Consider the following 56,682-nt stretch of genomic DNA (forward strand, 5'->3'; position numbering starts at 1 on the left):
TGACGCCCTTGCCATTAGCTGCACCCTTCCCACTGCCGGGCGGGTCAGGGACTTTCACCCGTTAGAACGTGTGCCCGCCGGGCACACAAAACGGCAGGAGGTCTTTCAAAAGACCGCCTGCACAAGAAACATATAGAGCACTGTGCCGGCTCCGATGCTGAGAAGGTTATTCCTCTTCCACACATGGAGCCCGGCCGTGACCAGCACCGCCGCTGCTTCCGGTATCCCATGAGGAGCCGAGAGCACCGGCGTTGTTTTTAGGCAGTAGACAACCAGCATGCCGATGACAGCCGGCGTCAGCACCCTTCCCAGGTACTGGACCACATCCGGTATCTCCTTCCCTTTTGGAAAGATGAGGAAGGGGACCACCCTGGTGGCAAAGGTGGTCAGAGCCACCGCAAGGATAATAAGCAGCGACATTCCCACACTTAACGGCATACTCTCGCCCCCTCTCTCTCAAGGCGGGTCCGCCCCACAAAGAGGACAAGGACAATGAGCAGCATGGAGGGCAGGACAAAGCTGTCCGCCCCGAAGATCTGCAGACAGATAAACGCCGCCGCCACGCCGATCACCTCCGGCGCCCTGTTCTTCGCGTCCATCCACTGCTCCACAAAGATCACCACAAAGAGGGCTGTCATGGCAAAGTCAATGCCCTCCGAGTTGAAGGGGATCAGCGTCCCCGCAAGGGAACCGATGACTGAGCCGATAACCCAGTAGGACTGATCCATGATGGAGATGGCAAAGAGAAATTTCTCCTCGTCCACATCCGGCGGCACCTTTGTGGTACACAAAAGCGAGTAGGTCTCATCTGTCAGTCCGAAAATCATATACCATCTCTTTTTTCCCATGGAGTGAAATCTGTCCAGCAGGGATATCCCATAGAAAATATGTCTTATATTCACCATCAGCGTCATAAAAACGACCTGGACAAAAGAAATACCCGGCACGAAAAAATTCACCGCCAGATATTGTCCCGAGCCCGCGTACACCAGAAGGCTCATCAGCATAGCCCACAAAAAATTATACCCTTTTTCCGCGTACATCACGCCGAAGGCGATCCCGATAAACAGATACCCTGTCAGAACCGGTATCGTGTACGGGAACGCCTTCCGAAATGCATGTCTGTATCCTCTCATACTTCCTGCGTCCTTTTTATCCTTCTCGTATATTCAATCTACTGCTGCCCCGTCGAGGCCGCCTCCAGATCGGCCAGAGCCTCCGCCAGGATAGCGTCCGACGCCACAGCCTGGTCGTAGGCCGCCTGGACCTGGTCCATCAGCCGGGCCGCATCCTCCTGGGATGCCAAAAGCTGCGCCGCATCCTTCGTGTCCTCATCCGGCAGCTCCTCCTCCACACAGGGCTTCCCTGTCTCCTTGTCCTCCCCGATATAGAGAGTCTCAAGGCCGGGAACCATAGTGTAGATATCCTTTATCTTCATATCATAGCGGACGAACGCCAGATATGTGTCCCTGTATTTTCCCCGCTTCGTGTAGATCCTCAGATTTTCGTATCCTTCCGCGAAGGGGCTCTGCGCAGTCCTCTCCTCATAGTACCTTCGGACTGCCTCTGTAATTTGGGAGTCTGTCTCCTCCGTCAGCGGATTGCTCTCCGCCTCCTGCCATCCTTTGTTCTCTGTCTGCACGTCTTCACTCTGGACGGATACGGCCTGGGCCTTCCTGTCCCTGGCACTGTCCTGTGCAGCTTTGTCCCCTCCGTAAACAGCTCCGGCAGCTGCTGCGGCCACGGCCAGCAGCGCACAGACAGCGATCACTGTCATGCGACTTCTGCTTCCCGCGTCCTGGCTGCCCTTTTTTCTGTTTTCTTTCATGATAACCTCCATTACATCTGTGATCATCAGGCGCCGGCAGACAAGGGGCACTACAAATGATACTCGCAAACATTTAAAAAGTCAAGGCAGGTCCATCAGGCAGTTTTTTTCAAATTTCCCCTTGTTTTTTCCAGTTGGTTGTGCTATTATACTATTTGTCTCTGTAGCTCAGTGGATAGAGCACTGCCCTCCGGAGGCAGGTGCGCCAGTTCGACTCTGGTCAGAGACGTAAAGAGGAACAGCTTCAACGGCTGTTCCTCTTTTTTTGTGGGATACGCCCCGAGGACGTCTCCTTCAGCTCTCCGGCCTGTCCATCGCCCAGAGGGGCAGGCTCAGCCTGTCTTCCTTCCGCTTGTAGTGGTAGGGAATGTCTGACAAAACCTCCTCCTCCCTCACCTGGGTCTCATTGATCTCCTTTACGATCATGGCCGTCTCCCGCCAGGAGGGGGCGCTGCTGTCAGGCACGATGATCACCTCGTGGATACTGCTTGGAAGCACGTAGAAGTCCTCCTTCAGATAGCTTCCGATATGCTTCAGGACATCCTTATATAGGACTGCCGCTGCCCCGAAGTTCCGAATGCGGTTTGTGAGGATGTACATGCTGTATCCCCGCCGCTCATCCGGATCCTCCTCCGGGGCGGCCGGCCCCTCCTCCTCCGTCAGGAGGGCGTACAGCGTTGTAAACTCCTCCGGGAGGAGCCTTTCTGTGTTGGCGCGGGCCTCCTCGTAGATCTCCTCTTTGGTGACCTTCCACCACTCCAGATGCTCGTTCCTCACAAGCATGGTGGCGATCCTGTCATCCTCCTTCATGTCCACCAGCACGTGGAAGACGATGGCCAGATCCAGATAGGGGACGTAGGGCACCTGCCGGAGCAGCTCCCGGTTCTTCTCCCTGTTGATGAGCTGATAAATCAGCCTGGGCCGCACATTGACGTACTTTGTCACAAACTCCCCCTCCCAGGAATGCCGCGTCCGCACATGGGCGTAGAGGCTCAGGATCTGGTCCGCCACCTGTTCAAAGGGACAGCCCTGCCTGTACCGCTCATAGTACTCCTCCAGATAGATGGTGGGGGACACATTGACGCCTGGCTCGCAGAACACGATCCCCTTCCTCTTCATCCCGTTGTTTTTTGTCACCTGTCTGACGTAGAGAGATCTTCCCCCGTCAAGACTGCCTCTTAACTTCTCTTCCATCCGCTCTATAAACTGTTCATACGACATAGTTCTCCTTTCCCTGCATGTCAACTTGTGAAGTGCTGCCTGAAACAGGCTGATCTGAAAAAAGATATTCAGAGCTCCCATGACCCGGGCTCCCGGAACGAATATTATGGTGACTTATATTATAAAAAAGCCCTGCAAAAAATGCAAGGCTTTTCAGACATTCTTTTTAATTTTCAGAGCAGATTATACTCTGGACAGATACTCGCCTGTACGTGTGTCGATCTTCAGCACATCGTCCTGGTTCACAAAGAGGGGAACCATGATCTGCGCGCCTGTCTCCACGATAGCCGGCTTTGTAGCGCCTGTGGCTGTATCGCCCTTCACGCCCGGCTCTGTCTCTGTCACGCGGAGCTCAACTGTGATAGGCGGCTCGATAGCAAACACATTTCCCTCGTGGGAGATCACCTTTACTGTGTCGTTCTCTTTTACGAACTTGAGGGAGTCGCCCACAACGTCCGCGTTGACAGCCAGCTGGTCAAAGGTCTCCATGTCCATGAAGTTGTAGAGATCTCCGTCTGAGTACAGATACTGCATATCCTTTCTGTCGATATGAGCTGTCTCAAATTTCTCTGTGGGGCGGAATGTCTTCTCAACAACGCCGCCGTTGATAATGTTCTTTAACTTTGTACGAACAAAAGCCGCGCCTTTACCCGGCTTTACGTGCTGGAAATCAAGAATCTGATAAATGTTTCCCTCAATCTCCACAGTTAATCCGTTTTTAAAATCTCCTGCTGAAACCATTATAATCCTCCTTAAACTGTACCTTCAGATAGCACATGTCGTTCTTTTTCACTTGTTCCATTTTATAATACTCTGGTACTTTTTTCAACCTTTTTTTCCATTCAGGCTCTTTCTGTAAAAATGGAGCACGATTTTTTCCAGATAGCGCTTCAGGACGATCTGGATCTCCTCCCTGGGGTGGATGGGCTTTACGAGGATGCTCGGGATCCCCGCCCGCTTTGCTCCCCACACGTCGGTAAAGAGCTGATCCCCTATGAACACCGTGCTCTCCCTGTCCGTGCCCATAATCTCCATAGCCCTGAGATAATTTTTCACAGAGGGCTTATGGGCATTGTAGACATAGTCCACCTGGATGGGCTCATTGAAGGTCTTCACCCGCTTCTCCTGGTTGTTGGAGATCAGGCAGCACCGAAAGCCAATATCCTTGAGTCTTGCAAAGAGACGCACCGCCCGCTCGTCGGCAGGCGCCCCGTGGGGGACAAGGGTGTTATCGATGTCAAAGATCAGGCCCCGCACACCCTCCTCGTACAGCTTCTCAAAATCTATCACGTATGTGGAAGCCACATACCTGTCGGGAAAAAATCGATCAAACATTATTTATCTTCCATCTCCGTCAGCTTCTGGATCATTTCCTCGCACACCTGGAGCACAGTCTTTCCGTCTGTGTTCACCACAATGTCCGCGGCCGCCTCATATTTCTCCCGGCGCTGCTCCATCAGCTCTGAAATCCCCTGCACATTCTTCCGCCCGTTGAGCACTGGGCGGTTGTTGCTGTCCTTCACTCTCTCATAGATGGTCTCCGGACTTGCGGTCAGAAGAACGACCCGGCCGTTCTTCTTCATCTCAGCCACATTTCTCTCCCGCATGGCTACGCCGCCTCCGCAGGAGATAACCGTGTTCTTCCTGGACTGCATCTCGATCAGCAGGTTCGTCTCCAGCTCGCGGAAATACTCCTCACCGTATGTGGCGAAGATATCCTGGATACTCATCTCTTCCCGCTCCTCGATCACCTGGTCCATCTCCACGATATTCATGGCGAACATGGTGCTCAGATAATCGGAGATGGTTGTCTTTCCGGCCCCCATAAATCCGATGAGGATAATATTGTAGTCAAACAGCTTTCTCGCCTGGATACGCTTGCTGTTGCGGTTGATCCGGCGGAAGACATCGTAGATCTCTTCTCTGTATTTATTGTCACCAAGCTTCTCCTTCAGACGCGCCGCCTGCTTTGCCTCCTGCTGGGGCTGGAGAATGGGCATGCCGTACTCTTCCTTGTAGGCCATGATCTTCTCCACTATGGCGTTTCTCTCTACCAGCGCATCAATAATCTTGTCGTCGCACAGCGCAAGCTGTTCACGGTACATCTCCAAATCGTTCATCGCTTTTCTCTCCTGTTATATTATCCCAAAATACATTTTCATATTATAGCAAAACACATGCAGATTTTCAATGAGTATAGGCGAAAAAGCGGGCTTTCCTTCCTTACGTTTAATCTTTTGGCAGAAACCATAGATATATTCTATCATCCGCCACAAAAACATGAATTTGTTTTATCTTTAACAATATTTTATAATAGTATCATAGCAAGTTCAGATTATCTGAAAAACCAAAATAACGGAGGTATATTAAATGAAGAACAACTTCAAACACATCTTCAGCCCCCTCACGATCAACGGCATGACACTGCCGAACCGCGTTGTCATGATGCCCATGGGAAGCGACTTTGCCGGACACACTGGAGAGCTGAGCGATGAGCACATCAAATACTACGAGCTGCGCGCCAGAGGCGGCACAGGACTCATCATCGTGGAAAATGTATGTGTGAAATATCCGGAGGGCTCCAACGGGACAACCCAGCTGCGCATTGACAAGGACTGCTACATTCCCCGTCTTTTCAATCTGACAGAGGCCTGTCACAAATACGGCGCCTGCATGGGTGTACAGCTGAACCACGCCGGCGCTTCCGCCATGTCCTCAAGGATCGGCATGCAGCCCGTCTCCGCCTCCACTCTTCCCTCCAAGGAAGGCGGAGAGAGACCCCGCCCGCTGACAAGGGAGGAGCTCGAGAGTATCGCAAAGGATTACGGCGCTGCCGCACGCCGCGCGGTAAACGCAGGCTTTGACATGGTGGAGATCCACGCCGGACACTCCTACCTGATCAGCCAGTTTCTCTCACCGACTATGAACGACCGTACAGACGAGTTCGGAGGCTGCGCCGAGAACCGCGCCCGCTTCTGCCGCATGGTCATCGATGAAGTGCGCGCGGCCGTCGGACCGCGAGTGCCGATTTCCCTCCGTCTGAGCGTGGACGAGCTTGTAGAAGGCGGAAACACAGTGGAAGACTGCCTGGAATACCTGGAGTTCTTAAATGACGGTGTGGACATGTTCGACACCTCCTCCGCCCTGAACCCCTCCATCCAGTACCAGATCGACGCCAACTATCTGGAGGACGGATGGCGCTCCTACATGGCAAAGGCTGTCCGTGACAAATTCCACAAACCGACCATCGCTATCGGAAACATCCGCAATCCCCAGGTGGCTGAGGACATCCTGGATCGGGGCGACGCGGATCTGATCGGTATGGGCCGCGGACTGATCGCAGACCCCGACTGGTGCAACAAGGCAAGATACGGACATGTGGAAGACATCCGCAAGTGTATCTCCTGCAACATCGGCTGCGTGGGCAACCGTATCGGAGGCAACAAGCCTCTGCGCTGCACCGTGAACCCGGACCTCATAAACGGAGAAGCCTACAAGAAACAGAAGGTAAACAAGCCCTGCAATGTAGTTGTAGTGGGCGCCGGCACCGCCGGACTTGAGGCTGCCTGCACAGCCGCTGAGGTGGGCTGCAATGTTACACTTCTGGAAAAGCAGGACCACATCGGCGGACTTTCCGTGGAGATTTCCAGAATTCCGGCCAAGAAGCGTCTGGCGGACTTCCCCACCTACCTGAAGCACCGGGCAGAGGGACTTTCGAACCTGACCATCAAGACAGGCGTGGACGTAACTGTGGACATGATCAAATCCTATGAGCCGGATCTGGTTGTAAACTCCACCGGTTCCGTACCGCTCCTTCCGCCTATCGAGGGACTCCATGAGAACCTGGGCAAGGAGGGCACAGGAGTGTACGGCATCAAGGATCTGATGGGCGACATCCCGGCCTTTGACAAGGACATGACTGGCAAGAAGGTCATCGTCATCGGCGGCGGCGCTGTGGGACTTGACGTGGTAGAGTTCTTCGCTCCCCGCGGAGCCGAGACGACCATCATCGAGATGATGCCTGTGATCGGAAAGGGTCTGGACGCTTCCACTACCTCCAGCATGAACGAGTGCATGGGAAAGCACAATGTAACGCAGCTCGTAAACACAGCCCTGCAGAAGGTAAATCCCCACTCCTTCACCGTAAAACGCGACGGCAAGGAGGAGGAGCTCCCCTTCGACTACGGCTTTGTCTGCCTCGGCATGAAGGCCTACGCTCCTCTCTGGAATGAGATCGCAGAGGGCTTTGACGGCGAGGACACAGAGATCCTCAACATCGGCGACTCCGTTCGCGCCCGCCGTATCATAGACGGAACAGACGCAGGGCGCCACATGGTGCTTGCCACATTAGACAGACTGGGATACCTGTAGAGCGCACCCCGAAAAATGCTCCGGGTACAGTCAAAAACATCCTTATCCTATGAATAATGAATAAATGAACACATTCGTGTTCGCAGAGAAATGATCCCGCGGGATCCGGACCTCTTTCAGTCTCCGGAACTTCGCGGGATCATTTCTTTTTCCTCGGCTGAAGGCGATGCATAAATAAACGTTTTTAAATAATATTTATAAATAATATGAATTTTTAAAACAGTTTAACCTGTGGTACAATCGAATAGTTTTAGGTAGGACGGCCGATTTACCAGAACATTGTAACTCCTCGTATGTAATGATTTACAGAAAGGAATGTGAGAGAAAATGAAAAAACTCTTAAAGACACCTCTGTGGGCACAAATTCTCGCTGGTATCATAATCGGTATCATAATCGGTATTGTGTCCCCGAAAGCAGCAGATTTTATTTCTCCGCTGGGCGACATCTTTCTCAACCTGCTGAAAATGCTGATCGTACCGCTTGTGCTCTTCAGTATTACAAACGGCATTTGCTCCATGAAGGATGCCAAACAGCTCCGCTCTGTCGGCGGAAGGATTGTCATTTACTACACGCTTTCAACTGTGGCGGCATCCATCTTCGGCGTGATCGGCGGAATGATCACCCAGCCGGGCAAAAACGTATCTGATTTCGTTTTATCAGGAGAGGCCGCGGAGGCTTCTGACTTTGATATGGTGGAGAACATCATCTCCTGGTTCCCGGACAACATCGTCAAGGCCATGGTGGACGCCAACATGATCCAGATCATCGTGTTCTGTCTGTTCTTAGGTGTGGCCCTGCTGGCGTTGGGCGACCAGGCATCCACCTTTGTAAAGATCATCAAGGAAGGCAACGATATCATGCTGAAGATCACATCCTACGTGATTGGCTTTTCCCCCATCGGTATCCTGTCCTTGATGGCCTCCATGGTTTCAACCTTATCCGGAGCAATGGTAAAGGAAGTAATCGTATTTATCCTCACGATAGATATCACCATCCTTGTGTTCATGGTTGTATTCTATCCCACGGTGCTGAAGCTTCTGGCCAGGGTAAATGTGGGCAAATTCTTCAAAAAGATATCCACATCCATGCTGGTTGCCTTTACCACAACCTCATCAGCGGCCACACTTCCGGTATCCATCAAGATTGCGGAGGAAAGGCTGGGATGTTCAGAGAAGGTTTACGGCTTTACCCTTCCTCTGGGAAATACATGCAACATGGATGGAGCCGCCATCCAGTACAGTGTCATCGCAATCTTTGCCTGCAACCTGTTTGGGCTTGACATCACGCCGGAAAGGATCTTCCAGTTTATTTTCTTAAGCCTGATCCTCTCCATCGGCGCAGCCGGCGTAAAGGGCTCCGGCATTGTCATGTCCACTATCATCATCCAGACCATCATCGGAGATGCAGGCCTGACGCTCATCCCGATCCTGGCCGCAGTATGGCCGATCCTCGATCCATTCGCCACCATGGCCAACAACGTGGGAGACCTGACCGGCACCACGCTTGTGTCGAAGAGCCTGAAGATGCTGGACGAGGATGTATATAACAGCTAGGGCAGACAGCTACAATCTCCCTCTGGACATTTCCACCCTTTTCTTTTAAAATAGAAACTACATTTCAGGCAAAAGAGAGGATAAACCAATGGCAGAAAAGACACTGGAACAGGTCACAAGGGAGATAGAGCAGGTTCTGAAGTTTAACGACGCAGGCCAGACCATAAAGCAGATCAGCCAGGCGCTGGAGCTGGAGGAGGACTACATCAGCAGCATCCTCGTCTGCCGCCAGAGCCACTCTGACGATGCGGCCTCCATCGCCCACATGGTCATGATGGAGTAGCAAAAGACAGGAATAACAGAAAACAGCCCAAAAAAAGGCGGCAGCGCCGGGTCATGCACATGGCATGTTCACCCGGGCGCTGCCGCCTTTTTCTATCTTATATTTCAGTCCCATGCTTTACTGCGGTCCTGAAGCGTCCTACTGATCCTCCAGCACAAGCTTTGCGAACTCGTCCACACTCATGCTGCCGATATCTCCCTCGTCTCTTCTGCGGACGGAAACGCACTCTCCCTCCACTTCCTTCTCGCCGACGATGAGCATATAGGGAACCTTCTCCATCTGGGCGCTGCGGATCTTGTAGCCCAGCTTCTCGCTCCTTAAGTCTGTCTCCACGCGGACGCCTGCTGCCTTCAGCTCGTCAGATACCTTCTTCGCGTAGTCGGCAAACTTCTCGGACACAGGAAGGATCTTCACCTGCACAGGTGAGAGCCATACCGGGAATTTTCCGGCGTAATGCTCGATGAGGATACCGATGAAGCGCTCGATGGAGCCAAATGCCACCCTGTGGATCATGATGGGACGGTGCTTCTCTCCGTCTGCCCCCGTGTACTCCAGGTCAAATCTCTGGGGCATCTGGAAGTCAAGCTGGATGGTTCCGCACTGCCAGGTCCTTCCGATGGAGTCCTCCAGATGGAAGTCGATCTTCGGGCCGTAGAAGGCGCCGTCTCCCTCGTTCACTACATAGTCCAGTCCAAGAGACTCCAGAGCGCCTCTGAGGGCGTTTGTAGCCATCTCCCACTCCTCGTCCGTACCCATACTGTCCTCGGGCCTTGTGGAGAGCTCTACGTGGTATTTAAAGCCGAATTTGGAGTACACCTCGTCGATCAGCTTTGCCACGCCCTTGATCTCGTCCTGCACCTGATCCTCTGTCATGAAGATGTGGGCATCGTCCTGTGTGAAGCAGCGCACCCGCATCAGACCGTGGAGCTGTCCGGATTTCTCATGGCGGTGTACCAGTCCCAGCTCGCCCACCCGCATAGGCAGGTCCTTGTAGGAGCGGGGCTCCACCTTGTAGACCAGCATGCCGCCGGGGCAGTTCATGGGCTTCACCGCATAGTCCTCGCCGTCAATGACTGTGGTGTACATATTGTCCTTATAGTGATCCCAGTGTCCGGAATTCTCCCAGAGATGGCGGCTCAGGATGATAGGTGTGGAGATCTCCACATAGCCTTCTCTTGTGTGCAGCTTTCTCCAGTAGTCGATGAGCAGGTTCTTGAGCACCATTCCCTTGGGAAGGAAGAACGGAAATCCCGGGCCTTCCTCCATGATAGCAAAGAGTCCCAGCTCCTTTCCAAGCTTTCTGTGGTCCCTCTTCTTGGCCTCCTCGATCTTGGCCAGATACTCGTCCAGCTCCGCCGCCTTGGGGAAGGAGGTGCCGTAAATCCTTGTCAGCATCTGGTTGTGCTCATCGCCGTGCCAGTAGGCGCCTGCCACGCTCTGAAGCTTCAGGGCCTTGATCACGCTTGTGTTGGACACGTGTGGGCCTGCGCACAGATCCACGAACTCGCCCTGCCTGTAGAGGCTGATCTCCTCTCCCTCAGGGAGATCCTGGATGAGCTCCACCTTGTAGGGCTCTCCTCTGTCCTCCATGAGCTTTAAGGCCTCCTCCCTGCTGACCGCGCTCCTCTCCAGAGGAAGGGCCTCCTTCACGATCTTCTTCATCTCTTTTTCCACTTCAGCCAGGTGCTCCGTGGTAAACGGAAAGCTGAATTCAAAGTCATAGTAAAAGCCGTCCTTGATAGCCGGTCCGATGGCGCACTTTGTGTCCGGCCAGAGGCGCTTCACTGCCTGCGCAAGGATGTGGGATGTGGTGTGGCGGAACGCCTCCTGTCCCACTTCGTCCGCGAATGTCAGATCCTGAACAGACCCGTCTTTCATGCTTACTTTCATAGTCTTTTTCTCCTTTCTCTGCTTTCATCCAGACAGCCGCCGGAGGACTTTTCTCCAAATTAAAAAGCGCCCCTGCCGGGACTGCCTCTTCGTCCTCCGCAAGGGTGCATCTTTTCTCTGCACGGTTCCACCTTTATTTTTCACTCAAAAGGATTTCCTGAAAACAAAATCCTGTCCCTTAACGCGGGCTGCGTCACCACTTACTGAGCCATTGGGCTGTTCCGCAGTGCGGCTCGGGAATGGTTTTCATCGTCCATCTGCTATAAGGGACTTCCAGCATCACGCCCCTCTCTCTGGATAGCTCCGGAGGACTACTCGTTTCCGTCTGTGCCTTTCCTGTCTGAGATTGTGTTTTTGTTCCTCGCCGGCCTTTCTGTCCGTGCTTTGGACCTGCCAGCTATTTTTATTATATCCATCTGACGGAAAAAGTCAATCCTTTTATCCCGGAAACAGACAGCTCCTCTAGGTCCGGTCAATGGCCGCTCCCACATCCACCCGGAACTGATCCCAGGCGTCCTCATGCTCCACAAAGTATTTGGGACAGATCTTTCCCGTCACATCGTAGTGACGGATCACATCGTTTTCATCCAGCCCGAACTTCAGACAGAGCCAGGCGGTGAGCTGCACCATGGAGCGGTAGGTGGCGTCGTTAAACTTCCCCGTCTCGTCCGGATGGCAGCACTCGATAGACACAGTGTCGATGTTCCTGGAGTTGGAGGCGTAGGCCACCTCCCAGGTGGGCACACACTGGACGATCTCCCCGTCCAGGCCCACGATAAAGTTGCTGCTGGCCTGGGTCTCGTGGCTGTCCTTGAGCCCCTCAAAGTAGTTCCGGTTGTCCATGGCCGTAGAGCCGGGATTAGCCGTGTAGTGGATCACGATACCGGTGATGCGCTGTGTGGCGTCCCCCGGCCTGGAGTAGGGGTTGACGGTCAGAAGCTCCACGTCTATATCCGGCCTGGTGGCGTCCACCTGGGCGTTGTCGTACTCTATGTAGCCGCCGCCCAGCCACTGGGGACGGGCCACCCGGATGACCGCCAACACGGCAAGCAGGGCTGCCAGAATGATCAGCCCTGCCTTCCAATATGTTTTCATCTGTCTCTGATGCTGTACCTTTGTCTTTCTCTTCTTTATTCTTCCTGTTCGCCTGCTCATCATAGGATCTCCATCTTCCTTACCTGTTCATTCTATCATATTCAGAGTAAGAAAATATGAAGACTTACTTATGATTTTATAAATTTTATCTGCCGAATGTAAATTTATAGCTGGTGACTGTGTCGTAGGTCTCTCCCGCCCGCACCACAGGGCCGGCAAAATTCTCCTTGTGCACAGCATCCGGAAAATACTGGGTCTCAAAGCAGACGCCGCTCCTCTTTCCGTAGGCGTATCCGCCCTTCCCGATGTCTCCCTCCAGGAAATTGCCGCAGTAAAGCTGCATGCCCGGAAGATCTGTGTACACCTCCATGGAGATGCCGCTCTTCTCACAGCTCAGGCTGGCCACCTTCCGGAAGCCGGAGCCATTCAGGGCCCAGTTGTGGTCGTAGCCGCCGCCGAACTTCAGCGCCTGGTAGTCTTCTTCGATATCCCTGCCAATCTCTTTGCTCTCCCGGAAATCCATGGGAGTTCCCTCCACTGGTGTGATCTCTCCTGTGGGGATGGACTGGGCGTCCGCCTCTGTGTAGGCGTCCGCATCGATCCACACCTCCTGGTCCAGGATAGTGCCCGAGCTCTGCCCTGCAAGGTTGAAGTAGCTGTGGTTGGTCATGTTGAGAAGGGTATCCTCCTTTGGCACAGCGTGATAGTGGATCTTCACCTCATTGTCCCCTGTCAGAGTGTAGGTGACTGTGATATCCACTTCTCCCGGGTATCCCTGATCTCCGTCCGGGCTGTGAAGACTCAGCACGATGTGATCCTTCCCGTACTCTTCCACTCTCCACATCCGCTTGCTGTAGAAGTCCATGCCGCTGTGGAGATTGTTTCCATTGTCATTTTTGTCCAGCTGATACGTCCTTCCATTCAGCTCAAAGGAGGCGCCTCCGATGCGGTTGGCCACTCTTCCCACGATAGCTCCGAAAAATTTGTCTCCGGCCTCATATCCAGCCGCATCATCATAGCCAAGAACTACATCGACCAGCTTTCCTTCCCGGTCCGGCACAAGCACCTTCACCAGAGTGGCGCCGTAATCTGATACTGCGATCTGCATGCCGTTTTTATTATCCAGTGTGTACAGAGTGGTCTCCCACCCTGCGGATGTCTTTCCAAATGTCTCTGTCATATGCTTTACCCCCTGTCTGTCAGAAGCCCGCCCAAAAAGGGCAGGCTTCGTCCTGAAATCTCTTTCTATTCGTCCACGCTGTAGTTGGGAGCTTCCTTCGTGATATGGATATCATGGGGATGGCTCTCCTTTAAGGATGCTGCTGAAATCTTGATGAAGCGGGCATTTGTCTTCAGCTCCTCAATGGTAGATGTTCCGCAGTATCCCATACCGGACCGGAGTCCGCCCATGAGCTGGAATACCGTATCTTCCACGGTTCCCTTGTATGCCACACGGCCCTCTACGCCCTCGGGAACAAGCTTCTTGGCGTTCTCCTGGAAGTAGCGGTCCTTGCTTCCGTTCTCCATGGCTGCAATGGATCCCATGCCCCTGTATACCTTGTACTTTCTTCCCTGGAACAGCTCGAAAGTTCCCGGGCTCTCGTCACATCCCGCAAAGATGCTTCCCATCATACATACATTGGCGCCTGCGGCAATGGCTTTTGTCATGTCGCCGGAGTACTTGATCCCTCCATCGGCAATGATCGGGATACCGTACTTGTCCGCCACCTCATAGCAGTCCATGACCGCCGTGATCTGGGGCACGCCGATACCGGCCACGATACGTGTCGTGCAGATGGACCCCGGACCGATGCCGACTTTGACCGCGTCAGCGCCGGCCTTGATGAGGGCCTCAGCAGCCGCGCCTGTTGCCACATTACCTGCAATGACCTGCAGATCCGGGAATTTGCTCTTGACCATGTCAATGGTGTGCAGCACATTGGCAGAGTGTCCGTGGGCAGAGTCAAGCACCACAACGTCCACCTTGGCATTCACCAGCTCCTGGGCTCTCTCCAGGCAGTTGGCTGTGATCCCAAGGGCAGCGCCGCACAGGAGACGTCCCTGCTCATCCTTGGCAGACAGCGGATATTTGATCTGCTTCTCTATATCTTTGATGGTGATCAGGCCTTTCAGGTTAAAATCATCATCAACGATGGGTAATTTCTCTTTTCTCGCCTTGGCCAGGATTTTCTTGGCCTCCTCCAGGGTGATGCCCTCCTTTGCGGTGATCAGTCCCTCAGATGTCATGGACTCCTTGATCTTCTTTGTAAAGTCCTCCTCAAACTTCAGGTCACGGTTGGTAATGATACCCACCAGCTTTCTGCCCTCGGTGATGGGGACACCGGAAATCCGGAATTTGCCCATCAGCTCATTGGCGTCTGCCAGTGTGTTTTCCGGGGAAAGATAGAATGGATCCGTGATAACGCCGTTCTCTGAACGCTTTACCTTGTCTACCTCTTCCGCCTGCTGTTCAATAGACATATTTTTATGGATGATACCAATGCCGCCCTGGCGCGCCATGGCGATAGCCATGCGGTGCTCTGTGACCGTGTCCATTCCGGCACTCATCATGGGAATATTCAGTCTGATCTTCTTTGTAAGATATGTGGACAAGTCTACCTGATTTGGGATTACCTCTGAGTATCCTGGCACTAAAAGCACATCGTCAAATGTGATTCCCTCTCCGATAATTTTACCCATCGTTTATTCCTCTCTTTCTTTTGTCATGTTTAACTGCTATCATACCCAAAGACTGCTGTCTTTGTCAATAACTTTTCCTTTATTGCACCAATTTTGTCGTGCCTGCTATTTCCGGATAACTTTTCTTGGCGCCATGAGGAAAAAGCCCTCCACCAGGTCGCTGTTTGGCTCAATAAGTATCTTTGCCGTCTCCCCTGCCCTTGTAAATACGAGGACATAGCGGTTCGGGGCAGATGTGATGCCGCTGCTGTAATCATAGATCTTTCCTGTTTTGTAGGACTGCAGCTGGAAGGCTCCCTCCGGGGCAAGCAGCTCCATATCCTTCACATTTACAGAGAGCATGTGCTTCCTGCGCTCCTTGTGCATCACCTTGTCAATGTCCAGGTCTCCGTTAATGTAAATGTATTCGTACTCCACATCCATCCTCCTGAACAGAAATACGTCAGCCACAACAAACAGTATAGGCACAAGAATTAAAAGGGGCACTAAAAAAGCGATAAAAAAGCTGATTACTGTCAGCACGATCAGCAGGATTTTCATCGCTATATCCTTCCCGTCTGTCTTCTTCTTGACCAATTGCTCTGTATAGAAGTCACCCATCTTTCTTCCTCCAATGTCAGTTTCTCAGGCAGGATTTGCCTGTGGACATTATAGCACATCCAAATATAAAAAGAAAACTCCCCGGGGGGAGTTTTCTAAATTTTCATCTTTATAAAGAAGCGTGATTACATCATGCCCATTCCGCCGCCTGCCGGTGCTGCCGGAGTCTCTTCTTTGATGTTCGCAACAACGGACTCTGTTGTCAGCAGAGTGGAGGCAACGCTTGTGGCGTTCTGAAGAGCGCTTCTTGTAACCTTTGCAGGATCAAGGATACCGGACTTCACCATATCCACATACTCTTCCTTGTAAGCGTCAAAGCCCTGTCCCGGCTCGGACTCTCTTACCTTGTTGATGATGACAGCGCCCTCCAGTCCGGCGTTGGCAACGATGTGGAACAGAGGAGCCTCCAGAGCTTTCAGCACTACGTTTGCACCTGTCTTCTCGTCACCTTCCAGCGTGTCAGCAAGTTTTGCCACTTCCTTGGAAGCGTGGATGTATGCGGAACCGCCGCCTGCGATGATGCCTTCCTCAACAGCTGCTCTTGTAGCTGCCAGGGCATCCTCCATCCGGAGTTTGGCCTCTTTCATCTCAGTCTCTGTGGCAGCGCCTACACGGATAACAGCAACGCCGCCTGCCAGCTTGGCAAGTCTCTCCTGTAATTTCTCTCTGTCAAAGTCAGATGTCGTCTCCTCGATCTGTGCCTTGATCTGAGCGATACGCGCCTGGATAGCGTCCTTCTCTCCAAGTCCGTCTACAATGACTGTGTTCTCCTTCTGAACCTTTACAGATTTCGCGCGTCCGAGCTGATCCATTGTAGTCTCCTTCAGATCCAGGCCCAGCTCGTCGGAGATCACCTGTCCGCCTGTCAGGATAGCGATATCCTCCAGCATGGCTTTTCTTCTGTCGCCGTAGCCCGGAGCCTTGACAGCCACTACGTTGAAGGTTCCTCTCAGCTTGTTGACGATCAGAGTTGTCAGAGCCTCGCCCTCTACATCCTCAGCGATGATGAGAAGTCTTGCGCCGGCCTGCACAACCTGCTCCAGCAGAGGCAGGATCTCCTGAATGTTGGAAATCTTCTTGTCTGTGATGAGGATGTAAGGATCCTCCAGGTTGGCCTCCATCTTATCCATATCTGTGCACATGTAAGCGGATACATAACCGCGGTCGAACTGCATACCTTCTACAAGATCCAGCTCGGTCTTCATGGTCTTGGACTCCTCGATGGTGATGACACCGTCGTTGGAAACCTTCTCCATGGCCTCTGCTACCATCTCGCCCACTTCGTCATCGCTGGCTGAGATTGCCGCAACTCTGGCGATCTGGTCTCTTCCTGTCACCTTGCTGCTCATACCCTGGATGGCCTCAACAGCTTTATCTGTAGCTTTCTTCATACCTTTTCTCAGCACGATGGGGTTAGCGCCTGCTGCCAGGTTCTTCATTCCCTCGTGAACCATTGCCTGTGCAAGAACTGTAGCTGTTGTAGTACCGTCACCAGCTACATCGTTTGTCTTGGAAGCAACCTCGCGGATGAGCTGTGCGCCCATGTTCTCAAACGGATCCTCAAGCTCGATCTCCTTTGCGATAGTCACACCGTCGTTTGTGATGAGGGGTGCTCCGAATGATTTGTCAAGGACAACATTTCTTCCCTTCGGTCCAAGTGTCACCCTTACTGTATCTGCCAGCTGATTTACACCTGACTCCAGTGCTGCTCTGGCATCTGCTCCGTATTTGATTTCCTTTGCCATGATAATCAATCCTCCTGTTTTCTGATTTAAGTTTTATTCTCAGATTTGATGTTAAAATTCTGATGCACTAAGCTGATCCTACTCGATCACTGCAAGGATATCACTCTGTCTTACGATGATGTAGGACTCCTCGTCCAGCTCCACTTCTGTTCCCGCATATTTGGAATAGATAACCTGCTGGCCTTCCTTCACATGCATCTCCACTTCTTTGCCGTCCACTACTCCGCCCGGGCCAACTGCGATCACTTCAGCCTGCTGGGGTTTCTCTTTGGACTGTCCCGGCAGGACGATACCGGACTTTGTAGTCTCTTCAGCAACTAACTGTTTCAATACAACTCTGTCTCCCAATGGTACTAATTTCATGAATGGTTCCTCCTTTAAGCTATCTATATAAATTTTATATTTGTCAGCACTCTTAAATGGAGAGTGCTAATAAACTCTAGTAATAAAATAGCACTCTCCATTTGTTTTGTCAACACACTTTATTTCAGTTTATATTATTTTTATAAAATCCATTTTCCACAGAGAAAACGAGCCGGCTCCCCTCTCTGTCGAAATACCGCTCCTTCACCGAGCCCTGACAGCTCACCTCCTCCGGCCTTATGCTGCAGTCGTACTCTGCATCCAGGGAGAGGTCCGTCAGCTCCCCCTCCTCCACTGTCATATACATATACTCTCTGTCCGGGTCATATGCAGTGATCCTGCAGACATATTCTCTTTCATCCATCAGCTCCCCCTCCAGGTAGACGTGGAGCATCCTGAGCACTGCAGTGCTTCCCTCGTACATAGTCGTCCTCCTTCCCAAAAGAAGGGCATCAGTTTCCCGATACCCTTTCTCTTCATCATTCGTCTTATTTTTATAAAAGATTATTTGTTTCTCTCAGCCTTGATCTTTTCCAGCTCTGTGAAGACATAGTCGTTGACTACCTTGATATATGTCCCCTTCATGCCGGATGACCTGGACTCGATGACGCCGGCGCTCTCAAACTTGCGCAGCGCGTTTACGATGACGGACCTTGTGATGCCCACGCGGTCAGCGATCTTGCTGGCGACCAGGATGCCCTCTGTGCCCTCCAGCTCGTCAAAAATATGGATGATGGCCTCCAGCTCAGAAAAGGAGAGTGTACTGATAGCTGACTGGACGATATGTTCTTTGCGTGTCTCCTCTGCGTTTTCTTCATTGACGGACCGGAGCATCTCAAGCCCCACGATCATCGTTCCATATTCACTTAAAATAATGTCGTCAATCTCGTAGTCCTCGCCCTGCTTGTAGATAAACAGAGTTCCAAGCCTCTCTCCCGCGATCTCGATGGGCGTGACAATAGCCTGGTAGCCCTTCGCTGTCTCCTGGGAAAAGCCCAGGGTCTCCAGATTGACATTTTCCTTTGTGGAGAGGATGTTCAGCAGACGCTCATTGAGCATCTCGTCTATATGGCATCCGACCTCTCCCTTGATGAGTTCCGTGATCACACCTACACCACTGCACCTGCTGACACCTAAGACCTTTCCCTTCTTGCTGATGACCAGCACGTTGGAATTCAGGATTTCCGTCAACACCTCACAGATATCATTAAAGACAACCTTGCTGGAGTTGTTGCTGTGCAGTAATTTATTGATTTTTCTTGTTTTATCTAATAATTGTACACTCATACGCAACCTCCATCCTTTGTTGAATATATTATCATACAATTCTGGAAATATCAACAATCTTCTGTTAATTTTTGCGCATTTTTTATAAATAATTTCTATGAATTTTCTCTATTGTTTTCATTATACCCACATTCTGCGTTCATGCAGACAAGCTTGCTGCCTTTTTCCACCATGTAGCCGCCGCATTTCGGGCACTTCTTCTCAGAGGGCTTCTGCCAGGACATGAAATCGCACTCCGGATTGTCCTCGCATCCGTAGTACCTTCTTCCCTTCTTCGTCTTGCGAATCACAATGTCCTTGCCGCACTTGGGACACTTGACGCCGATCTTCTCCAGATAGGGCTTTGTGTTGCGGCACTCCGGGAAGCCGGGACAGGCCAGGAACTTGCCGTGGGGGCCGTACTTGATGACCATGTTGCGGCCGCACTCCTCGCAGATCACGTCTGTGACCTCGTCCTCGATCTTCACGGTCTCCAGCTCCTTCTCCGCTGTCTTCACCGCCTGGTCAAGGTCAGGGTAGAAGTTTTCGATCACTGACTTCCACTCCACTTTTCCCTCTGCCACCTTATCCAGGAGCCCCTCCATGTTGGCGGTAAAGTTCACATCCACAATGGCCGGGAAGGACTGCTTCATAATGTTGTTCACCACTTCCCCCAGCTCTGTCAGATACAGGTTCTTGTTCTCCTTTGCCACGTACCTTCTGGCAATGATGGTGGAGATGGTGGGGGCGTAGGTACTTGGCCGCCCGATGCCCAGCTCCTCCAGCGTCTTTACAAGGGCCGCCTCTGTGTAGTGTGCCGGAGGCTGTGTGAAATGCTGTTTTGTGTCAAACTCCTTCTTCGTGAGGACAGAATTTTCATCCAGTCCCTTCAGCAGTACGTTGGACTCCTCCTTCTCCTCGTCGGACTCAGTGTACACCGTGCGGAAGCCCTCAAATACAATCTTGGAGGCAGCCACGGTAAACCGGTAATCTCCGGCATCGATCTTCACGGAGGTAGTCTCGTATTTGGCGGGCTGCATGCGGCTTGCCACGAACCGTTTCCAGATAAGCTGATACAGGCGGAACTGATCTCTTGTGAGGGAATCCTTCATGGCCGCGGGGGTTCTGGTCACATCTGTGGGACGGATAGCCTCGTGGGCGTCCTGGATCTTCCTGTTGTCAGCCTGCTTTGCCGTTCCGGTGGCCACAAACTGCTCCCCGTAGCTCTTTCCGATAAAGTCCCGGACACTGCTCTCCGCCTCCTCGGACACGCGGGTGGAGTCTGTACGCAGGTAAGTGATCAGACCCACTGTTCCGTTGCCCTTAATGTCAATTCCCTCGTAGAGCTGCTGAGCGATCCGCATGGTCTTCTGGGTGGCAAAGTTCAGAACCTTGGACGCCTCCTGCTGCATGGTACTGGTGGTGAAGGGCACGGGAGCCTTCTTGAAGCGCTCCCCCTTCTTCACTTCCTCCACACTATAGTCGGCCCCCTCCAGATCCTTCAGGATCTTATCAAGCTCCTCCCTGGAGTGGATGGTCATTTTTTCTTTTTCCGTGCCGTAGAATTTGGCCCGGAGGGGCTTTTTCTCCCCCTTTACGTTCAGGATGGCATCCAGCGTCCAGTACTCCTCCGGTATGAACGCATTGATCTCATCCTCCCTGTCCGCGATGATGCGCAGTGCCACGGACTGCACGCGGCCGGCGCTAAGGCCTCTCTTGACCTTGGCCCACAGAAGAGGGCTGATCTCGTACCCCACGATCCTGTCCAGGGCGCGGCGGGCCTGCTGGGCGTCCACCAGATCCATGTCGATCTCCCTGGCGTTCTTGATGGACGCCTTTACCGCGTTCTTTGTGATCTCGTTAAAGCTGATGCGGTAGGTCTTCTTGTCCTCCAGCTTCAGAGCCTTGCACAGATGCCAGGAAATAGCCTCCCCCTCCCGGTCCGGGTCGGTTGCCAGATAGACCTTGTCAGCCTTCTTGACTTCCTTCCTGAGGGCCGCGAGGATCTCTCCCTTTCCGCGTATGGTGATATATTTGGGCTCAAAGTCATGCTCCACGTCAATTCCGAGCTGGCTTTTGGGCAGGTCCCTCACATGTCCGTTGGAAGCCATGACTGTGTAGTTGCTTCCAAGGAATTTTTTGATCGTCTTCACCTTTGCCGGAGACTCCACGATTACAAGATAATGAGCCATTTTAACTTTCTTCCTCCAATACTTCCTGGTGCCATTCCCCCCGCCCGATTTTCCATCTGCTTTCCCCGTCCGGTCATTCGGCGCGGATGTAATAGCCTTTTGAAATTTCCTTTACGTATCCCTTGATCTGGAGAGCTACCAGCGTCTCCATGAGGACCGCCGGCGCAAGAGCTGTCTCCTCCAGCAGCGAGCTGATATCCCTGGGATACAGACCAAGGCAACTATACACTATATTTTCGGCACTTTCAAGCACTTTTTTATTTTTGTCTGATTTTTCACATTCTCCTTTTCCCCTCATACGGCCCGGCAGAAGAGCCGCCAAGGCGGGCTCACTGACCAGCTCCTCCAGCAGTTCCTCCGGCCCGATAAGGAGTCCTGCCCCCTGCCTGATCAGCTGGTTGCAGCCCCGGCTCAGGGGACTGTCCACGGGCCCTGGAAGGGCGTACACGTCCCTCCCCTGCTCCAGCGCCATGTCCGCTGTGATGAGGGAGCCGCTGCGCTCCCTTGCCTCCAGCACAAGAACCGCGTCTGCCAGACCGCTGATGATCCTGTTCCTGGCGGGGAAGTTCTCTCTCCTTGGGGCTGCTCCCGGAAGCTGCTCCGACAGGATGCCGCCCTTTTTCAGAATATCGCCGTAGAGTCCCCTGTTCTGAGCAGGGTAGCACACATCCACTCCGGATCCCAGTACAGCATATGTGTCTCCTCCCCCATTTATGGCTCCTCTTCCCGCCGCCCCGTCGACGCCCCTGGCCATACCGCTGATGACCTGGACGCCCCGGCCCGCCAGATACTCCGCAAACGCAAGGGCCTGTCTCTCCCCGTAGGCGCTGCACTGCCTGGCGCCCACAATGGCCACCGAGAGTCTGTCATCGGCAGGCAGGCGGCCCTTCACAAACAGGGCGTAGGGGTGCCCGGCGCACTCTCTCAGCCGCCTGGGGTAGGCCGGATCATGGCAGGGCACAAGCCGGATTTCTTTTTCCAGAAGCCTGCCGTATTCTGTCGACAGGTCTTTCTTTTTCTGGAAGCTCAGGATCACCTGCCTGTCCTTTTCTGTCAGAAATTCCATCTCCTGCAGCCTTTTCTCTTCTATATAATATACCGCCTCCCCGCTGCCCGCGCGGCTTCTCAGCTTCTCCTTTTTCCCTCCCGCCAGCGGGCGGACACAGGCAAGCCAGTACTCGTACTTCATCCCCATCCCCTCCTCTTTTCACACTCTCTGTCACTCTCTGTCCTACTATGTCTTATTTCTCTGGCCTGATCCCGGGCGCTGTCAGCGCAGATTTCCCCAATATTTCGCGTCCGGCAGACGGTAGCCGATGGCCTCCGCCAGATGACTGGTCTGAATCTTCTCTTTTCCGTCAAGGTCCGCGATGGTCCTGGCCACCTTCAGCACCTTGTGGCAGGTCCTGGCAGTCAGCCCCATCTGCTCAAAGGCGCTCTCCATGATCCTCTCCTCCTTTGTTCCCAGGGAGCAGTATTTGGGTATCAGCCTGGCCGGGAGGGAGGCGTTCGTCTTTCCCTTCTCCCCTCTGTACCGCCCGAGCTGTCTCTCTCTTGCCATACAGACCCGCTCCCGTATCTTCTCCGATGTCTCCTCCTGCCCGCTGCTCTGCAGGCTTCTGTAATCCACAGCAGGGGTGTCCATGCAGATGTCGATGCGGCCAAGGAAGGGCTGGCTGACCTTTCCCAGATACTGGCTGATACCGGCAGGGGTGCAGGTGCACCTGTCCAGGTCCGGATAGTAGCCGCAGGGGCAGGGGTTCATGGCTGCCGCCAGCATGAAATCTGCCGGGAACTCGTAGACGCCCTGCTTCCTTGTCAGGCGGATTTTCTTCTCCTCCAGGGGCTGGCGCAGCACCTCCAGGACAGACCGTGGAAACTCCGTCAGCTCGTCCAGGAAAAGGACACCCTTGTGGGCCAGGGAAATCTCCCCCGGGGCCGGGATTAGCCCTCCTCCGATTAGGGCCGCCTTTGTGGCCGTGTGGTGCACTTCCCGGAAGGGCCGCCGCCGAATGAGGGGCGTCTCCTTCTCCAGCATTCCCTGGACACTGTAGATCTTTGTGATCTCCAAAGCCTCCTCCATCGCAAGCGGCGGCAGGATGGTGGGAATTCTCCTGGCGATCATGGACTTTCCGCTTCCTGGTGGGCCGATCATAAGGAAATTGTGGCCTCCCGCCACGGCAATCTCCGCCGCACGCTTCACGGCTCCCTGCCCTTTCACCTCCTGGAAATCGCCCTCGAAGGCTGGCTCCACGCTGTCGGCCTTTTGAGAGTTCACAGACCTGGGCTGGGGCAGCTCTTTTCCTGACAGCAGATCCAGAAGATGGGCAAGGCTGCCTGCTGCCAGAACAGGGATCCCCTCCAAGAGGGCCGCCTCCGCCTCGTTGCCTGCCGGCACAATACACAGCCTGTATCCCTGCTTCCTTGCCTCCCACACAATGGGCAGCACACCTGGCACGTCCCGGATGCTGCCGTCCAGTCCCAGCTCACCCACCGCCAGCACCTGCTCCAGCGCCTCCTGCCCGATGAGTCCCTGGGATGCCAGGATGGACAGGGCAATGGGCAGGTCAAAGGAGGCCCCTCTCTTTCGCACGCTGCCTGGCGACAGGTTGATCACCGTCTTTTTGACCGGAACCTCCAGACCGCTGTTGCGGATAGCCGTGCGCACCCGCTCCCCCGCCTCCTTCACCTCTGAGGACAGATAGCCCACCATGTGGAACATGGGCAGGCCGTTGCTCAGATCCGCCTCCACGCGGATGAATTTCACCTCCATGCCGTGAAGGGCCGCGGAATATACCATGCCAAGACTCATAGGCATTCCTCCTTTACCGCTCAGAACGCACTGACACTGCGCTCCTATCGCGCTTTTGCTCTTTTGTCTGCTTCCTTCTGAAATCCTCCGGGCGAACTGCCCTGGAATACATAAATGAAATCTCCTGAATATAGATCGATTGTTTTTAGAATGTTTTCATGATACACCCGTTACGTTAACTTGTCAACCGGTATTTCCTCAGATATAGATATTTTTCTCGAATGTCGATATTTTCTCTGATATTGTTATGTTTTTCTTGGCACTGACATTTCTCCGAACACAAAACAACAGGGCCACTATAACAGCAGGCCCTGTTGCTCCTTTTATCCGTTGTCCTATTTACCGTTTGCTTCCCCTCTGTCACATATTTACATTTCTCTTCTGCCGTCTGGCTCTCTCTGACACCGCGGACACCTGCCGCAGGCCGGAGCTGAGCAGCACAAGGACAATAATCACCGCCACAGCGCAGAGCACCCACTGCACAAGGTGGACAGAGCGTCCCAGCGTGATGGGCATGTCCCAGACAGCGTGGAGCACGATCACAAGGAGCAGGAATTTCAGGAATTTCGGATCCAGATACATTTTCCTGTCAAAGGGCCTCTCCCCCTTGGCAATGACAAGGCCCGCCGTGGAGATAGCCGCCCACAGCGTATGTCCGCCTACAGCTAGAGCTCCCCGCAGGACCAGCACGTCAATCATGCCCTGGACGCCTCCGTACATCAGGGAGGAAAAGGCGTAGCCGGCGGTCTCAAACACCGCAAAGCCGGCGCCCACGCAGGCCCCCAGGAGCAGTCCGTTCAGAATGTAGGAGGTATTCCGCTTCTTCACGTAGTGTCCTGCCACAACGATCTTGCCGATTTCCTCCACGATCCCCACCAGGATGGCACCGGTGTAGTTCAGCTCCCCTACATAGATGTAGCCGTACAGTATAAGCGTAAAGATCAAAGACATAACCCCGCCTATAAAGAAAATGCTCACCACGTCAAAAATGCTGATGTTCCTCGGGATATTGGTCTCCCAGAAGAAGATCACCAGGGAGAAGGGGACGATGAGGGCCCCTATAAACATAGCGCCGGGGATGGCATTGGTGTTGGTAAACTCCAATATCATCACAAGAAGCCCGATGAACACCACCAGGAACATGAGGAAGATCCTGGCGAAGAGCCATGGATGGGGCCAGTCTGCCGTCATATTCTCCGGCGCCGGAGTAGTCTTTTTTGTCCCGCTGATGAAGAGCTCCTCCCGCTCCTCTACTGTGTGGTGCCTGAACACCTCGCTCACCAGCTCCCGCAGGCGGATGTCCGTCTTTCCCTCCTGGCCTGTCATGTCGTTGATGGCGTCCACGAATTTTCCCATCCCGCTCTTGGACATGGATATAAACTCATCCTTCGTAAATCCGCCGGCCTGGCCTGCGTTCTGCTGGCTCGCGCTCTGCTGGCCTGTATTTTGCTGGCCTTTATTTTGCTGGCCTGTGTTCTGCTGCGCTGTGCTCTGCCGGGGCCCGCCCTGGCTCAGGCTTCTGCCGCACTCAGGGCAGAACCTGTCGCCGCTCTCCACCTTTGCCCCGCACCAGAGACAGAAAAGCTGTCTCTCTTCAAATCTGTACCCGCACTGGTTGCAAAATTTTGCTGTGTCACTCATTTCCTTTCCGCATTTCGGACATATCCTGCTCATTCTCATCCCTCCGCTATCTTTTGGCTGTCACTGGTTTCATCTTTGTCTCTTTCATTCTCTCTACCATTATAGTCTCCCCCGGCGCTACAGTCCAACAATAATTTCTTCTTCCTTTTGGAAAAGCACAAAACTCCTCATTTTGACATAGACTGTAATTAACCACGCCAGAGAGGTGCTTCATTTGAAATCCTTTCCACAACCACTGACAGCGGCCGAGGAGCAGTATTATCTGCAGAAATATACGGAAGGTGACCAGGAAGCGAAGCACATTCTGATCGAGCGGAACATGCGCCTTGTGGCGCATATTGTCCGAAAATATCAGTCCATGGACGAGGAGACAGAGGACCTTCTCTCCATCGGAACCATCGGTCTGATCAAGGGAGTTGTGACCTTTAACCCTGACAAGGCTGTACGGCTTGGAACCTACGCCGCAAGGTGTATTGAAAACGAAATCCTCATGTACCTGCGCACCCGGAAGAAGTCTGCCCGGGACGTGTCCCTCTACGAGCCCATCGGCACAGACCGGGAGGGCAACGAGATCCAGCTCTTTGACATCATCGAGTCGGACACAGCTGACGCGCATGAAAAGGTCGCCCTTGGCGACGATATCCGGCTCCTCTATTCCAGGATAGAAACCGTTCTCTCTCCCCGGGAACGGCTTGTTCTGAAAATGCGGTACGGTCTCTATAACGGAGATGAATTCACACAGCGGGAGATTGCCAAGAAGCTTGGGATCTCCCGTTCTTATGTCTCCAGGATCGAGAAGAGCGCAATAGAAAAGCTGCGGGACTATTTTTAAACCCGCAGCTTCCTCTGTCTATTTTCTTTACTCTTCTTTTCTTCTCAGAATGTCGCAAAGATCCGCCTCCGCCCCCAGGTCCACATAGATGGTCTGCTTTGCGTGGGGCGCGCTCTCCTGCTCCTGTCCGTCCTCATTCACGATGCGGTGGACAGTCACCTCCACATTTCTCCCGTCCGGCTTCATAATCTCGATCTGCTCACCCACGGAAAACTTATTTCTCTGCTCGATCTGGTAGAGCCCGTCCTTCTCCCCGCCGATGATGCCCAGATAAGTGTAGTCCTTTGCGTAGGTATTGTTGTCGTAGATCTGGGCGCTCTCATCCGGCTTTCCAAAGTAAAATCCGGTGGTGAACTGCCGGTAGGTGCAGTTTGAAATCTGGTCCAGATACCAGGGCATATTTTTCTCGTAGAGAGCCGGATCCTCCAGATAATCGTCTATGGCCTTCCGGTAGGTCCGGGCCACTGTGGCCACGTAGAGGGCTGTCTTCATCCTTCCCTCGATCTTGAAGCTGTCGATGCCCGCGTCGATGAGCTCCGGTATATGCTCGATCATGCACAGATCCTTGGAGTTAAAGATAAATGTGCCTCTCTCATTTTCATAGACAGGCATATACTCCCCGGGCCTTGTCTCCTCCACGATGGAGTATTTCCAGCGGCAGGGGTGGGTGCAGGCTCCCCTGTTGGCGTCCCTTCCGGTAAAATAGCTGCTCAGAAGGCATCTGCCTGAGTAGGAAATGCACATGGCCCCGTGGATAAAGCTCTCAATCTCCATCTCCTCCGGTATGTTCCGGCGGATTTCCTTTATCTCCTTCAGGGAGAGTTCCCGGGCTGTGACAACTCTTTTGGCTCCCTGCTTCCACCAGAAATTAAAGGTCCCGTAATTGGTGTTGTTGGCCTGGGTGCTGATGTGCCGCTCGATTTCCGGGCACACCTCTTTCGCGATCTCAAAGACCGCCGGATCGGCGATGATGAGGGCGTCCGGCTGCATTTCCCGCAGCTCCTCAAAATATTTCCGCACGCCGGGGAGATCACCGTTGTGGGCCAGGATATTGGCCGTCACATGGACCCGCACGCCGTGGTCGTGGGCAAAGCGGATCCCCTCCGCCATGTCCTCCCGGGAGAAATTTTTCGCCTTGGCCCGGAGGCCGAAGGCCTCGCCGCCTATATACACTGCGTCCGCGCCGAAGATCACAGCTGTCTTCAGCACTTCCAGGCTGCTGGCCGGGATGAGCAGTTCAGGATATCTGTTCATAGTGTCTTTCCTTTCTTTACGCTGACTGCCAGCCCGTCCCCCAGGGGGAGGATACTGGTCAGGAGCCGTTCATCGTGCTTCAGCTGGTAGAGGTACTCCCTCATTCTCTTGTGGATGGTCCGGTTGCGCCTCTCCACCGCAAAGCGGGACTCCATGATGTCCCCGTCCTGGAGCACATTGTCCGTCACAAGGACGCCGCCCTCCTCCAGAAGCCGCAGCGCCTCCGGCAGATAGTGGATGTACTGTGCCTTGGCCGCGTCCATGAAGATGAGGTCAAAGGGCCCCTCCAGCCCCCGCATTACCTCCAGGGCATCCCCCTCCAGGAGGGTGATGTCCTTTTCTTTTCCGGCCCGGCGGAAATTCTCTCTGGCAATGGGGATCCTCTTCTCATAGTTCTCTATGGTAGTGATCCGGCACCCCTCCGGGGCGTAGGCGCTCATCAGAAGAGCGGAGAAGCCCACCGCCGTGCCAAGCTCCAGTATGCTGCCAGGCCTTTCGATCTGCAGCAGCACCTTCAGAAAGCTCTGGGTCTCCTTGCGGATGATTGGCACCCGGTCCGCCAGCGCCTTATCCTCGATCTCCTCCAAAAGCGGGCTTTCCGGCGTCTCCAGGGAATGGATAAATGTCGTAATTCTCTCATCAATAAACATATTTACACACCAGTTTATACACAATTACACACCAGTTACGTTAATTTGGGACGTAATACTTTTAAAAAGTATTACGTCCCTCTTTACACTTTTTTAAATTATCTGTCTACATCCATAATTATCGGTAAAATCATGGGTCTTCTCTTTGTTCTCTTCCAGATGAACTCGTTCATCGTGTCGCGGACAACCAGCTTGATCTTGCTCCAGTCTGCGCCTCTCTGGCGATGGAGACAGTTATCTACCGCGTCCACGAGGACTTTTCTGGCGTCCTCCATCAGCCCTTCTGACTCGCGCACATAGACAAAGCCGCGGGATACGATATCCGGGCCGGCCAGGAGACGGTTGGTTCTCTTCTCCAGGGTCATGACCACGATGAGGATACCGTCCTCCGCCAGGTGCTGGCGGTCGCGAAGAACGATATTTCCCACATCGCCAACGCCAAGTCCGTCTACCAGCACTTCGCCGGTGTGGACCTTGTCCACCACCTTGGCCTCCTTGCTATCAAGCTCCAGCACGTCGCCGGACTGCAGCATAAAGACGTTCTCCTTGGGGATTCCAAGGGACAGTGCCAGGCCCGCGTTAGCCTTCCTGTGGCGGAACTCGCCGTGGATGGGGATGGCGTACTTTGGTTTCACAAGGGAGTAGATCAGCTTCAGCTCCTCCTGACAGGCATGTCCGGATACGTGGGCATCCTGGAAGATCACGTTGGCCCCCTTCTCGGAGAGCTCGTTGATGACCTTGGAGACGGATTTCTCATTTCCCGGAATGGGATTGGAGCTAAAAATAACCGTGTCTCCCGGCATAATGGTCACTTTCTTGTGGATGTCCGCCGCCATTCTGGACAGGGCCGCCATGGACTCTCCCTGGCTACCTGTGGTGATGAGCACCGTCTTCTCCGGCGGATAGTTCTTCAGCTGGTCGATCTCGATAAGGGTCTTGTCCGGCACGTTCAGGTAACCCAGCTCCTGGGCCGTGGAGATGATGTTCACCATGCTCCGGCCCTCCACAACCACCTTCCTGTCATACTTGTAGGCAGAATTGATGATCTGCTGCACACGGTCCACATTGGACGCGAAGGTGGCAATGATGATCCTTGTATTCTTGTACTCGGCGAAGAGGTGGTCAAATGTGCGTCCCACAGTCCGCTCGGACTGGGTAAATCCGGGACGCTCCGCGTTGGTACTGTCCGACATGAGGGCCAGCACGCCCTTTTTCCCGATCTCACCAAATCTCTGAAGGTCGATGGCGTCGCCAAAGACCGGTGTGTAGTCCACCTTAAAGTCTCCTGTGTGCACCACAATGCCCGCCGGCGAGTAGATGGCAAGGGCTGAGGCGTCCTGGATACTGTGGTTTGTCTTGATAAACTCGATTCGGAACTGTCCCAGATTGATGGACTGACCGAACCGGACCACCTTTCTCCTTGTGCTCCTCAAAAGATTATGCTCTGTCAGCTTCTTCTCAATGATACCCATTGTCAGCTTTGTAGCGTAAATAGGAAGATTCATTTCCCTGAGCACGTAGGAGAGGGCTCCGATGTGGTCCTCATGTCCGTGGGTGATGACAAAGCCCTTGACCTTCTGGATATTGTCCTTCAGATAGGTAATATCCGGGATGACCAGGTCAATTCCCAGCATATCGTCCTCCGGGAAGGCCAGACCGCAATCCACCACAATAATACTGTCTCCGTACTCAAAGGCAGTAATGTTCATTCCGATCTTTTCCAGGCCTCCGAGCGGAATGATGCGCAGTTTTCCATTGTTTTCTTTTTTCAAGCTTACACCTCCATAGGTTTATTTTTCCGTTATTTTTCTTTTTCACGGCATTTTCTGCACACGCCGTAAAATTTCAGTTCATGGTCAGTCACCTGAAAGCCCGTCTTCTTTTCAATGTAGGCCTCCAGATCCTCGAGAAGATCGTCTCTGAACGCAGAGACACTTCCGCACTCCGTACAGATCAGGTGATGGTGATGATGACGGTGTCCCTCCTGCTCATCCAGGAAATCACCGATCTCATACCGCACGCATCCGTCGTCCAGCATGATCCGATCCACAAGCTGCATGTCCAGGAGAAGCTGGACTGTCCGGTAAATGGTGGCAAGACCGATCTCCGGGTAGTCCTCCTTGACCAGCTCAAAGATATCCTCCGCGGTCATATGCTCGTCCCCGTGCTCCGCAAGCACCTGCAGAACAAGAAGCCTCTGATTGGTCACCTTCAGACCCTTTTCCTTCAGCATCTCTTTGAATTTTTCCTGGCTTATAGACATAGTATATTACCTTTCTATCTCGATATCCTCAAGCAGCTCTTCGAACACCTTCGACACAGCGGAAAGCTCTGTGTCATCTTCTACGATCTCGTAAATGCTTTCTGTATCTTCTGCCTCTGATCTGTCCTTGAGGATGAGACACTCCGCGTCTCCCTCCTCCGAGTCCGTGACCAGAATGTAGGACGTTCCATTGATAGTCGTCTGCTCCAGGACAAAAAACTCCGCCGTCTCCGCCCCGTCAGACTGAAATTTGATCTTTTCCATTACAATACACCTCAAAAAATCCAGTAGTTTAACGACAGTACTTAAGACAGTACTTAAAGACGGTCCTCTCTAATGGCCGCCTCATGGTATTTCGAGTCCAGATATCCCTGCAATATAAAAACAGCCGCAATCTTATCAATGTATTTCTTGCGGTCTTCCCTTCTCACGTTGCTCTCAATTAAAGTCCGCTCTGCTTCTACCGTGGTCAGACGCTCGTCCCACATAATGACCTCAAGGCCGGTACGCTGGCGCAGCATCTCACCGAATTCCAAAGATTTTTCCGCCCGATCTCCCACGTCGCTGTTCATGTGGCGCGGCAGTCCGAGTACAATGCTCTCGACCTCATACTCCCGTATCAGCTCCTCGATGCGGGCACACGTCTTTCTAAGCTTGTTCTCATCCTTGCGCCAGATGGTCTCAATCCCCTGTGCTGTAAGACCAAGGGGGTCGCTCACCGCCACTCCCACTGTCTTAGAGCCGTAGTCCAGTCCCATCACTCTCATACAAAATTATTCCCATCCGTGATACTTGATATACGCTTTCAGCATCTCTTCTACCAGTTCGTCTCTCTCCACCTTCATGATCAGGCTCCTGGCGCCGTTGTGGCTTGTAATATAAGTAGGATCCCCTGACATGATGTAGCCGACGATCTGGTTGACCGGATTGTAGCCTTTCTCGCTCAGTGCCTTGTACACAATTTCAAGTATATCTTTTGCCTGAATTTGTGGGCCGCTTTCTACCTGGAAAAACTGGGTGTTGGTTAATTCTTTCATATACTCACGTCCTCCAAAAATACTTCATATTTATTCTACTCTATTCCATTCTGAAATTCAATGAATTATTTGTAAACGGTTCTCAATTTCTACATTTATCAACTGATTTGCCAAATTCTCTGTCGTTTTTTGTCCGACTTTCACATATTCCTTCGTGTGCCCCACCTGGTAAATGCCGTCCTCTCTCTCCACAGCCTCCTCCATCAGGACCTCCACGCATTTCCCTATGAGCCGGTCCTCATAGGCCTGCTGTTTGCGTCTTCCCAGGGCAATGAGCTGAGCGCTCCTTGCGTTCTTCACCTGCTCCGGCACCTGCCCCTCCATGTCGGCTGCCTTTGTCCCCTCCCGGCGGGAGTACTTGAAAATGTGGGTCTCGTAGAAGTCCACCTTATCCACAAAGGCCATGGATTGTTCAAACTCCTCCTCGCTCTCCTGGGGGAAGCCCACGATCACGTCCGTGGTCAGAGCCGGGTGGTCAAAATACTTCCGGAGGAGCTGGCATTTCTCATAATACTCCTCTGTCGTGTACCGCCGGTTCATGCGCCGCAGCGTCTCGTCGCAGCCGCTCTGCAAAGAGAGGTGGAAATGGGGGCAGATCTTGGGGAGGGAGGCAAGCGTCCGCGCAAATTCCTCCGTGATGATCCGGGGCTCCAGGGAGCCCAGGCGGATCCGGCAGATACCCTCCACCTCGTGGACAGCGCAGATGAGGGAGAGAAGGTCCTCCCCCCGGTCCAGATCCAGCCCGTAGGAGCTTAGGTGGATGCCCGTCAGCACCACCTCCTTGTAGCCCTTGTCAGCCAGCGTGCGCACCTGGTCCACCACGTCCTCCATGCGCCTGCTGCGGACCCGTCCCCTGGCGTAGGGGATGATACAGTAGGAGCAGAACTGGTTGCAGCCGTCCTGCACCTTGATGTAGGCCCGGGTGTGCTCCCCGGTCCGGGTCAGGCGCAGTTCCTCGTACTCCGGCGTACGGCTGATGTCGATGATGTCTTTTCTGCCCGGGCCTGTCTTCTCAGCCTCCGCCCCGTCTGTACCGGCCGCCTGTCTCTCCCGGAAAAACTCCTCCAGGATCCGGGCCAGCTCATGCTTTTTGTTGTTCCCGATGACAATGTCCACGCAGTCGTCCACTTCCCCTGCCTTGGCCTGGACATAGCAGCCCGCCGCCACCACCACAGCGTCCGGATTCAGCTTCTTGGCCCGGTGGAGCATCTGGCGGGACTTCCGGTCCGCCATGTTGGTGACCGTGCACGTGTTGATGACGTAGACGTCCGCCCTTTCATTAAAGGACACGATTTCATAGCCGCTCTGCTCCAGTATTTCCTGCATGGCCTCCGTCTCGTAGGCGTTTACCTTGCATCCCAGATTGTGAAGTGCTGCCTTTTTCATTTCCAACCTCTCTTTTCTTCTGCTCTCTTGTTGCTCTCGTGTAAATTGTTGTATGCTTTAACGAAATTTATCCCAATTCTTTGGCAAATTGTTCCTTGACTTTTACACTTTCAGCTCTTAAGATGATTATAGAAACTGATATAAGAAATCAAGGAGGTTATTCCAATGAAAACAGTACAAATTTCTTTAAACTCAATCGACAAAGTAAAATCTTTCGTAAACGACATCACAAAGTTTGACTATGACTTTGATCTTGTATCCGGAAGATATGTGATCGATGCAAAATCCATCATGGGTATCTTCAGCCTGGATCTGTCCAAGCCTATCGACCTGAACATCCACGCTGACGCAGGCATCGATGAGGTACTTGAGACTCTGAAGCCCTACCTTGTATAATCGGACAGGTTTAAAGCGAACATATGAATACGCCGAAATGCGCTGACATTCCGGCGTATTTTTTATTTAACAGGAAACTTTCCGTTCCCTGTTAAACAAAAACGCTCCGGGGGATCCCCTCCGGGCTCCCCTGCAGAGCAATGCTAGCCCTGCACGTCTATGATCTCCACCGTGTCGATGGCTGTCTGTACCAGCTCGTCGATCTTCTCCGCCAGATTTTCCTCTGACCTGTGAATGATGTTGATGTTCGGCTTTGTCACCGGATGCTTTGCCACAAAGATGGTGCAGCAGTCCTCAAAGGGCTGTATGGATGTCTCGTAGGAGCCGATCTTCTCGGACACCTCCACGATCTCCTTCTTGTCAAATCCGATCAGGGGACGGTACACCGGCAGAGTGCACACCTCGTTGGTAGCCGCCAGGCTCTGCATGGTCTGGCTTGCCACCTGACCGATGCTCTCCCCTGTGATGAGACCCAGGCAGCCGTCCTCCTTCGCAAAATGCTCCGCGATCTTCATCATGTACCTTCTCATGATGATGGTCAGCTCATCGTGGGGGCACTGGTCGTAGATGTAGAGCTGGATGTCTGTAAAATTCACCACGTGGAGACGGATGGGACCTGCGTAGGCTGCGATGATCCTGGCCAGATCCACCACCTTCTCCTTGGCCCGCTCGCTTGTGTAGGGCGGCGCGTGGAAGTAGGTTGCCTCCAGGGCAACGCCCCTCTTGGCGATCATGTAGCCAGCCACCGGGCTGTCGATTCCGCCGGACAGAAGGAGCATGGCTTTCCCGTTTGTCCCCACAGGCATGCCTCCCGGCCCGGGAATGATCCTGGAGTAGACGTAGATATCCTCCCTGACCTCGATGTTCAGCATCACATCCGGATGGTGTACATCCACACGGATCCCGGGAAACGCGTCCAGAATAGCCTCCCCGATGTCGCAGTTGATCTCCATGGAATTCTTCGGATAATTCTTCCGGCTTCTCCTGGCCTCCACCTTGAAGGTAATGTTTTTGTCCGGGTACAGCTCATCCATGTAGGCCACCACGTCTTTTTTCAGCTGCTCAAAGCCCTGGTCCTCAAGCCGCACCACAGGGCAGATGCCCACAATGCCGAAGACTCTCTGGAGAGCCTCTGTCACCTCGTCATAGTCGTAGGGGCCGTCACAGTCCACATAGATACGGCCTCGCGTCTTATGCACCTTAAAGCTGCCGTCCGCCTCCCGCAGGGCGTAGCGGATCTGACGCACCAGGGCGTCCTCGAACATATAGCGGTTCTTTCCCTTGATCCCGATCTCACCGTACTTGATCAAAAATGTGTGAAATGTCATGGTTCTTTCCTCTTTTCTTCCTGGTGTGCAGACGAACTGTCCCGGCTGCGGCCCAGGCGCTCCCTATGCGCCTCTGGCATTACCGTCTCGTATATCTGCGCAATACTGGTACTAAATTATATAGGGTTTCCAGCGTATAGTCAATCTCTTCTTCTGTTGTAAATTCTGACATGCTGAAGCGCAGCGTGGCGTCCAGATACTCCTTCTGTGCCCCGATCCCCTTCAGCACCCCGCTGATGGCCGGGTGGTTGGAGGCGCAGGCTGAGCCGGAGGACACGTAGATGCCCTTCTCCTCCAGAGCGTGGAGCAGGACCTCGCTCCTCACCCCGGCAAATCCCACGCTGATGATGTGGGGCGCGCTGGTCTCGTCGTAGAGGCCGTGGATGGTGATGTCATCCAGCTTCTGCACACCGTCTATGAACCGGGCCTTCAGCGCCCGCATCCGGTCCACCTTCTCCTCCAGCCCGTCGTAGATAGTCTTTGCCGCCAGGCCAAGGCCTGCGATCCCGGGCACGTTCTCCGTCCCGGAGCGGATGTTCTTCTGCTGCTCACCGCCGAAGACGATGGGCTTTATCTTCACCTGCTCGCCGAAGTAGAGGGCTCCCGTCCCCTTGGGCCCGTGTATCTTGTGGCCGCTTAGGGTGAGCATGTCGATCTTCTCCTTCTTCGGGTAAATCCTGTATTTTCCAAAGCCCTGGACCGCGTCCACATGGAACAGGATATCCTTATTATAGGCCTTCACCATATCCGCCGCCTGCCGGATGGGCTGCACGGATCCCACCTCGTTGTTCACGTACATAATGGACACAAGGATCGTCTCCGGACAGAGGGCCTCCTGCAAAGCCTCCAGCTTCACTCTCCCGTACCGGTCCACCGGCAGGAAGGTGACGCGGAAATCCTCTTCCTCCTCCAGGTAGCGCATGGTGTTCAGGATCGCCGGGTGCTCGATGGAGGAGGTGATCAGGTGATTCCCCCTGCGCCTGTTGGCCCTGGCCGCTCCGATAAGGGCCAGGTTGTCGCTCTCCGTGCCGCCGGACGTGAAGACGATCTCCTTGTCCTTCACCTTCAACAGCTTTGCCAGTATTTCCTTTGTCTCTTTTATATAATGCTCTGCCTGCACTCCCTTGGCGTGCATGGAGGAGGGGTTGCCGTAGTCCTGGCACATGACCTTGCGCACAAGGTCCCCCACGCAGTCGTAGGCCCGGGTGGTGGCAGAATTGTCAAGATAAACTTCCATCAAAGATCACTCCTGTACTTTTTACTATTAATTTATGCGCCTCAGGGCTCCAGGTGATAGCCCAGGATGGCCAGCACCATGAGGGGCGCTGTCTCGGTGCGCAAAATCCGCCTGCCCAGGGTGATGACCCTGGCGCCGGCGGCCAGCGCCTTCTCCTCTTCCTCTCTCTCAAATCCGCCCTCGGGCCCGATAAAGATGCCCACAGACTGGCCCGGCCGTATCTCCTCAATGACCTTTCGCGTGTAGTCCATGCCCTCTGCCAGCTCGTAGGGAAAGAGGATCACATCCAGACTGCCCGCCGCCTGCAGGGCCTCGTCAAAGCTGCACACGCTCTTCACCTCCGGGATGATGCCCCGGCCCGCCTGCTTGGCCGCGCTTTTGGCGATCTCGTTCCACCGCTTTACCTTTTTCTCCGCCTTGGGTCCGTCCAGCTTCACCACGGAGCGCTTCGCCGCCACAGGGACCACGCCCCGGGCTCCCAGCTCCACTGCCTTCTGCACCACCAGCTCCATCTTGTCGCTCTTGGGAAGTCCCTGGAAGAGCCAGATGGGGGAGGGAAGCTCTGTGTCCAGCTCCCTCTCCTCCTCTATCTCAAGCCGGGCCCGGCCCTCCTCGTAGCCTGTGACCTGGCAGATATATTTGCGGTTGTTGCCGTCGCTGACCTCCAGCCTCTCGCCCTTTTTCATGCGGAGCACATTTTTCATGTGGTTCACATCAGAACCTTCTATATAAATGTATGGCTTTTCCACCTGATCCGGCGTCACAAAAAAATGCTGCATCTATCGTTTCCTCGCTGTGACGGAGACCCACTCTCCCTGGTGATGTACCTCCAGAAGCTCCATGCCGGCTTCCTTCACTGCCTCCACCACGGTCTCCTCCTTGTCCTCTATGATCCCGCTTGTGATGTAAATACCGCCGCTTTTCAGCTGGGCCTGGATCACCGGCGTCAGGGGTACCAGCACATCCGCCAGGATGTTGGCGGCCACAATGTCGTACTTTTCATAGCCAGCCCTGTCCTGAACCTCTCTGTCGTCAATGATGTTTCCGATCATGACCTCGTACTGATCCTTCTCAATGCCGTTGACAGCCATATTTTCGTGGGTGGCGTCAATGGCGCAGGGATCCAGGTCCGTGCCCACGGAGTAGCCCGCGCCGAACTTCAGGGCCAGCATACCAAGGATGCCGCTGCCGCAGCCAACATCCAGGATCCTCATGCCCGGCTCCACGTATTTCTTCAGCTGGCGGATACACAGCTGGGTTGTCTCGTGCATACCTGTGCCAAAGGCCGTCCCCGGATCAATGTGGATGATCAGCTTGTCCTCATCCTCCGGCTTTACATCCTCCCAGGAGGGGATGATGAGCACGTTGTCCACGGTAAACTGGTGGAAATACTGCTTCCAGTTGTTCACCCAGTCCACGTCCTCTGTCTGGGACTCCTCGATGGAGGCCTCCCCGATATCCACAAAGGCAGAGATGTCCTCAAGCTCTGCGCGCACCTTCCCCAGCATCTCCTCCTTGTCGTCTTCCTCCTCCATATAGAAGGTAATGTAGGCCACGCCGTCGTCCTCCTCAGTCTGGGGAAGGATATCCACAAACATCTGCTCCTTGTCCGCCTGGGTGAGAGGAATTTTATCCTCGATCTCCACCCCCTGGATACCCAGCTCCATGAGGGAACTGCTGACGATCTCCTCCGCCGCGGTTGTTGTCTTCAAACGAAATTTATTCCATTTCATACCGTCTCACCTCTGTCCCGCCTCTTCCCGGCGGAACATTCCTTTCCACATCAGTTTATCATATGAGCCCCAAATGCTCAACGAGGATTTTCACCCCGAGACAGACGAGGATCACGCCCCCTGCGATCTGGGCTCCCTTCTGCCAGCGGGAGCCAAACACGTTGCCGATCCTTACGCCCGCCGCGGAGATGACAAAGGTGGTCACGCCGATGAAGGATACCGCAGGCACGATCTCCACCTTCAGAAAGGCGAAGGTGATACCCACCGCCAGGGCGTCGATACTGGTAGCCACCGCCAGGGGCAGCATGGTCCGCACATCCAGGGAGTCGTCCGCCTCGCAGTCCTCCCCTCCAAAGGCCTCCTTTATCATGCCGGCGCCGATAAGTCCCAACAGGATGAAGGCGATCCAGTGGTCTATGGAGGTGATGATCTCCTTGAACTGGCTCCCCAGGAGATACCCGATGACCGGCATCCCCGCCTGGAATACCCCAAAATAAAGTCCCACGATCCCCGCCTTGGCCCAGGTGCATTTCTTCATGGCGAGGCCCTTACAGACTGACACGGCAAAGGCGTCCATGGACAGCCCCACCGCCATCAGAAAAAGTTCGATCAGTCCCATTTTTCTTCTCCTTTTGTCTTCTTTTGTGTCCCTCCCGGGGCCGAAAGCCCCTCTCCCCTGTCAGCGGCCGGGCGGATGCAGCGCGGGCAGCGCGTAAAAAAAGACCCATCCGCGGCAGATACTCTCTGCGCGGATAAGTCTCATTATTTCAAGTAATGCCAGATGCCAGGACAGCATCAGTATGTTGACAGTACTGCGCCCCAGGCGCCAACTACTCCCTTATCGCTTCTGTTCATTATAAGGAGAAGAACGAGGCTTGTCAATCATTTTTTATCAACTTTCCTCTTCGCATAGCCCGAACCCTCTCCTTCATCTCCCGGTCTGCCCTCCTGGACTCGCAGATTTTCTGCAGCGTCTTATTATAAGTGAAGTCATCCAGACGGCAGGCCTCAAGAAAAGCCTCCGTCTCCTTGGGGAACTCCAGGTAAAACATGGAAAGGGCCCAGGCCACGGCCATCTTCACATAGTAGGAGTCCTGGTCCACCTGCTCCAGCTCTGCCAGGGCCTCCCCAAGGTACTCCCTGTCCACATAGTAGTCCAGCAGCATGACCGCCCCGAAGCGGGCCGTGTACTCCTCCCCGCTCCGGAGGCAGCCCGTGACAAAGGGCCAGAGCTGCGCCCGGTGCCTGCCGGCGATCTTCAGGGTGCTGCAGAAGCTGTCGCAGACAGACCAGTTGTCAATCCTTGGCAGGAACCAGCAGATCAGCCGCCGGGCCTCCCCCAGGAGTTCCTCCTGTCCGCGCTCCTCCCGGCCATGCTCCTCCTGGCCTCGCAGCCTGCGCGCTCCGCCTGCCCGCCGTTCCATGTTATCCAGCCCGTAGCCGATGACCATCCCCTGGAGCATCACCTCCTCGAAGCTGTCCTGCCCGGCCCGGGAAAGCCACTCCTCCCACCGGTCCGCGGCAATGCGTCGGGCGATTTTTCGCAGCAGGGGAAGACGGATCCCCAGGAACCGCTCCACAGGCAGCTCCGGGATCAGGGAGCTGGCGAACCGCAGATAGGAGGGCTCCCCCAGGCTCTCCAGATACTTCCTCATTTTCTCCCGGCTCTCCAGACAGCCGGGCGGCAGGCTGACAGATGCTTTTTCGGCAGATGCTTTTGTTTTGCTTTTCGGCATACAGGTTCTCCTTTCCAGAGCTGAAATCCCTTTTAAACTCTATTTTCACATCTGTTTCAGGAAAAATCAAGCATATCCGCCTCTGTCTTTCTCCCGGGACTGTGCTATAATGAGAGCAGTCTGATTTTTACAGAAACAGAAATTTTACACGAAACGGGGGATTATCTTGCAGGACCTGAAACGCGTTTTCACACACCTTGGGCCATTTAAGAAGGAATTTATCCTCAGCATCCTGTTCATCATTGCTGAGACAGGCTTTGAGCTGACCATACCGCTGATCATGGCGGACATCATCGACGTGGGCGTCCAGACAAGGGACATTCACTACATCTGCATGAAGGGCGTGCAGATGGGCTTTTGCGCCCTCTTCTCCCTCATCACAGGGCTCCTCTACGCCAGATACGCCGCCAGGGCCGCCCTGGGCTTTGGCTCCGGCGTGCGGGAGGCTGAGTTTTCCAGGATCCAGTCCTACTCCTTTGCCAACCTGGACCACTTCAGCACCTCCTCCCTGATCACCCGCATGACCACGGACATCACCGTCATGCAGAACGCCATCACAGGGGGCATACGGCCCATGGTCCGGGGACCGGTGATGCTCATCATGGGGCTCTTCCTGGCTTTCTGGATGAACGCCGCCCTGGCCCTCGTGTTTGTAATCTGCACCCCTGTCCTGGCCTGCATCCTGTTTTTCATCGTGCGCAAGGTGGCGCCCCTGTACGGGAAGCTGCAGGTCTGCATGGACAGGGTCAACGCGGCCATCCAGGAAAACCTCACCGCCATCCGGGCTGTCAAGGCCTTTGTGCGGGAGGAGTACGAGGAGGAGGTCTTTGAAAAGGCCAACCGGGATCTGGCGGACACAAGCCGCACCACCTTCCACTTCGCGGTGCTGAACCTGCCCGCCTTCCAGCTCACCATGTACACCTCCATCGTGCTCATCCTCTGGTTCGGCGGCGGCTTTATCCAGGCCGGCAGCATGCAGGTGGGAGAGCTGACCGGCTTCTTAAGCTATGTGCTCCAGATCGTCAACTCCCTCATGATGATATCCAACGTGTTCCTCATGCTGACCCGGTCCCTGGCCAGCGCCCGGCGCATCAACCAGGTCTTCGACGAGACAAGCACCCTGTCCGACCCGGAAAATCCCTGCCAGGTGATCCCGGACGGACAGATCGACTTTGACCACGTGTCCTTCAAGTATAAAAAAGAGGCAAAGGAGTACACCCTCTCCGACATCGACCTCCACATAGAGGCCGGGGAGACGGTGGGCATCATCGGCGGCACAGGCTCCTCCAAGAGCACCCTTGTGCAGCTCATCCCCAGGCTCTACGACGCCACCTCGGGTTCTGTCCGCGTGGGAGGACGGGACGTGCGCTCCTACAGCCTGGAGGCTCTCCGGGACGGGGTAGGCATTGTGCTCCAGAAAAACGTCCTCTTCTCCGGCACCATCCGGGAAAATCTCCTGTGGGGCAACCCCAGAGCCACGGAAGCTGAGCTGCAGGCGGCCTGCCGCGCCGCCTGCGCCGACGAGTTCATCCGCACCCTCCCGGAGGGGCTGGACACCCGGCTGGACCAGGGAGGGGTCAACCTGTCGGGAGGGCAGAGGCAGCGCCTGTGCATTGCCCGGGCTCTCTTAAAACGGCCGAAGATCCTCATCTTTGACGACTCCACCAGCGCCGTGGACACGGCCACAGAGAGCCGGATACGGGAGGCTCTGGAGGCCATCCCCTCCATGACAAAGCTGGTCATCGCCCAGCGCATCCTGTCCGTCATGCACGCGGACAAGATCGTGATACTGGACGACGGACGGATACACGCGGTGGGGACCCACCAGTCTCTCCTTGCAGAGAGCCCCATTTACCGGGAAATCTACGAGTCACAGAAAGGAGGCAGATAGGCCATGGCAACAGCGAACAGAAAGCGCCCCAAAAACCTGCGGCGCACATTTGGGAAGCTCCTCTCCTACATGGGCATGCATAAATTCCTGCTGGCGGCGGTGGCCCTTCTTGTCACCGTCAGCGCGGGAGCCAACCTGCTTGGCACCTACATGGTAAAGCCCATCATCAACCAGTATATCGTGCCGGGGGACCTGAAGGGGCTCATCTTCGGCGTGGCGGTCACCGCCGCCATCTACCTGACCGGGGCGGCCGCAGCCTTCGGCTACAGCCAGACCATGGTAAAAGCCGCCCAGAAGATCATCTATGACATCCGCCGGGACCTCTTCCACACCATGGAAAAGCTGCCTCTCGGGTACTTTGACTCCCACCCGGACGGGGACACCATGAGCCGCTTCACCAACGACGTGGACACCATCTCCGACGCCCTCAACAACAGCTTTGCTATGATCATCCAGAGCTTTATCCAGGTTGTGGGGACGCTGACCATCCTCTTCATCCTGAACTGGCAGCTCAGTTTCCTGGTTGTCCTCGGGTACGCCTCCATGTTCCTCTACATCCGCTACAGCGGGAAAAAGAGCACCTACTATTTCAATCACCAGCAGCAGTACCTGGGCGAGCTGAACGGCTACATCGAGGAGATGATCCGGGGCCAGAAGGTGGTCAAGGTCTTCAACCACGAGGCGGACAGTCTGAGGGCCTTCCACGAGAAAAACGCTCTCCTGCGGGAGGCGGGGACAAAGGCCACCGCCTACTCCAGCACCATGATCCCCATGGTGGTCAGCATTTCCTACATCAACTACGCGGTGGTGGCTGTCCTGGGCGGCCTGATGGCCATCTGGGGCCGCATCGACATTGGCACCCTGGCAAGCTATCTCATCTTTGTGCGCCAGTCCACCCTGCCGGTAAACCAGTTCACCCAGCAGTCTAACTTCATGCTGGCCGCCCTGGCCGGCGCGGAGCGGATCTTCGACATGATGGACGAGACGCCGGAGGAGGACGCAGGCCACGTAGTCCTTGCAAACGTCACGGCGGACAGTCAGGGAAACCTGGAAAAAAGCGCGCAGCGGACAGGGAAATGGGCCTGGGAGGATACCCGCACCCACGCCCTCACGCCCCTTCGCGGGGACGTCCGCTTTCACGATGTGTCCTTCGGGTACAGGGAGGACAAAAAGATACTGGACAAGGTCAGCCTCTACGCCAAGCCGGGCCAGAAGATTGCCTTCGTGGGCTCCACCGGCGCCGGGAAGACCACCATCATCAACCTGATCAGCCGCTTTTACGACATCAGCGGAGGCGCCATCACCTACGACGGCATCGATATAAGAGACATAAAAAAAGAGGCCCTGCGAAGCTCCATGGCCGTGGTGCTCCAGGACACTCATCTCTTTACCGGCACCATTGCCGACAATATCCGCTTCGGGAAGCTGGACGCCACAGATCAGGAGGTGGAAAATGCCGCCCGTCTGGCCGGCGCCGACTCCTTCATCCGCAGGCTCCCCGACGGCTACGATACCATGATCACCGGAGACGGGCAGCGCCTCTCACAGGGGCAGCGCCAGCTCCTTGCCATCGCCAGGGCCGCTGTGGCCGACCCGCCGGTGCTGATTCTGGACGAGGCCACCAGCAGCATCGACACGAGGACAGAGAGCCTCATCGAGAAGGGGATGGACCGGCTCATGGAGGGCCGCACAGTGTTTGTCATCGCCCACCGCCTCAGCACGGTCCGCAACGCCAACGCCATCATGGTGCTGGATCACGGCCGCATCATCGAGCGGGGCGACCACCAGGAGCTGCTGGACCAGAAGGGCATGTACTACCAGCTCTACCACGGCATGTTCGAGCTCTCCTGACAGTCCCGGCCTGAAGCGCCATCCCGGCGCCGTCTCAGCGCAACCCGGTGCCATCTCAGCGCCGTCTCAATACTGCCTCAGGGACGCCCATGCAGGTCATAGTAAAAAATATACTGCTGCAGCACCCCCTGGAAGCCTGCATATCGCTCAAAGGGGAAACCCTCCGGGTACTGCTCATCCAGCACCTTTTTGATGTGGGTGTCCACCGGGAAGGCCTCCAGGTGGTGGAGGGCAAAGAGGCAGATACAGTCCGCCACCTTGCCGCCCACGCCGCTAAGCCTCATAAGCTCCGCCCTGGCAGCGGGATAGTCCATCCCCTCCAGGGCCTTCAGATCCACCTCACCCCCAAGGACCATTTCCACGGTCTTTCGGATATACCGGCTCCGGTAGCCCAGGTTACAGGCCCGCAGGTCTGCCTCCGTGGCCCGGGCCAGCTCCCCCGGGCCGGGGAACGAATCGTAGACCTTCCCCTCACCGGAAACACATTTCTTACCATATGTTTCTGATAAGAGCTGCACGATCCTTCTGATCCGCCGGATATTGTTCTGCTGGGAAATGATAAAGGTGACGATCATCTCCCACAGATCCTGCTTAAGGATGCGGATCCCCCGTCCAAAGTCCGCCGCCCGGACAAGGTAGGCGTCCGCCGGGTCTATCCGCTTCTTATACGCCCCGTAATCCCCCTCCAGGTCAAAGTAGGGGGCCCAGAAATCCCGCAGCTCCTCTTCCCCGCAGTGAAACCGGAAAACGTGCTCCTCCTCTGTCTCTTCTATCTTCAGGTACCTGTCCCCGGCCACAAGCTCCCAGATCCCTTCTTTCACTTCCTCCATGCGGAAGCACTGGCCGGAAGCCAGGATCTGCCCCGGGGAAAAATGCTCTTTTGTAACGGTTACCATAGTCTTCCTCTCTTATCGCTCTTTTGTCTTTTTATGATTTTACAGGTAAAGTGAGGCTTTTGCAATCCAAAATCAACATGTGCAGGCACGCCTGGACATAAAAAAGGCGCCTGAAAACTCAGACGCCTTCTATCTATTTCAAAATGGCTTATGCCGCACTTTTTCTTCCATGGGTGCCTGTGCTGTGGCCGCCGCTTCCCCGGCTTCCAGAGCCGCCTGCTGCCCGCTCATATTCTCTCAGCTTTTGCCTGGCCTCCTGGCTTAAGTTCCTTGGAACCTGGATCTGGACCGTCACATAGTGGTCGCCGTGCACAGCCGGATCCTTCATGGAGACAATTCCCTTGCCCCGCAGCCGGATCTTTGTGCCGGACTGGGTGCCCTCATGGATCTTGCACATGACATTTCCGTAGAGCGTGTTTACAAGGGCCTCGCCGCCGAATACCGCCGTCGTGAAGGGGATCTGCACGGTAGTGTACACATCCATTCCCTTCCGCTCAAAGCCTGGCTTTGTCCCCACCTGTACCTTCAGGAGAAGGTCTCCCGGTTCACCGCCGCCGGTTCCCGGCATGCCCTTGCCCTTCAGGCGAATGCTCTTGCCGCTGTCAATGCCGGCCGGAATATGGACCTGCAAAGTCTGGGGATTCCCCGACCCGGACGGATCCTGGAAGGTAATGATCTTGTCACAGCCAAAGGCCGCCTCGTCAAAGGACACCTCGGTCTGCGCCCGCAGGTCTGAGCCCTTCTGGCGGAAGGAGCCGCCTCCGAAGCCGCCACGTCCAAAGCCGCCGGTTCCTCCGTAGTAGGACTGGTGGAAGCCGCCTCCGTCTCCTGTGTGGAAGCTGCCGGAAAATCCTCCTTTGTTTTTCCCGTGGAAAATATCTCCGAACAGGTCATCAAATATATCGTCCATATTTCCGTTTTCGAAATGGAATTCTCTGTAGCCGCCGTTGCCGGTGCTGTAGGCTCCTCCGGTGTAGCCGCCTGCGCCTGCTCCGCCACCGGTCCCGTCAAAGGCCGCATGCCCGAACTGGTCATACATCTTCTTCTTTTCCGGGTCGCTGAGCACCGTGTAGGCCTCTGTTACCTCTTTAAACTTCTGTTCAGCCTGTGGATTTCCCGCATTTGTATCCGGGTGATATTTCTTTGCAAGCTTCCGGTACGCTTTCTTTATCGCATTTTGATCTGCGTTTCTGTCAACACCAAGCACTTCATAGTAGTCTCTCTTTGCTTCCATCTCTATCACCTCCCGATCGTCCACATCTGTAAACTGTCAAAATCTATATAAATTTCTAATTCATATATTTAATAGAATATACCTGTCATATCTGAAATCTATATGAACGGCCCTTCAGCCGGAATATTTTCTATACTCCAAATATCATATAAAACCTCCCCGGGACAGGCTGCCCGGGGAGAAATCTCATTATCCTTCGATGGTCACGTAGCGGTTCTCCTCCACCTGCTTCTGATCCTTCTTCGGGATATCCAGGGTGAGGATACCATTTTCAAACTTCGCGTGGATATCTTCCTGCGTCAGGTTCTTGCCCACATAGAAGCTTCTGCTCACATTTCCTGTGAAGCGCTCCTGCCTGATGTACTTGCCATCCTTCTTCTCATCCTTGTTCACATTCTTGGCCGCGCTGATGGTCAGGTAGCCTTCCTTCAGCTCTGCCTTGATCTCGTCTTTCTTAAATCCCGGCAGGTCAATCTCTACTTCGTAAGCGTCGTCCTTCTCTTTCACATCTGTCCGCATCACCTGATCTGCTGAGCGTCTTCCGTAATACTTTCTGTCAACATCCGGGAAGGAAAAATCAAACCAGTCATTAAATAAATCTTCTCCAAAAATACTAGGCATCATCATAAGTCATCTCTCCTTTGATCATTCATTTATATTGGCACTCCGTGCGACCGGAGTGTTGGTTTTGAACTACTGGAAGGGGATCTTTTTATTTCCTTTCCTTTGTTCTAGATGTAATATAACACTTATTGTTAGCACTGTCAAGAGGTGAGTGCTAATTTTTTTAAAAAATTTTTGACCCGGTTAAATGAAAAACTTATTTCTACCTTTTTAGTCGAGTAAAGTATTTTATGTAATTATGGGTAGACGTTAGTCTTACATTTTCCCTGATCTGGGGGTAGCTTTTTCTCTTTCATTATTGTACGGTTAAATGAGAAAGTAAATGCAGGTCACGGATAACATAAAAATGTCCCCCTGAATTTGTACCTACAGTAAGCCCTGCAAAAATGGGGTGGCATTTACTCCTGCAATGCTTTATGATACTCCCATCTGGACTGAAGCCCGATAGAGAGATGTCCCCTCCTTGCTGGACAAAACCAGAAAGGAGGGGACATCTCTCTAAAGACAATTACATATTATTCAAAAAGCCCATTTAATTTCTATACAACACTTCCAAACAGAATCATATGACCTATCTTATATTAAGCATCTGCTCGAACGAGTGCTTCCTGTAATTCAGGGTCGCACGCATAAATATAAATTCCTTCGACACCTCGTGTCATCAATATACGAACTTCATGCCGAAGGAGTATCTCTCCGAATTTTTGTCTACTGCCATCTGATAATGTTCGATTTTGCACTGCTTTTCTATTACAGCTTTCTGCTGGATCAAAAACTATTTTCCCTTTACGATATTTGACTGACGGTCCCAAAATGACACCTGCATAGTTTAAATCAAATCCCTGTATCGTAAAAGTTGACCCAATCTCGTCTATCGTCTGAGGCTGTTCGGCCCAAGCCAGACTTTTATTCTTCCTTTTTGTATTTTTATCCAAATCTTTTTCTAATTCGTAATTCCATGGTTTATGCCATTTTCCAATAATTACTTCCCAGTATTTTAACAGTCTTTTTTTCGCTACGGGCTTAGGATTATAGCTCCAATCATATGTTGCAATCATTCTGGATAATTTGTGATCATCATTCTTGGTCTTTTCTTTTATCGCCTTTTCCAATTGAAAGGGATCATCAAATATTTTAATTTCGTATCCCCCCTTTTCTTTAGGGATTGGATGGATTTCCTGCTTCTTAGTCAAACAATCAATCCAGTCTATGATTTCTTCAGACGCCTTGATACGAAGTTGCTTCGTTAATACAAAATAATTCCCTTGTTTTTTTGATAAAGCCCGGAAATATTCTAATTTTTCAAATTCCCAGTATTGTTCCGTAGTTAATATTTGATTTTCATCAAACATCACAACCGTCACCTTTGCTCGACACATAATGTCCTGCAGCTGATTCCGTCCCTTATAAGCCTGCTTACCCTGAGTCAATAACAGATGGGCCTCGTCAATAAAAGCAACATCTATCGGTGCCTCCGAAGTGTGATGATTGATAAACCGCGTTGGTTTCCAAATAATCTCCCCATATTTGTCTTCTAAACCTAGCTTTAACGCAATCTGCTTATAAACTCTTATTTGCTCATCATGATTGACAATCAAACAACATTGGAGTGATTTGTCTCCTTTTTCTTCCGCATAAGAATAGATGTCATAAAAAGTGCTGCTGTTAAGAACTGTTTTACCTGTTCCCGCTTCCCCCTCAATAAATATCAGCTGATTTTCCATCTCAGTATCCAATGCATTGAATACCCTGTCAATTATTTTATCTTTAATCTGCTCCTGTTCTCCTGTCAATCTATGAAGTGGTGAGGCTTTAAAAACAGCAGAATCTTTTATAACACTCTCCTGGGGAAACAGCTCTTTATTGTCTCTTCTGAGTTTTTTCCAAATCCTTTGAAAAATACTATCCATTTCAAAATCAGGATAATATTTTCTTTGTGGATTCCCACGCAAATTATGTATCTTGCGAACATGTTCCGAACTCATGAGATACAGCATTAATCGGTTCTCAATATCTAATGTTAATGACTTATTAAAGTGCTCATGACCAATAATATAGAGATTGGCATTATTTTTACTCAATGAATCGTTCCATTTTTCCTTCATACCAGTTGATCCAAAATGTTGTCTTGTTCTTTGAATAATATTATTGGTCTCACCTATATAAACGTCATAATCATCTGTATCTTTCCAGCTATGAATATAAACCGTAGGAAACTCTAAAAGAATTTCCTTGACTTTCTGCAAATCTTTAACATCCAGTTTTCTCTCTAACTCTTCTAATCCTTGTATACTGTCATTGATTTTTTCTACTATAGGATATTTCATCAGATTACTTTACACACCTCTTTTACCGCTCGAAAAACAACCCATATACCGAACGTCTAATACTGTTACTTGCATATCCTCACAGCTCCGTATACTTTTCTTTATGTCCGTACGCTTTTTCTACCGGATACTTCTCCGCATTCTTCTTTATCTTTTCCTGTATAATCTCATCCATATCCAGCCCACAGGTATCCGCCATCAGAATGCAGTAATTCAACACATCCGCAAGCTCTTCCCTGATCTTATCTTTTTTCTCCTCACACCTGACATCTTCTGCGCTCCACTGAAAAACCTCTAACAGCTCTGCCGCCTCCAGACTAATGGAGATTGCCAGATCCTTCGGATTGTGAAATTGCTTCCAGTTACGCTCGTCTCTGAATTTTAATACCTGCTCAATTGTTTCCTTTGTCATCTTTAACCCTCGCTTTTTGCATGCCCAGACATTTTTTCAGATAAGCAGACAAACGTTGATCTGTACAATATACATAACAACCTTTCATACCCCGTGTCATCAGTGTCCGATAAGTATTTTTTATGATTTCATCTGCTTCTTTCTCTGCCAGATACGGATTTTCTTTATATAATTTTTTAATTCCCTTCAACGACTGATCTGTTCTGGCTCGTCTTGTAAAGTCTGTAACAATCCTTCCATTTTCATATCGCATATCATCTCCAATAATGACTCCGACATAATCAAATTCCAACCCTTGAGACGTATGTATACATCCCGCCTCATGGACGGAATCTTCATCTATAGCATAAGTAGTTGTATTTTTCAAATTCCAGCTAATTTCAAAATCTCCGATTTTTATATCGTATACAGATGAATCGTTCACTCCTTCTTTCTTCCAATCCCAACAGTATCCCGCCAAAATCCTTGCCCTGTTATGCGATGACCGATTTCTTTCAATGATCATCTTCTGCATTTCCACAGGTGAATCAAGTATTCTAATATCAAAATCAATATCAACCATATCAAAATTGGCAGTATCACGAATTTCCAATATATGATCCAGCCATGCCAGATATCCGTCAGACCCGTTACACCTAAATTGAGATATTAATTCCATTTCCGTAATCTGAGCATTTTCTTGGTCAGCCCATTTTCTTATCTCTCCTACACTTCCTATATCCTGCAGCGTGACTCTTTGTCTTTCATCAATAAAAAATACACTACATTTCGCTGCATGAATAATCTCTTTAATCTGGTTTTCACCCATGTTATGAAACATCCCGGATTTTTTATTCAAACGATGGGCTTCATCAACAAGAACTGTGTCAACCATATTATTTTCTGCTTCTGTATAAATTCCCGAGCCCTTGAACATATTATCAACGCTGCTTTTCCTTATACTGCCCTTTAGCTTTTTTCGATACACATTTCTTGGTGCGGAATTTTTAGATACATATTGACAGAACTGATCCTCTTTCGTCAATTCAGCAAGAAGATTCACTGCTACTACGCTCTTTCCTGTTCCAGGACCACCTTTTACGATCACGACCCGCTTATTGTCATCTTTGGCAGAAAGCCTTGCTTCATCCAAAATCTCCTCATAAACAACCTTCTGTTCATCCAGCATAATAAATTCACGATTGCCTTTCAGCATTTTGGCAATAGAGTCCTGCAAACTTTTTGATGGCTTAATACGTCCCGAATCAATCTTATAGATCAATTCTTTCTTATCACCAAGCCGAATACTCTTCTTAATGAAATCTCTCAGTTTTGTAACTTCACCGCGTGTAAATGCCGGGGCATTTTCCAGATATATTTCATACTGTTTGGCGTCAATTGGATCCTGCTCATGCCGTCTGTAATTGTGTAAATAGGCACATGGGAAGATGGAAATCATGCCCTCTTGCACAGAAGCATTGTAATCGCTGATCAGCATAGCATATGACCATGCCTGGTATGAAGGATGAACAACTTGCCTCACAGCATTTCCGGTATAAGTCTGTACCAGGCCATCCCGCCCCGGAACCGCTTCCAGTTCATCCCACTGTTTCAGTTCAATCAAGACAACATTGGCATCTCCTTTTTTTCCATAACCAGATATGGCTATGTCACAACAAACAGTTGATAAATAGCCATTTTTATAGGGGAGTATCAGAACTCCCCTACAAACTGTTATTTGCAGTTATCTATACTCATTTGGAATTTCGATATGAAGTGTCTCACACAATAACTTCACATCATGTGCATCATTTTCATCAAACTCGTATCCCAGATGGAACATTACTTGACTATATGGTTCAATACAGGAAACCTCTATTTCCTCAATTCTTCCTTTACCCGAAAAAGTTTCTACCGGAAAACAATCCCCATCATAAAGAATTTCACCTTCGTCCGTATATTCAAAACAATGCAAATCAATAATTCTGTTTTTCAAATCTTCCCATACAGTATGGTTCAATGTTGTATATTCCATCTTAATCTCATAAAAGCCATTAGCTTTCATTATTTCTATAAAGTTCTGATAATCGTTCTTTTCTACAAAAATGTCAATATCATTATGGGCTCTTGACTGATATCCAAGAAGAGCATCTACACCCCAGCCACCATCAAGAAAGACTTTAATCTCCGCATCTATTGCAAATTGAAGAATCTGTTTTACATCTGTTATATTGACCATCTTATCATCTCCACAAATTCTGATTAGGCGACCAGAGGAACTGCTGGTCTGTTTGATAAATCTCTGCATTTAGCAGTTTTCAATGTTGCCAAAACGAAAGTTAAGAAGATGTTCCTTTTCTCCATGTCGCTTTCTTTGGCGTAATTTACAAGGTTATTCCACACAAGATAGTTGTTCAGATACTTGGTAGAAACACCGTTAAAGCCACGCATAAACCTCTTTAGCTGGCTATGGTAGCTATTGATATGTTGGATATTATAAATGCCTTTCTTGGCTTTGCCAGTCTTTAACTGCACAAGGTCAATGCCATTGGCATTTGTAAATCTCACATAGGAGTTCATCTTGTCCGTAACAAGAGTGGAATTGGTCTTAATCCTACCATCATAAATATGATGTAAATCTCTTGTAGAAACTCTACCAGTATTCGTAATCTTGGAGATAGACAAGCCATTCCTATTAACCGCACAAGGAACACATACCTTTTCTTGGGACAAGCCTCTGATATGTGTAGAATGACCACGCTTATGAGCCTTGCGTGGCATAGCAAATGTCTTACTCTTGCTATGATTGCCCTTGTACGAGATGGCGAAAAAAGTTTCGTCAGCCTCAATAATGCCGTCAAGGGTAACATCGTCTGCCATATTCTGAAGTGCATCCAAAATCTTGTGTCTCCAAAGGAATGCGGTGTTTCTGTGAATCCCACAAGCAACAGCAGTCTTACGAATGGATAAGCCATTCATCATACAATCAATGTACTGCTCCCACACGGACAAGTCTTTTCTTGTACCAGACACAATGGAGTTCGTAGCAATCACGAAGGACTTGCCACAATCCTTACATACATATCGCTGTGTGCCATCTTTACGATGACCATTGCGAACCACATGGATACAGCCACAAAGAGGGCATACACGACCATTTGCAAAGCGTTCCTTTGCTACGAAATCTTCAATATTCAAAGACTTTACAAAGGCAGGACTTAAAAGCATTGTTTTAAGGCTTTCCTGCTCTGCGACAGTCAACTTACCGATAATATCTAATGCGTCTTTGATAGTAGGCATATCCAATTACCTCCTTCGGTGGTACTGTTTCTTACTATTATTATACGCTATTTCTCGTCAAAAATCAACCATTTGTTGTGACAGAGCCCCAGATATTAAAAAATCAACACGTTTCGATGTCTGGGGAATATTATATTCAATAGCAATCCCTGCATCCGACGGAATATCTTGATCATTCAGAACCTTATACATATATTCCATGGAATTTTCCCATGCACGAAATTCATTTTTTGCCGTGTGGCGATGCATTCTTTCATAAATATTGTTTTCAATTTCCACAGCAATTGTATCCTGCTCTACGCTTGTTAAGAAATTGTCTTTTGTTCCTTCATAAATCAGCATATGGTCACCCCTGCCATAGATTGTTTAATATATGTTCTATTCTATCATATTTACATTTTGTTGTCGCCTGCACAACCCTCTTACTATTGCTCATTTTTAAATTTTTCTAATTCTAACAGATATTTACCAAAATCCGACCTGCCGTTCCCGCCACACTGAGACTACTGCAGCCGCTTTCTCTCTGCGGCCGCATCAATCAGCTCCTTTGATTCCTGAAAAGCGTCCGGCAGATAGGCCTCTGTCCATTCTTTGCCAGCCTTTTCCTGCTTTTTGATCTCATCCCATCTGGTCAGCGCCTCGCCCGAATCGGAAACTATCTCTTCTCCGAATACATGGGGATGGCGCCGCAGCATTTTGTCCGTAATCCCCTGTATCACGTCATTCATCGTAAAGTAGCCTTCCTCTTCCGCTATCTGCGCGTGCATTACCACCTGCATAAGCAGATCGCCCAGCTCTTCTTTCAGATTTTCCGGATCCCCTGTCTCCTCCAGTATATTGATCGCACCGATCACCTCCGCCGCTTCTTCTATACACGTCTTCTTCAGGCTTACATGAGTCTGCTCCCTGTCCCACGGACATCCGTCCGGTCCCCGAAGCTTTGCAATAACCTGCTGGAATTCTTCAAACTTTGTCATGGTGTTTTTACTCCTTTGTCTTGCTGAGATTATTGTACCGCAAAATTGAGGAAAATGGGAATGGTGTGGGGTAATTTCATTGTGAAAATACTATTGAAGTAATCACTGCTCTCTTTACCCTGCCCCTTGTTCCGCCAACTGATTTTTCTATCCAAGGCGGCGCGCCAACTTGCGGCGGTGCGGCGCTTGCGACCTAGCCCTTGCCCCAACCACTCCCCAAAGCAAAGATCATTATGGAACATTTATCCCCTACCTAACCTCCACCCTCCTGCACACCCCATAAATCACAGGCTGCAGGGCGAAAACAGCTATGGCGTAGACCAAAATCAAAACTGGCGGGAGGCCCACCACTTTTCCACCGATCTCCAGCAGGCTGAAATCCTGGACTGCATTGTAGATATCCATGAGCCGGTCTGGGAAGAAGGAGCAGATTGCCGGCAGGGTAATGATCCGACTCAGGAAGGGAAGCACGCACAGCACCACAAATGGGGCCATGATGGCGATCACAGTGGAGCGGGTGATGGCTGACACGAGCATGGCGGCGGAGACGGCGAACATCGTTCCCACATAGCCTCCCAGCACGATGAGCAGGTAGGTCTCCAGGAACGTGGCATTGTAAAAATCTCTCCACATCTCAAGCTGAATGGGACTGCCCGCCCCGCCGGCGCCGAGTACGAAGAGCACGATGAAGGTGTACGCAAAGATAAAGGCAGCGAACAGTGCGGTGGCCATCAATAGACCTGCCGCAATTTTGGCCAGAACCGCCCTGCTCCTTCCCAGCTTTGCCGACAGGAACACAGCGTCCGCTCTGAGCTGGAATTCGTCCGAAAAGATGCCTGACACGAAAAAGCCGATAAAAAGCGCCAGGATCATCATAAATGTGGAGATGTTTTTCAGGAGCGCTCCCCAGCCGTCAAAGTATTCATAGTAGAAGGGAGTGTCCAGACTTTTGTACTGGTCGAGAAGAAAGGCCTGCTGAGCCTCCGGGAAATCTTCCTCCCCGGAGGCAAACCATTCCTCCAGTCCGGAAATGCGTTTTTCATAGACCTTTGCGGCCTCGTCCTCCGTGATATTGTCAATGGCGTAGTAATCATACTCCCTCCAGGGGCTGTTGGCCAGATTGATCACATCGGCAATGGACGAGATCCCCTGCTTCTCCTGAAACATCCGGTTTTCAGCCTCTGTGGATCCCTCCGCGGAGCCGGACGAATACTCCCCGTTGATCCTGCTGTTCTCCTGGTAAACACTCCGAAAGACATCCCCCGTCAGATATCCGGCCCAGACATTTTTCTCCTCTCTGAGCTTTCCAGCCGCCCCCATTCCGGTCCTGTGGTTTCCGCTCTCGTCCACGTACTCCACTCTGCTGATAGTCAGCATGGACACGGCCAAAAGCACGATGACAAGGAGCAGGGCCGCTGTTTTGCTCCTTGTCCTGGAAAATACTTTTTTAATCTCAAATCTTATCATAGTCTTCACTCCCCGCTTTTTCTCCGAAATAATATAAAAATACATCCTCCAGCGTCGGCTTTACCGGAACCGCCCCCTGCAGCGGCCTCTCAGACGAGATGACCCTGAGCTTCACCTTCTCTCCCTCAGTCTTCATGTTTGAAATCCTGTACCTGTCGACCAGGGGCGGAACTCTCCTTTTCTCCACGCGGCAGCTCCACACCCTTTCCGGCATGGATCGGATGACCTGATCCACGGCGCCCTGCCGGATGATCCTGCCATCCTTCATGAGCCATATTTCGTTCGCTATATACTCTATGTCAGAGACAATGTGGGTGGACAGAAGCACGAGCCGCTCCCCGGACAGCTCGCTGATCAGGTTGCGGAAGCGTATCCTCTCGTTGGGATCCAGCCCGGCCGTGGGCTCGTCCAGGACTAATATTTTCGGGTTGTTCAGCATTGCCTGAGCGATCCCGGCGCGGCGCTTCATGCCCCCGGACAAAGTCTTCATCTTTTTGTTTGCCGCCTTTCCAAGTCCCACCTTCTGGATCAGCATTTTCGTCCTCTTCCTGGCAACAGCAGGGCGAATTCCCTTGATGGAGGCGATGTAGAGCAGATAGTCCTGTACTGTAAACTCAGGGTAAAACCCGAACTCCTGGGGAAGGTAGCCAAGCAGCTTCCTGTATTCCCCGTCCATGTCAAAAATATCCCTTCCCCTGTAGGTGATAGTTCCCTCTGTAGGACGGATGAGGGTGCAAAGCATCCGCATTAGCGTAGTCTTCCCCGCGCCGTTGACTCCCAGCAGTCCATAGACTCCGTTTGTCATGGCAAGGTCCACATGGTCCACAGCCGTGAAATCCCCAAAGGTCTTTGTCAGATCATTTAATCTCAGCTCCATCAGCTATTCCCTCCCAATCATACATATTCGTTTTCAGCATCCGGTACAGGACAAGGCCAAAATACGCCCCGGCCGCCGCCAGAAGAGACAGCCACACAGGAACCGTGAGCAGCGTGTACACCCTGTCATTGAGCACAAGAAACAGCCACAGGGCGCTCCACAGCATGCACAGCGCCGCCGCTGTCACCTCATTTACCCGGCTGCTGCACAGTGTGCGCAGGCAGATGCAGGCAGTGACCGTCATGGGTAAGAGGAATTCCACCAACAATTCCGTCACAGGGACATGCAGCCGGGACACAGCCACGCCGAAAAACAGGGTGAGAAGCAGGGTATCCGCCAGTCCAAAGAGGAGCATCCTGGCTGCGTAAATCTGTCTCAGTGTATAGTAGGAGGCCAGCTCGACCTCCATGCTCTGGCAGGCCCTGTTCTTCCAGATCTCCGGAATGACAAGGATGACAAACAGTGTGGCCGCCACCCCCATGCTTCTCTGCACATAGGCGTCATCCTCCACAGACACAAGGGCTATCCACAGCAAAATGAGCAGAGCGAGCTGACACAACCACCACCTCTTGCGTATCAGCGCCAGCTGTCCCCAGACAAATTCATGGAAGGTCAGCAGCCTGTCCTGCTCGGACAGAAGGAACGCCTCCTTTGACCTCCTGACCGTCTCCTGCAGTCTCTCCTCCTCTGCGTCTTTTTGCAGCATACTTCTGTACTTTTCCAGCTTGTTTTCAAATTCCATCTTCCTCTTCACCTCCTGGCTGCAGCAGCTGTCTTAGCACATTCTTCGCCTGTCTCAGGCGGTATTTGACCAGCGGCGTCTTAATTCCCAGAGTCTCGGCGATCTCCCGGAGCTTCAGGCCGCTGAAATAGTAGAGGATCACCGCCTCCCTCTGCTCCTCCGGAAGCTTTTTCAGGGCGGACTCTATGGCGATCCTGTCCAGATGGAATTCCCTGTCCGGAGAGCTCTCCCTGTTCAGATCTGTCTGTTCCAGCTTTTCTGTCAGCTCCCGATCCGGAGTCGGCATTTCCTTCCTTTTTTTCAGATAGTCAAGGCACAGATGCCTTGCTATGGTATACAGGTAATTTTTTGCCTTCTCCCTGTGACAGTAGGCAGACAGCCGGGCGAAAAAGCGGATAAAGGTCTCCTGGGTCAGGTCCTGGGCCTCCTCTCTGTTCCCACAGCGGCAGATGCAGTAAACCAGGATATCCCTATAATATTTTCGCACAAACAGATCAAAGGCCTCTTCGTCCCCCTGCTTCATCCTTCTGATCAGGACAAAATCCAAGTCCACACACCCCCTTTTCGCCTTTTATCCTTCCCTCTATTATATATAACGGCTCAACCGGCCAAAAGGATAGTCCATCCTCGCAAAAAATGCAGCCTCCCTGCGCCTTCTCAGGTACATATTTTGCATCAAAAAACACCAGGCC

57 protein-coding genes and 1 tRNA gene (1 of these 58 only partly in view) are annotated in these 56,682 nt (G+C 52.4%); 8 read left to right on the forward strand and 50 right to left on the reverse strand.

Annotated elements, in window-relative coordinates; all coding sequences use genetic code 11:
• Positions 1 to 105: 105 nt before the first annotated feature.
• The 3 genes from NI21_RS0108655 to NI21_RS0108665 are packed head-to-tail and all read right to left on the reverse strand — an operon-like array spanning position 106 to position 1,828.
• The gene (locus tag NI21_RS0108655; RefSeq protein WP_033125842.1) at positions 106 to 438 is read right to left on the reverse strand and encodes a branched-chain amino acid transporter permease; all 333 of its coding nucleotides are present in this window, start codon (positions 436 to 438) and stop codon (positions 106 to 108) included.
• Positions 429 to 1,136: an AzlC family ABC transporter permease gene (locus tag NI21_RS0108660; protein ID WP_033125843.1), complete on the reverse strand. Its 708-nt coding sequence runs from the start codon at positions 1,134 to 1,136 to the stop codon at positions 429 to 431. Before NI21_RS0108660 ends, NI21_RS0108655 begins: the two co-directional genes overlap by 10 nt.
• 38 nt (positions 1,137 to 1,174) lie before the next feature.
• Positions 1,175 to 1,828 (reverse strand): hypothetical protein, encoded by a 654-nt coding sequence (locus NI21_RS0108665; RefSeq protein WP_052084024.1) that lies wholly within the window; start codon positions 1,826 to 1,828, stop codon positions 1,175 to 1,177.
• A gap of 157 nt (positions 1,829 to 1,985) precedes the next feature.
• Between NI21_RS0108665 and NI21_RS0108670 the strand changes: the two genes are divergently transcribed.
• Positions 1,986 to 2,057 (forward strand) — tRNA-Arg (locus NI21_RS0108670).
• 65 nt (positions 2,058 to 2,122) lie between these two features.
• Here NI21_RS0108670 and NI21_RS0108675 read toward each other — a convergent pair.
• The 4 genes from NI21_RS0108675 to NI21_RS0108690 all read right to left on the reverse strand — a co-directional run bounded on the left by NI21_RS0108675 (position 2,123) and on the right by NI21_RS0108690 (position 5,169).
• Positions 2,123 to 3,049 (reverse strand): DUF5688 family protein, encoded by a 927-nt coding sequence (locus tag NI21_RS0108675; protein ID WP_033125900.1) that lies wholly within the window; start codon positions 3,047 to 3,049, stop codon positions 2,123 to 2,125.
• 183 nt (positions 3,050 to 3,232) lie between these two features.
• Complete coding sequence (gene efp, locus NI21_RS0108680) at positions 3,233 to 3,790, reverse strand: elongation factor P (protein ID WP_033125844.1); 558 nt, start codon at positions 3,788 to 3,790, stop codon at positions 3,233 to 3,235.
• An 84-nt stretch (positions 3,791 to 3,874) separates the two neighbouring features.
• A complete protein-coding gene (locus tag NI21_RS0108685) occupies positions 3,875 to 4,384 on the reverse strand; it encodes a YqeG family HAD IIIA-type phosphatase (RefSeq protein ID WP_033125845.1) in 510 nt (169 codons plus the stop codon).
• Positions 4,384 to 5,169 (reverse strand): shikimate kinase, encoded by a 786-nt coding sequence (locus NI21_RS0108690; RefSeq protein ID WP_033125846.1) that lies wholly within the window; start codon positions 5,167 to 5,169, stop codon positions 4,384 to 4,386. The genes NI21_RS0108685 and NI21_RS0108690 overlap by 1 nt, the downstream gene beginning before the upstream one ends.
• 250 nt (positions 5,170 to 5,419) lie before the next feature.
• Between NI21_RS0108690 and NI21_RS0108695 the strand changes: the two genes are divergently transcribed.
• The 3 genes from NI21_RS0108695 to NI21_RS0108705 all read left to right on the forward strand — a co-directional run bounded on the left by NI21_RS0108695 (position 5,420) and on the right by NI21_RS0108705 (position 9,257).
• A complete protein-coding gene (locus tag NI21_RS0108695; protein ID WP_033125847.1) occupies positions 5,420 to 7,420 on the forward strand; it encodes an FAD-dependent oxidoreductase in 2,001 nt (666 codons plus the stop codon).
• A gap of 327 nt (positions 7,421 to 7,747) precedes the next feature.
• Positions 7,748 to 8,974, forward strand: coding sequence for a dicarboxylate/amino acid:cation symporter (locus tag NI21_RS0108700; protein ID WP_033125848.1), 1,227 nt, complete (start codon positions 7,748 to 7,750; stop codon positions 8,972 to 8,974).
• Between the two features lie 88 nt (positions 8,975 to 9,062).
• Positions 9,063 to 9,257, forward strand: a complete 195-nt coding sequence (locus NI21_RS0108705) for a hypothetical protein (protein WP_033125849.1) — start codon at positions 9,063 to 9,065, stop codon at positions 9,255 to 9,257.
• Between the two features lie 138 nt (positions 9,258 to 9,395).
• Here NI21_RS0108705 and thrS read toward each other — a convergent pair whose 3' ends face one another.
• The 13 genes from thrS to NI21_RS0108770 form a co-directional block, all read right to left on the reverse strand.
• Positions 9,396 to 11,147: a threonine--tRNA ligase gene (gene thrS / locus NI21_RS0108710; RefSeq protein WP_033125850.1), complete on the reverse strand. Its 1,752-nt coding sequence runs from the start codon at positions 11,145 to 11,147 to the stop codon at positions 9,396 to 9,398.
• A gap of 462 nt (positions 11,148 to 11,609) precedes the next feature.
• Positions 11,610 to 12,305 (reverse strand): peptidoglycan recognition family protein, encoded by a 696-nt coding sequence (locus NI21_RS0108715; RefSeq protein WP_033125851.1) that lies wholly within the window; start codon positions 12,303 to 12,305, stop codon positions 11,610 to 11,612.
• An 82-nt stretch (positions 12,306 to 12,387) separates the two neighbouring features.
• Positions 12,388 to 13,422, reverse strand: coding sequence for an aldose epimerase family protein (locus NI21_RS0108720; protein WP_033125852.1), 1,035 nt, complete (start codon positions 13,420 to 13,422; stop codon positions 12,388 to 12,390).
• Positions 13,423 to 13,487: 65 nt separating this feature from the next.
• Positions 13,488 to 14,942: an IMP dehydrogenase gene (gene guaB / locus NI21_RS0108725; RefSeq protein ID WP_033125853.1), complete on the reverse strand. Its 1,455-nt coding sequence runs from the start codon at positions 14,940 to 14,942 to the stop codon at positions 13,488 to 13,490.
• 105 nt (positions 14,943 to 15,047) lie between these two features.
• A complete protein-coding gene (locus tag NI21_RS0108730; protein WP_033125854.1) occupies positions 15,048 to 15,542 on the reverse strand; it encodes a DUF6106 family protein in 495 nt (164 codons plus the stop codon).
• Positions 15,543 to 15,667: 125 nt separating this feature from the next.
• On the reverse strand, positions 15,668 to 17,287 hold the full coding sequence (gene groL / locus NI21_RS0108735) for a chaperonin GroEL (protein ID WP_033125855.1): 1,620 nt from the start codon (positions 17,285 to 17,287) through the stop codon (positions 15,668 to 15,670).
• A gap of 78 nt (positions 17,288 to 17,365) precedes the next feature.
• On the reverse strand, positions 17,366 to 17,650 hold the full coding sequence (groES, locus tag NI21_RS0108740) for a co-chaperone GroES (RefSeq protein ID WP_033125856.1): 285 nt from the start codon (positions 17,648 to 17,650) through the stop codon (positions 17,366 to 17,368).
• A 124-nt stretch (positions 17,651 to 17,774) separates the two neighbouring features.
• The gene (locus tag NI21_RS0108745) at positions 17,775 to 18,074 is read right to left on the reverse strand and encodes a hypothetical protein (protein WP_033125857.1); all 300 of its coding nucleotides are present in this window, start codon (positions 18,072 to 18,074) and stop codon (positions 17,775 to 17,777) included.
• 80 nt (positions 18,075 to 18,154) lie between these two features.
• Positions 18,155 to 18,937 (reverse strand): GTP-sensing pleiotropic transcriptional regulator CodY, encoded by a 783-nt coding sequence (gene codY / locus NI21_RS0108750; protein WP_033125858.1) that lies wholly within the window; start codon positions 18,935 to 18,937, stop codon positions 18,155 to 18,157.
• A 95-nt stretch (positions 18,938 to 19,032) separates the two neighbouring features.
• Positions 19,033 to 21,108: a type I DNA topoisomerase gene (gene topA, locus NI21_RS0108755; RefSeq protein WP_033125859.1), complete on the reverse strand. Its 2,076-nt coding sequence runs from the start codon at positions 21,106 to 21,108 to the stop codon at positions 19,033 to 19,035.
• A gap of 73 nt (positions 21,109 to 21,181) precedes the next feature.
• Positions 21,182 to 22,297 (reverse strand): DNA-processing protein DprA, encoded by a 1,116-nt coding sequence (gene dprA, locus NI21_RS0108760; protein ID WP_033125860.1) that lies wholly within the window; start codon positions 22,295 to 22,297, stop codon positions 21,182 to 21,184.
• An 81-nt stretch (positions 22,298 to 22,378) separates the two neighbouring features.
• On the reverse strand, positions 22,379 to 23,920 hold the full coding sequence (locus NI21_RS0108765) for a YifB family Mg chelatase-like AAA ATPase (RefSeq protein WP_033125861.1): 1,542 nt from the start codon (positions 23,918 to 23,920) through the stop codon (positions 22,379 to 22,381).
• A gap of 360 nt (positions 23,921 to 24,280) precedes the next feature.
• A complete protein-coding gene (locus tag NI21_RS0108770) occupies positions 24,281 to 25,594 on the reverse strand; it encodes a PrsW family glutamic-type intramembrane protease (protein WP_033125862.1) in 1,314 nt (437 codons plus the stop codon).
• Positions 25,595 to 25,775: 181 nt separating this feature from the next.
• On the opposite strand from NI21_RS0108770, the gene sigK reads away from it, so the two are divergent.
• Positions 25,776 to 26,393 (forward strand): RNA polymerase sporulation sigma factor SigK, encoded by a 618-nt coding sequence (gene sigK, locus NI21_RS0108775; protein ID WP_033125863.1) that lies wholly within the window; start codon positions 25,776 to 25,778, stop codon positions 26,391 to 26,393.
• A gap of 27 nt (positions 26,394 to 26,420) precedes the next feature.
• Here sigK and NI21_RS0108780 read toward each other — a convergent pair whose 3' ends face one another.
• From NI21_RS0108780 to mtaB, 8 genes are all read right to left on the reverse strand, one after another.
• Complete coding sequence (locus NI21_RS0108780) at positions 26,421 to 27,647, reverse strand: U32 family peptidase (protein ID WP_033125864.1); 1,227 nt, start codon at positions 27,645 to 27,647, stop codon at positions 26,421 to 26,423.
• Complete coding sequence (locus NI21_RS0108785) at positions 27,644 to 28,297, reverse strand: O-methyltransferase (RefSeq protein ID WP_033125865.1); 654 nt, start codon at positions 28,295 to 28,297, stop codon at positions 27,644 to 27,646. Before NI21_RS0108785 ends, NI21_RS0108780 begins: the two co-directional genes overlap by 4 nt.
• Positions 28,298 to 28,395: 98 nt before the next feature.
• On the reverse strand, positions 28,396 to 30,069 hold the full coding sequence (locus NI21_RS0108790) for a ribonuclease J (protein ID WP_033125866.1): 1,674 nt from the start codon (positions 30,067 to 30,069) through the stop codon (positions 28,396 to 28,398).
• Positions 30,070 to 30,098: 29 nt separating this feature from the next.
• Positions 30,099 to 30,530 (reverse strand): Fur family transcriptional regulator, encoded by a 432-nt coding sequence (locus NI21_RS16755; protein ID WP_347562509.1) that lies wholly within the window; start codon positions 30,528 to 30,530, stop codon positions 30,099 to 30,101.
• 36 nt (positions 30,531 to 30,566) lie between these two features.
• Positions 30,567 to 30,824, reverse strand: coding sequence for a DUF1292 domain-containing protein (locus tag NI21_RS16760; protein WP_033125868.1), 258 nt, complete (start codon positions 30,822 to 30,824; stop codon positions 30,567 to 30,569).
• Positions 30,825 to 30,877: 53 nt separating this feature from the next.
• The gene (gene ruvX / locus NI21_RS0108805; RefSeq protein WP_033125869.1) at positions 30,878 to 31,327 is read right to left on the reverse strand and encodes a Holliday junction resolvase RuvX; all 450 of its coding nucleotides are present in this window, start codon (positions 31,325 to 31,327) and stop codon (positions 30,878 to 30,880) included.
• A gap of 6 nt (positions 31,328 to 31,333) precedes the next feature.
• Positions 31,334 to 31,597: an IreB family regulatory phosphoprotein gene (locus NI21_RS0108810; RefSeq protein WP_033125870.1), complete on the reverse strand. Its 264-nt coding sequence runs from the start codon at positions 31,595 to 31,597 to the stop codon at positions 31,334 to 31,336.
• A gap of 57 nt (positions 31,598 to 31,654) precedes the next feature.
• Entirely contained in the window at positions 31,655 to 32,983 is a 1,329-nt protein-coding gene (gene mtaB / locus NI21_RS0108815; protein WP_033125871.1) for a tRNA (N(6)-L-threonylcarbamoyladenosine(37)-C(2))-methylthiotransferase MtaB, read from the reverse strand.
• Positions 32,984 to 33,148: 165 nt separating this feature from the next.
• Here mtaB and NI21_RS0108820 point away from each other — a divergent pair, with 165 nt between their 5' ends.
• The gene (locus NI21_RS0108820; RefSeq protein ID WP_033125872.1) at positions 33,149 to 33,379 is read left to right on the forward strand and encodes an HPr family phosphocarrier protein; all 231 of its coding nucleotides are present in this window, start codon (positions 33,149 to 33,151) and stop codon (positions 33,377 to 33,379) included.
• Between the two features lie 143 nt (positions 33,380 to 33,522).
• Here the strand turns inward: NI21_RS0108820 and thiI are convergent, their stop codons facing one another.
• The 6 genes from thiI to NI21_RS0108850 all read right to left on the reverse strand — a co-directional run bounded on the left by thiI (position 33,523) and on the right by NI21_RS0108850 (position 39,413).
• Positions 33,523 to 34,707 (reverse strand): tRNA uracil 4-sulfurtransferase ThiI, encoded by a 1,185-nt coding sequence (gene thiI, locus NI21_RS0108825; RefSeq protein ID WP_033125873.1) that lies wholly within the window; start codon positions 34,705 to 34,707, stop codon positions 33,523 to 33,525.
• A gap of 79 nt (positions 34,708 to 34,786) precedes the next feature.
• Positions 34,787 to 35,944 (reverse strand): cysteine desulfurase family protein, encoded by a 1,158-nt coding sequence (locus NI21_RS0108830; RefSeq protein ID WP_033125874.1) that lies wholly within the window; start codon positions 35,942 to 35,944, stop codon positions 34,787 to 34,789.
• A 41-nt stretch (positions 35,945 to 35,985) separates the two neighbouring features.
• Positions 35,986 to 36,723 carry a 16S rRNA (uracil(1498)-N(3))-methyltransferase gene (locus tag NI21_RS0108835; protein WP_033125875.1) on the reverse strand — a complete coding sequence of 246 codons (738 nt, stop codon included), beginning with the start codon at positions 36,721 to 36,723 and terminating at the stop codon, positions 35,986 to 35,988.
• Positions 36,724 to 37,677, reverse strand: a complete 954-nt coding sequence (prmA, locus tag NI21_RS0108840; RefSeq protein WP_033125876.1) for a 50S ribosomal protein L11 methyltransferase — start codon at positions 37,675 to 37,677, stop codon at positions 36,724 to 36,726.
• A gap of 58 nt (positions 37,678 to 37,735) precedes the next feature.
• Positions 37,736 to 38,296, reverse strand: coding sequence for a manganese efflux pump MntP family protein (locus tag NI21_RS0108845; protein ID WP_033125877.1), 561 nt, complete (start codon positions 38,294 to 38,296; stop codon positions 37,736 to 37,738).
• Between the two features lie 259 nt (positions 38,297 to 38,555).
• A complete protein-coding gene (locus NI21_RS0108850; protein WP_052084026.1) occupies positions 38,556 to 39,413 on the reverse strand; it encodes a DNA alkylation repair protein in 858 nt (285 codons plus the stop codon).
• Positions 39,414 to 39,579: 166 nt separating this feature from the next.
• On the opposite strand from NI21_RS0108850, the gene NI21_RS0108855 reads away from it, so the two are divergent.
• Positions 39,580 to 41,304: an ABC transporter ATP-binding protein gene (locus NI21_RS0108855; RefSeq protein WP_033125878.1), complete on the forward strand. Its 1,725-nt coding sequence runs from the start codon at positions 39,580 to 39,582 to the stop codon at positions 41,302 to 41,304.
• Positions 41,305 to 41,307: 3 nt separating this feature from the next.
• On the forward strand, positions 41,308 to 43,155 hold the full coding sequence (locus NI21_RS0108860; protein ID WP_033125879.1) for an ABC transporter ATP-binding protein: 1,848 nt from the start codon (positions 41,308 to 41,310) through the stop codon (positions 43,153 to 43,155).
• 77 nt (positions 43,156 to 43,232) lie between these two features.
• Here the strand turns inward: NI21_RS0108860 and NI21_RS0108865 are convergent, their stop codons facing one another.
• The 16 genes from NI21_RS0108865 to NI21_RS16885 form a co-directional block, all read right to left on the reverse strand.
• The gene (locus tag NI21_RS0108865) at positions 43,233 to 44,051 is read right to left on the reverse strand and encodes a DNA-3-methyladenine glycosylase (RefSeq protein WP_033125880.1); all 819 of its coding nucleotides are present in this window, start codon (positions 44,049 to 44,051) and stop codon (positions 43,233 to 43,235) included.
• A gap of 148 nt (positions 44,052 to 44,199) precedes the next feature.
• Entirely contained in the window at positions 44,200 to 45,285 is a 1,086-nt protein-coding gene (locus tag NI21_RS0108870; RefSeq protein WP_033125881.1) for a DnaJ C-terminal domain-containing protein, read from the reverse strand.
• 189 nt (positions 45,286 to 45,474) lie between these two features.
• Entirely contained in the window at positions 45,475 to 45,912 is a 438-nt protein-coding gene (locus NI21_RS0108875; protein WP_033125882.1) for an Hsp20/alpha crystallin family protein, read from the reverse strand.
• A 578-nt stretch (positions 45,913 to 46,490) separates the two neighbouring features.
• Positions 46,491 to 48,236, reverse strand: a complete 1,746-nt coding sequence (locus NI21_RS0108880; RefSeq protein ID WP_033125883.1) for a DUF2075 domain-containing protein — start codon at positions 48,234 to 48,236, stop codon at positions 46,491 to 46,493.
• Between the two features lie 79 nt (positions 48,237 to 48,315).
• Positions 48,316 to 48,648, reverse strand: coding sequence for a nucleotide pyrophosphohydrolase (locus tag NI21_RS0108885; RefSeq protein ID WP_033125884.1), 333 nt, complete (start codon positions 48,646 to 48,648; stop codon positions 48,316 to 48,318).
• Positions 48,629 to 50,251: a DUF2075 domain-containing protein gene (locus NI21_RS0108890; protein WP_242842834.1), complete on the reverse strand. Its 1,623-nt coding sequence runs from the start codon at positions 50,249 to 50,251 to the stop codon at positions 48,629 to 48,631. The genes NI21_RS0108885 and NI21_RS0108890 overlap by 20 nt, the downstream gene beginning before the upstream one ends.
• Positions 50,252 to 50,371: 120 nt before the next feature.
• Positions 50,372 to 50,866 (reverse strand): lincosamide nucleotidyltransferase Lnu(C), encoded by a 495-nt coding sequence (gene lnu(C), locus NI21_RS0108895; protein WP_019543803.1) that lies wholly within the window; start codon positions 50,864 to 50,866, stop codon positions 50,372 to 50,374.
• Between the two features lie 23 nt (positions 50,867 to 50,889).
• A complete protein-coding gene (locus NI21_RS0108900; protein ID WP_002837184.1) occupies positions 50,890 to 51,927 on the reverse strand; it encodes an IS1595-like element ISSag10 family transposase in 1,038 nt (345 codons plus the stop codon).
• A 57-nt stretch (positions 51,928 to 51,984) separates the two neighbouring features.
• The gene (locus NI21_RS0108905; protein WP_033125885.1) at positions 51,985 to 52,269 is read right to left on the reverse strand and encodes a hypothetical protein; all 285 of its coding nucleotides are present in this window, start codon (positions 52,267 to 52,269) and stop codon (positions 51,985 to 51,987) included.
• 161 nt (positions 52,270 to 52,430) lie between these two features.
• The gene (locus NI21_RS0108910) at positions 52,431 to 52,904 is read right to left on the reverse strand and encodes a MazG family protein (RefSeq protein ID WP_033125886.1); all 474 of its coding nucleotides are present in this window, start codon (positions 52,902 to 52,904) and stop codon (positions 52,431 to 52,433) included.
• A 29-nt stretch (positions 52,905 to 52,933) separates the two neighbouring features.
• Entirely contained in the window at positions 52,934 to 53,146 is a 213-nt protein-coding gene (locus NI21_RS0108915; protein WP_033125887.1) for a hypothetical protein, read from the reverse strand.
• A gap of 7 nt (positions 53,147 to 53,153) precedes the next feature.
• Entirely contained in the window at positions 53,154 to 54,371 is a 1,218-nt protein-coding gene (locus tag NI21_RS0108920; protein ID WP_033125888.1) for an ABC transporter permease, read from the reverse strand.
• The gene (locus tag NI21_RS0108925; RefSeq protein ID WP_033125889.1) at positions 54,358 to 55,248 is read right to left on the reverse strand and encodes an ABC transporter ATP-binding protein; all 891 of its coding nucleotides are present in this window, start codon (positions 55,246 to 55,248) and stop codon (positions 54,358 to 54,360) included. Before NI21_RS0108925 ends, NI21_RS0108920 begins: the two co-directional genes overlap by 14 nt.
• Positions 55,229 to 55,990: a hypothetical protein gene (locus tag NI21_RS0108930; RefSeq protein WP_033125890.1), complete on the reverse strand. Its 762-nt coding sequence runs from the start codon at positions 55,988 to 55,990 to the stop codon at positions 55,229 to 55,231. Before NI21_RS0108930 ends, NI21_RS0108925 begins: the two co-directional genes overlap by 20 nt.
• Positions 55,980 to 56,537 (reverse strand): RNA polymerase sigma factor, encoded by a 558-nt coding sequence (locus NI21_RS0108935; protein ID WP_369792787.1) that lies wholly within the window; start codon positions 56,535 to 56,537, stop codon positions 55,980 to 55,982. Before NI21_RS0108935 ends, NI21_RS0108930 begins: the two co-directional genes overlap by 11 nt.
• On the reverse strand, positions 56,485 to 56,682 hold the 3' portion of the coding sequence (locus NI21_RS16885) for a hypothetical protein (protein WP_197052619.1). 57 nt of this gene lie beyond the right edge of the window; only the last 198 of its 255 coding nucleotides appear in the window; the start codon falls outside the window, past its right edge — the gene reads right to left on this strand; it ends in the stop codon at positions 56,485 to 56,487. Before NI21_RS16885 ends, NI21_RS0108935 begins: the two co-directional genes overlap by 53 nt.

This window comes from Eubacterium sp. ER2, assembly GCF_000765215.1.
Classification (GTDB): domain Bacteria; phylum Bacillota; class Clostridia; order Lachnospirales; family Lachnospiraceae; genus Claveliimonas; species Claveliimonas intestinigallinarum.

Excerpts from the sequence above, each read along its gene's own strand:
- NI21_RS0108870 (WP_033125881.1), bottom strand. The coding sequence starts at position 45,285 with ATGGAAGCAAAGAGAGACTACTATGAAGTGCTTGGTGTTGACAGAAAC.
- NI21_RS0108660 (WP_033125843.1), bottom strand. The coding sequence starts at position 1,136 with ATGAGAGGATACAGACATGCATTTCGGAAGGCGTTCCCGTACACGATA.
- NI21_RS0108685 (WP_033125845.1), bottom strand. The coding sequence starts at position 4,384 with ATGTTTGATCGATTTTTTCCCGACAGGTATGTGGCTTCCACATACGTG.
- NI21_RS0108810 (WP_033125870.1), bottom strand. The coding sequence starts at position 31,597 with ATGAAAGAATTAACCAACACCCAGTTTTTCCAGGTAGAAAGCGGCCCA.
- NI21_RS0108820 (WP_033125872.1), top strand. The coding sequence starts at position 33,149 with ATGAAAACAGTACAAATTTCTTTAAACTCAATCGACAAAGTAAAATCT.
- dprA (WP_033125860.1), bottom strand. The coding sequence starts at position 22,297 with ATGAAGTACGAGTACTGGCTTGCCTGTGTCCGCCCGCTGGCGGGAGGG.
- efp (WP_033125844.1), bottom strand. The coding sequence starts at position 3,790 with ATGGTTTCAGCAGGAGATTTTAAAAACGGATTAACTGTGGAGATTGAG.
- NI21_RS0108915 (WP_033125887.1), bottom strand. The coding sequence starts at position 53,146 with ATGTTCCATAATGATCTTTGCTTTGGGGAGTGGTTGGGGCAAGGGCTA.
- NI21_RS0108905 (WP_033125885.1), bottom strand. The coding sequence starts at position 52,269 with ATGCTGATTTATGAAGGAACAAAAGACAATTTCTTAACAAGCGTAGAG.
- NI21_RS0108675 (WP_033125900.1), bottom strand. The coding sequence starts at position 3,049 with ATGTCGTATGAACAGTTTATAGAGCGGATGGAAGAGAAGTTAAGAGGC.
- NI21_RS0108785 (WP_033125865.1), bottom strand. The coding sequence starts at position 28,297 with ATGTTTATTGATGAGAGAATTACGACATTTATCCATTCCCTGGAGACG.
- groL (WP_033125855.1), bottom strand. The coding sequence starts at position 17,287 with ATGGCAAAGGAAATCAAATACGGAGCAGATGCCAGAGCAGCACTGGAG.
- NI21_RS0108885 (WP_033125884.1), bottom strand. The coding sequence starts at position 48,648 with ATGACAAAGGAAACAATTGAGCAGGTATTAAAATTCAGAGACGAGCGT.
- NI21_RS0108830 (WP_033125874.1), bottom strand. The coding sequence starts at position 35,944 with ATGGAAGTTTATCTTGACAATTCTGCCACCACCCGGGCCTACGACTGC.
- NI21_RS0108865 (WP_033125880.1), bottom strand. The coding sequence starts at position 44,051 with ATGGTAACCGTTACAAAAGAGCATTTTTCCCCGGGGCAGATCCTGGCT.
- NI21_RS0108705 (WP_033125849.1), top strand. The coding sequence starts at position 9,063 with ATGGCAGAAAAGACACTGGAACAGGTCACAAGGGAGATAGAGCAGGTT.
- NI21_RS0108925 (WP_033125889.1), bottom strand. The coding sequence starts at position 55,248 with ATGGAGCTGAGATTAAATGATCTGACAAAGACCTTTGGGGATTTCACG.
- NI21_RS0108745 (WP_033125857.1), bottom strand. The coding sequence starts at position 18,074 with ATGTACGAGGGAAGCACTGCAGTGCTCAGGATGCTCCACGTCTACCTG.
- NI21_RS0108875 (WP_033125882.1), bottom strand. The coding sequence starts at position 45,912 with ATGATGATGCCTAGTATTTTTGGAGAAGATTTATTTAATGACTGGTTT.
- NI21_RS16755 (WP_347562509.1), bottom strand. The coding sequence starts at position 30,530 with ATGCTGAAGGAAAAGGGTCTGAAGGTGACCAATCAGAGGCTTCTTGTT.
- NI21_RS0108665 (WP_052084024.1), bottom strand. The coding sequence starts at position 1,828 with ATGAAAGAAAACAGAAAAAAGGGCAGCCAGGACGCGGGAAGCAGAAGT.
- topA (WP_033125859.1), bottom strand. The coding sequence starts at position 21,108 with ATGGCTCATTATCTTGTAATCGTGGAGTCTCCGGCAAAGGTGAAGACG.
- codY (WP_033125858.1), bottom strand. The coding sequence starts at position 18,937 with ATGAGTGTACAATTATTAGATAAAACAAGAAAAATCAATAAATTACTG.
- NI21_RS0108910 (WP_033125886.1), bottom strand. The coding sequence starts at position 52,904 with ATGACAAAGTTTGAAGAATTCCAGCAGGTTATTGCAAAGCTTCGGGGA.
- NI21_RS0108880 (WP_033125883.1), bottom strand. The coding sequence starts at position 48,236 with ATGAAATATCCTATAGTAGAAAAAATCAATGACAGTATACAAGGATTA.
- prmA (WP_033125876.1), bottom strand. The coding sequence starts at position 37,677 with ATGAAATGGAATAAATTTCGTTTGAAGACAACAACCGCGGCGGAGGAG.
- NI21_RS0108780 (WP_033125864.1), bottom strand. The coding sequence starts at position 27,647 with ATGAACAGATATCCTGAACTGCTCATCCCGGCCAGCAGCCTGGAAGTG.
- thrS (WP_033125850.1), bottom strand. The coding sequence starts at position 11,147 with ATGAAAGTAAGCATGAAAGACGGGTCTGTTCAGGATCTGACATTCGCG.
- NI21_RS0108690 (WP_033125846.1), bottom strand. The coding sequence starts at position 5,169 with ATGAACGATTTGGAGATGTACCGTGAACAGCTTGCGCTGTGCGACGAC.
- groES (WP_033125856.1), bottom strand. The coding sequence starts at position 17,650 with ATGAAATTAGTACCATTGGGAGACAGAGTTGTATTGAAACAGTTAGTT.
- NI21_RS0108835 (WP_033125875.1), bottom strand. The coding sequence starts at position 36,723 with ATGCAGCATTTTTTTGTGACGCCGGATCAGGTGGAAAAGCCATACATT.
- NI21_RS0108920 (WP_033125888.1), bottom strand. The coding sequence starts at position 54,371 with ATGATAAGATTTGAGATTAAAAAAGTATTTTCCAGGACAAGGAGCAAA.
- mtaB (WP_033125871.1), bottom strand. The coding sequence starts at position 32,983 with ATGAAAAAGGCAGCACTTCACAATCTGGGATGCAAGGTAAACGCCTAC.
- NI21_RS0108730 (WP_033125854.1), bottom strand. The coding sequence starts at position 15,542 with ATGGGTGACTTCTATACAGAGCAATTGGTCAAGAAGAAGACAGACGGG.
- NI21_RS0108770 (WP_033125862.1), bottom strand. The coding sequence starts at position 25,594 with ATGAGCAGGATATGTCCGAAATGCGGAAAGGAAATGAGTGACACAGCA.
- NI21_RS0108860 (WP_033125879.1), top strand. The coding sequence starts at position 41,308 with ATGGCAACAGCGAACAGAAAGCGCCCCAAAAACCTGCGGCGCACATTT.
- NI21_RS0108900 (WP_002837184.1), bottom strand. The coding sequence starts at position 51,927 with ATGCCTACTATCAAAGACGCATTAGATATTATCGGTAAGTTGACTGTC.
- thiI (WP_033125873.1), bottom strand. The coding sequence starts at position 34,707 with ATGACATTTCACACATTTTTGATCAAGTACGGTGAGATCGGGATCAAG.
- NI21_RS0108765 (WP_033125861.1), bottom strand. The coding sequence starts at position 23,920 with ATGAGTCTTGGCATGGTATATTCCGCGGCCCTTCACGGCATGGAGGTG.
- NI21_RS16760 (WP_033125868.1), bottom strand. The coding sequence starts at position 30,824 with ATGGAAAAGATCAAATTTCAGTCTGACGGGGCGGAGACGGCGGAGTTT.
- NI21_RS0108930 (WP_033125890.1), bottom strand. The coding sequence starts at position 55,990 with ATGGAATTTGAAAACAAGCTGGAAAAGTACAGAAGTATGCTGCAAAAA.
- NI21_RS0108720 (WP_033125852.1), bottom strand. The coding sequence starts at position 13,422 with ATGACAGAGACATTTGGAAAGACATCCGCAGGGTGGGAGACCACTCTG.
- NI21_RS0108700 (WP_033125848.1), top strand. The coding sequence starts at position 7,748 with ATGAAAAAACTCTTAAAGACACCTCTGTGGGCACAAATTCTCGCTGGT.
- NI21_RS0108695 (WP_033125847.1), top strand. The coding sequence starts at position 5,420 with ATGAAGAACAACTTCAAACACATCTTCAGCCCCCTCACGATCAACGGC.
- ruvX (WP_033125869.1), bottom strand. The coding sequence starts at position 31,327 with ATGAGAGTGATGGGACTGGACTACGGCTCTAAGACAGTGGGAGTGGCG.
- NI21_RS0108655 (WP_033125842.1), bottom strand. The coding sequence starts at position 438 with ATGCCGTTAAGTGTGGGAATGTCGCTGCTTATTATCCTTGCGGTGGCT.
- NI21_RS0108845 (WP_033125877.1), bottom strand. The coding sequence starts at position 38,296 with ATGGGACTGATCGAACTTTTTCTGATGGCGGTGGGGCTGTCCATGGAC.
- guaB (WP_033125853.1), bottom strand. The coding sequence starts at position 14,942 with ATGGGTAAAATTATCGGAGAGGGAATCACATTTGACGATGTGCTTTTA.
- NI21_RS0108715 (WP_033125851.1), bottom strand. The coding sequence starts at position 12,305 with ATGATGAGCAGGCGAACAGGAAGAATAAAGAAGAGAAAGACAAAGGTA.
- NI21_RS0108850 (WP_052084026.1), bottom strand. The coding sequence starts at position 39,413 with ATGCCGAAAAGCAAAACAAAAGCATCTGCCGAAAAAGCATCTGTCAGC.